The sequence below is a fragment of the Nocardia sp. XZ_19_385 genome, assembly GCF_015355755.1.
In the GTDB taxonomy this organism is placed as follows: Bacteria; Actinomycetota; Actinomycetes; order Mycobacteriales; family Mycobacteriaceae; genus Nocardia.
On sequence record NZ_JACVEE010000005.1, the window covers coordinates 57,672 to 112,873 of the forward strand.

61 protein-coding genes (2 of these 61 cut by a window edge) are annotated in these 55,202 nt (G+C 67.3%); 36 read left to right on the forward strand and 25 right to left on the reverse strand.

What is annotated here, in order from left to right; genetic code table 11:
- The 4 genes in view from IBX22_RS32335 to IBX22_RS32350 are tightly spaced (at most 40 nt apart) and all read left to right on the forward strand, a layout consistent with a single transcriptional unit that may run on beyond the window.
- Window positions 1–2,668, forward strand: partial view of a non-ribosomal peptide synthetase gene (locus tag IBX22_RS32335; protein ID WP_228539979.1) — the end only. 11,111 nt of this gene lie to the left of the window's left edge; the window shows 2,668 of its 13,779 coding nt (coding positions 11,112–13,779); its start codon lies off the left edge, out of view; the stop codon is at window positions 2,666–2,668.
- Window positions 2,665–3,639, forward strand: a complete 975-nt coding sequence (locus tag IBX22_RS32340; protein WP_194819601.1) for an ATP-binding cassette domain-containing protein — start codon at window positions 2,665–2,667, stop codon at window positions 3,637–3,639. The genes IBX22_RS32335 and IBX22_RS32340 overlap by 4 nt, the downstream gene beginning before the upstream one ends.
- Window positions 3,640–3,679: 40 nt before the next feature.
- A complete protein-coding gene (locus tag IBX22_RS32345) occupies window positions 3,680–4,498 on the forward strand; it encodes an ABC transporter permease (RefSeq protein WP_194819602.1) in 819 nt (272 codons plus the stop codon).
- Window positions 4,495–5,307: an ABC transporter permease gene (locus IBX22_RS32350; RefSeq protein WP_375540308.1), complete on the forward strand. Its 813-nt coding sequence runs from the start codon at window positions 4,495–4,497 to the stop codon at window positions 5,305–5,307. Before IBX22_RS32345 ends, IBX22_RS32350 begins: the two co-directional genes overlap by 4 nt.
- Before the next feature lie 10 nt (window positions 5,308–5,317).
- Here the strand turns inward: IBX22_RS32350 and IBX22_RS32355 are convergent, their stop codons facing one another.
- Window positions 5,318–5,797, reverse strand: coding sequence for a hypothetical protein (locus IBX22_RS32355; protein WP_194819603.1), 480 nt, complete (start codon window positions 5,795–5,797; stop codon window positions 5,318–5,320).
- Window positions 5,798–5,917: 120 nt separating this feature from the next.
- Complete coding sequence (locus IBX22_RS32360; RefSeq protein WP_194819604.1) at window positions 5,918–6,613, reverse strand: type 1 glutamine amidotransferase domain-containing protein; 696 nt, start codon at window positions 6,611–6,613, stop codon at window positions 5,918–5,920.
- Window positions 6,614–6,699: 86 nt separating this feature from the next.
- Between IBX22_RS32360 and IBX22_RS32365 the strand changes: the two genes are divergently transcribed.
- Window positions 6,700–7,620 (forward strand): LysR family transcriptional regulator, encoded by a 921-nt coding sequence (locus IBX22_RS32365; RefSeq protein WP_194819605.1) that lies wholly within the window; start codon window positions 6,700–6,702, stop codon window positions 7,618–7,620.
- A 94-nt stretch (window positions 7,621–7,714) separates the two neighbouring features.
- Here IBX22_RS32365 and IBX22_RS32370 read toward each other — a convergent pair whose 3' ends face one another.
- A complete protein-coding gene (locus IBX22_RS32370) occupies window positions 7,715–8,503 on the reverse strand; it encodes a helix-turn-helix domain-containing protein (protein WP_194819606.1) in 789 nt (262 codons plus the stop codon).
- Between the two features lie 86 nt (window positions 8,504–8,589).
- On the opposite strand from IBX22_RS32370, the gene IBX22_RS32375 reads away from it, so the two are divergent.
- From IBX22_RS32375 to IBX22_RS32385, 3 genes are read left to right on the forward strand one after another with little or no spacing between them, the layout of a single operon-like run.
- On the forward strand, window positions 8,590–9,021 hold the full coding sequence (locus IBX22_RS32375; RefSeq protein WP_194819607.1) for a hypothetical protein: 432 nt from the start codon (window positions 8,590–8,592) through the stop codon (window positions 9,019–9,021).
- A gap of 15 nt (window positions 9,022–9,036) precedes the next feature.
- Entirely contained in the window at window positions 9,037–10,059 is a 1,023-nt protein-coding gene (locus IBX22_RS32380) for an NAD(P)-dependent alcohol dehydrogenase (RefSeq protein ID WP_194819608.1), read from the forward strand.
- Window positions 10,060–10,093: 34 nt separating this feature from the next.
- A complete protein-coding gene (locus IBX22_RS32385) occupies window positions 10,094–10,453 on the forward strand; it encodes an ACT domain-containing protein (RefSeq protein ID WP_194819609.1) in 360 nt (119 codons plus the stop codon).
- 3 nt (window positions 10,454–10,456) lie between these two features.
- On the opposite strand, the gene IBX22_RS32390 is transcribed toward IBX22_RS32385, so the two are convergent.
- The 3 genes from IBX22_RS32390 to IBX22_RS32400 form a co-directional block, all read right to left on the reverse strand.
- A complete protein-coding gene (locus tag IBX22_RS32390) occupies window positions 10,457–10,681 on the reverse strand; it encodes a hypothetical protein (RefSeq protein WP_194819610.1) in 225 nt (74 codons plus the stop codon).
- Window positions 10,682–10,716: 35 nt separating this feature from the next.
- A complete protein-coding gene (locus tag IBX22_RS32395; RefSeq protein ID WP_194819611.1) occupies window positions 10,717–11,481 on the reverse strand; it encodes an HNH endonuclease family protein in 765 nt (254 codons plus the stop codon).
- A 147-nt stretch (window positions 11,482–11,628) separates the two neighbouring features.
- Window positions 11,629–12,786 (reverse strand): TDT family transporter, encoded by a 1,158-nt coding sequence (locus IBX22_RS32400; protein ID WP_194819612.1) that lies wholly within the window; start codon window positions 12,784–12,786, stop codon window positions 11,629–11,631.
- Window positions 12,787–12,856: 70 nt separating this feature from the next.
- On the opposite strand from IBX22_RS32400, the gene IBX22_RS32405 reads away from it, so the two are divergent.
- Window positions 12,857–13,768 carry a LysR family transcriptional regulator gene (locus tag IBX22_RS32405; RefSeq protein WP_194819613.1) on the forward strand — a complete coding sequence of 304 codons (912 nt, stop codon included), beginning with the start codon at window positions 12,857–12,859 and terminating at the stop codon, window positions 13,766–13,768.
- A 5-nt stretch (window positions 13,769–13,773) separates the two neighbouring features.
- Here the strand turns inward: IBX22_RS32405 and IBX22_RS32410 are convergent, their stop codons facing one another.
- Window positions 13,774–14,904, reverse strand: coding sequence for a VCBS repeat-containing protein (locus IBX22_RS32410; protein WP_194819614.1), 1,131 nt, complete (start codon window positions 14,902–14,904; stop codon window positions 13,774–13,776).
- Between the two features lie 153 nt (window positions 14,905–15,057).
- The gene (locus IBX22_RS32415) at window positions 15,058–15,546 is read right to left on the reverse strand and encodes a DUF4377 domain-containing protein (protein ID WP_194819615.1); all 489 of its coding nucleotides are present in this window, start codon (window positions 15,544–15,546) and stop codon (window positions 15,058–15,060) included.
- Window positions 15,547–16,089: 543 nt separating this feature from the next.
- Between IBX22_RS32415 and IBX22_RS32420 the strand changes: the two genes are divergently transcribed.
- The 13 genes from IBX22_RS32420 to IBX22_RS38180 all read left to right on the forward strand — a co-directional run bounded on the left by IBX22_RS32420 (window position 16,090) and on the right by IBX22_RS38180 (window position 27,399).
- Window positions 16,090–16,968 carry an ABC transporter permease gene (locus IBX22_RS32420; RefSeq protein WP_194819616.1) on the forward strand — a complete coding sequence of 293 codons (879 nt, stop codon included), beginning with the start codon at window positions 16,090–16,092 and terminating at the stop codon, window positions 16,966–16,968.
- Window positions 16,969–17,835 carry an ABC transporter permease gene (locus IBX22_RS32425; protein WP_194819617.1) on the forward strand — a complete coding sequence of 289 codons (867 nt, stop codon included), beginning with the start codon at window positions 16,969–16,971 and terminating at the stop codon, window positions 17,833–17,835.
- A 3-nt stretch (window positions 17,836–17,838) separates the two neighbouring features.
- Window positions 17,839–18,873 (forward strand): MlaD family protein, encoded by a 1,035-nt coding sequence (locus IBX22_RS32430; protein WP_194819618.1) that lies wholly within the window; start codon window positions 17,839–17,841, stop codon window positions 18,871–18,873.
- On the forward strand, window positions 18,870–19,874 hold the full coding sequence (locus tag IBX22_RS32435) for an MlaD family protein (protein ID WP_194819619.1): 1,005 nt from the start codon (window positions 18,870–18,872) through the stop codon (window positions 19,872–19,874). Before IBX22_RS32430 ends, IBX22_RS32435 begins: the two co-directional genes overlap by 4 nt.
- Entirely contained in the window at window positions 19,862–20,893 is a 1,032-nt protein-coding gene (locus IBX22_RS32440; RefSeq protein ID WP_194819620.1) for an MlaD family protein, read from the forward strand. Before IBX22_RS32435 ends, IBX22_RS32440 begins: the two co-directional genes overlap by 13 nt.
- Window positions 20,893–21,996 carry an MlaD family protein gene (locus IBX22_RS32445; RefSeq protein WP_194819621.1) on the forward strand — a complete coding sequence of 368 codons (1,104 nt, stop codon included), beginning with the start codon at window positions 20,893–20,895 and terminating at the stop codon, window positions 21,994–21,996. Before IBX22_RS32440 ends, IBX22_RS32445 begins: the two co-directional genes overlap by 1 nt.
- Window positions 21,993–23,075, forward strand: a complete 1,083-nt coding sequence (locus IBX22_RS32450; protein WP_309234878.1) for an MlaD family protein — start codon at window positions 21,993–21,995, stop codon at window positions 23,073–23,075. Before IBX22_RS32445 ends, IBX22_RS32450 begins: the two co-directional genes overlap by 4 nt.
- Window positions 23,072–24,034 carry an MlaD family protein gene (locus tag IBX22_RS32455; RefSeq protein WP_228539981.1) on the forward strand — a complete coding sequence of 321 codons (963 nt, stop codon included), beginning with the start codon at window positions 23,072–23,074 and terminating at the stop codon, window positions 24,032–24,034. The genes IBX22_RS32450 and IBX22_RS32455 overlap by 4 nt, the downstream gene beginning before the upstream one ends.
- Window positions 24,035–24,225: 191 nt before the next feature.
- Entirely contained in the window at window positions 24,226–24,894 is a 669-nt protein-coding gene (locus IBX22_RS32460; protein WP_194819622.1) for a hypothetical protein, read from the forward strand.
- 8 nt (window positions 24,895–24,902) lie between these two features.
- Entirely contained in the window at window positions 24,903–25,151 is a 249-nt protein-coding gene (locus IBX22_RS32465; RefSeq protein ID WP_194819623.1) for a hypothetical protein, read from the forward strand.
- A 101-nt stretch (window positions 25,152–25,252) separates the two neighbouring features.
- A complete protein-coding gene (locus IBX22_RS32470; RefSeq protein WP_194819624.1) occupies window positions 25,253–26,140 on the forward strand; it encodes an aminoglycoside phosphotransferase family protein in 888 nt (295 codons plus the stop codon).
- A complete protein-coding gene (locus IBX22_RS32475) occupies window positions 26,137–26,295 on the forward strand; it encodes a hypothetical protein (protein WP_194819625.1) in 159 nt (52 codons plus the stop codon). Before IBX22_RS32470 ends, IBX22_RS32475 begins: the two co-directional genes overlap by 4 nt.
- A gap of 93 nt (window positions 26,296–26,388) precedes the next feature.
- Window positions 26,389–27,399 carry a DUF418 domain-containing protein gene (locus IBX22_RS38180; protein ID WP_194819626.1) on the forward strand — a complete coding sequence of 337 codons (1,011 nt, stop codon included), beginning with the start codon at window positions 26,389–26,391 and terminating at the stop codon, window positions 27,397–27,399.
- Between the two features lie 6 nt (window positions 27,400–27,405).
- Here the strand turns inward: IBX22_RS38180 and IBX22_RS32485 are convergent, their stop codons facing one another.
- Window positions 27,406–28,596: a cytochrome P450 gene (locus tag IBX22_RS32485; RefSeq protein ID WP_194819627.1), complete on the reverse strand. Its 1,191-nt coding sequence runs from the start codon at window positions 28,594–28,596 to the stop codon at window positions 27,406–27,408.
- A 122-nt stretch (window positions 28,597–28,718) separates the two neighbouring features.
- On the opposite strand from IBX22_RS32485, the gene IBX22_RS32490 reads away from it, so the two are divergent.
- The 6 genes from IBX22_RS32490 to hppD all read left to right on the forward strand — a co-directional run bounded on the left by IBX22_RS32490 (window position 28,719) and on the right by hppD (window position 33,019).
- Window positions 28,719–30,299 (forward strand): Na+/H+ antiporter, encoded by a 1,581-nt coding sequence (locus tag IBX22_RS32490; protein ID WP_194819628.1) that lies wholly within the window; start codon window positions 28,719–28,721, stop codon window positions 30,297–30,299.
- A 92-nt stretch (window positions 30,300–30,391) separates the two neighbouring features.
- The gene (locus IBX22_RS32495; protein WP_194819629.1) at window positions 30,392–30,793 is read left to right on the forward strand and encodes a hypothetical protein; all 402 of its coding nucleotides are present in this window, start codon (window positions 30,392–30,394) and stop codon (window positions 30,791–30,793) included.
- 36 nt (window positions 30,794–30,829) lie between these two features.
- Complete coding sequence (locus IBX22_RS32500; RefSeq protein ID WP_194819630.1) at window positions 30,830–30,985, forward strand: DUF6131 family protein; 156 nt, start codon at window positions 30,830–30,832, stop codon at window positions 30,983–30,985.
- 11 nt (window positions 30,986–30,996) lie between these two features.
- The gene (locus IBX22_RS32505) at window positions 30,997–31,206 is read left to right on the forward strand and encodes a CsbD family protein (RefSeq protein WP_194819631.1); all 210 of its coding nucleotides are present in this window, start codon (window positions 30,997–30,999) and stop codon (window positions 31,204–31,206) included.
- A gap of 164 nt (window positions 31,207–31,370) precedes the next feature.
- A complete protein-coding gene (locus IBX22_RS32510; protein WP_228540016.1) occupies window positions 31,371–31,883 on the forward strand; it encodes an EF-hand domain-containing protein in 513 nt (170 codons plus the stop codon).
- Window positions 31,880–33,019: a 4-hydroxyphenylpyruvate dioxygenase gene (gene hppD, locus IBX22_RS32515; protein ID WP_194819633.1), complete on the forward strand. Its 1,140-nt coding sequence runs from the start codon at window positions 31,880–31,882 to the stop codon at window positions 33,017–33,019. The genes IBX22_RS32510 and hppD overlap by 4 nt, the downstream gene beginning before the upstream one ends.
- Before the next feature lie 34 nt (window positions 33,020–33,053).
- Here hppD and IBX22_RS32520 read toward each other — a convergent pair whose 3' ends face one another.
- The 7 genes from IBX22_RS32520 to IBX22_RS32550 form a co-directional block, all read right to left on the reverse strand.
- Window positions 33,054–33,731, reverse strand: coding sequence for a phosphoribosyltransferase (locus IBX22_RS32520; RefSeq protein WP_194819634.1), 678 nt, complete (start codon window positions 33,729–33,731; stop codon window positions 33,054–33,056).
- A 126-nt stretch (window positions 33,732–33,857) separates the two neighbouring features.
- Window positions 33,858–34,565, reverse strand: a complete 708-nt coding sequence (locus tag IBX22_RS32525; protein ID WP_194819635.1) for a phosphoribosyltransferase — start codon at window positions 34,563–34,565, stop codon at window positions 33,858–33,860.
- A gap of 108 nt (window positions 34,566–34,673) precedes the next feature.
- Window positions 34,674–35,447 (reverse strand): GAF and ANTAR domain-containing protein, encoded by a 774-nt coding sequence (locus IBX22_RS32530; RefSeq protein WP_194819636.1) that lies wholly within the window; start codon window positions 35,445–35,447, stop codon window positions 34,674–34,676.
- A gap of 169 nt (window positions 35,448–35,616) precedes the next feature.
- The gene (locus IBX22_RS32535; protein ID WP_194819637.1) at window positions 35,617–36,339 is read right to left on the reverse strand and encodes a VIT family protein; all 723 of its coding nucleotides are present in this window, start codon (window positions 36,337–36,339) and stop codon (window positions 35,617–35,619) included.
- A 30-nt stretch (window positions 36,340–36,369) separates the two neighbouring features.
- Entirely contained in the window at window positions 36,370–37,950 is a 1,581-nt protein-coding gene (locus IBX22_RS32540) for an FAD-dependent oxidoreductase (RefSeq protein ID WP_194819638.1), read from the reverse strand.
- 213 nt (window positions 37,951–38,163) lie between these two features.
- Window positions 38,164–38,700 (reverse strand): YdcF family protein, encoded by a 537-nt coding sequence (locus IBX22_RS32545; protein ID WP_194819639.1) that lies wholly within the window; start codon window positions 38,698–38,700, stop codon window positions 38,164–38,166.
- A 31-nt stretch (window positions 38,701–38,731) separates the two neighbouring features.
- Window positions 38,732–39,109, reverse strand: a complete 378-nt coding sequence (locus IBX22_RS32550; RefSeq protein ID WP_194819640.1) for a hypothetical protein — start codon at window positions 39,107–39,109, stop codon at window positions 38,732–38,734.
- A gap of 206 nt (window positions 39,110–39,315) precedes the next feature.
- Between IBX22_RS32550 and IBX22_RS32555 the strand changes: the two genes are divergently transcribed.
- The gene (locus tag IBX22_RS32555; RefSeq protein ID WP_194819641.1) at window positions 39,316–40,023 is read left to right on the forward strand and encodes a hypothetical protein; all 708 of its coding nucleotides are present in this window, start codon (window positions 39,316–39,318) and stop codon (window positions 40,021–40,023) included.
- Here the strand turns inward: IBX22_RS32555 and IBX22_RS32560 are convergent.
- Complete coding sequence (locus tag IBX22_RS32560) at window positions 40,020–41,021, reverse strand: AraC family transcriptional regulator (RefSeq protein ID WP_194819642.1); 1,002 nt, start codon at window positions 41,019–41,021, stop codon at window positions 40,020–40,022. The two genes, IBX22_RS32555 and IBX22_RS32560, sit on opposite strands and share 4 nt — an antisense overlap.
- A 69-nt stretch (window positions 41,022–41,090) precedes the next feature.
- On the opposite strand from IBX22_RS32560, the gene IBX22_RS32565 reads away from it, so the two are divergent.
- Together IBX22_RS32565 and IBX22_RS32570 are read left to right on the forward strand one after the other, a co-directional pair.
- Window positions 41,091–42,548, forward strand: a complete 1,458-nt coding sequence (locus IBX22_RS32565) for an NAD(P)/FAD-dependent oxidoreductase (RefSeq protein WP_194819643.1) — start codon at window positions 41,091–41,093, stop codon at window positions 42,546–42,548.
- Between the two features lie 78 nt (window positions 42,549–42,626).
- On the forward strand, window positions 42,627–43,040 hold the full coding sequence (locus tag IBX22_RS32570) for a nitroreductase family deazaflavin-dependent oxidoreductase (protein WP_194819644.1): 414 nt from the start codon (window positions 42,627–42,629) through the stop codon (window positions 43,038–43,040).
- Window positions 43,041–43,068: 28 nt separating this feature from the next.
- Here IBX22_RS32570 and IBX22_RS32575 read toward each other — a convergent pair whose 3' ends face one another.
- From IBX22_RS32575 to IBX22_RS32610, 8 genes are all read right to left on the reverse strand, one after another.
- Window positions 43,069–43,581, reverse strand: coding sequence for a hypothetical protein (locus IBX22_RS32575; RefSeq protein ID WP_194819645.1), 513 nt, complete (start codon window positions 43,579–43,581; stop codon window positions 43,069–43,071).
- A 74-nt stretch (window positions 43,582–43,655) separates the two neighbouring features.
- The gene (locus tag IBX22_RS32580; protein ID WP_309234879.1) at window positions 43,656–44,666 is read right to left on the reverse strand and encodes a MerR family transcriptional regulator; all 1,011 of its coding nucleotides are present in this window, start codon (window positions 44,664–44,666) and stop codon (window positions 43,656–43,658) included.
- A gap of 46 nt (window positions 44,667–44,712) precedes the next feature.
- Window positions 44,713–46,002, reverse strand: a complete 1,290-nt coding sequence (locus IBX22_RS32585) for an ABC transporter permease (protein WP_194819646.1) — start codon at window positions 46,000–46,002, stop codon at window positions 44,713–44,715.
- Entirely contained in the window at window positions 45,999–47,255 is a 1,257-nt protein-coding gene (locus tag IBX22_RS32590; protein WP_309234880.1) for an ABC transporter permease, read from the reverse strand. Before IBX22_RS32590 ends, IBX22_RS32585 begins: the two co-directional genes overlap by 4 nt.
- On the reverse strand, window positions 47,252–48,769 hold the full coding sequence (locus IBX22_RS32595) for an ABC transporter ATP-binding protein (RefSeq protein WP_194819647.1): 1,518 nt from the start codon (window positions 48,767–48,769) through the stop codon (window positions 47,252–47,254). Before IBX22_RS32595 ends, IBX22_RS32590 begins: the two co-directional genes overlap by 4 nt.
- A gap of 3 nt (window positions 48,770–48,772) precedes the next feature.
- On the reverse strand, window positions 48,773–49,873 hold the full coding sequence (locus IBX22_RS32600) for a BMP family protein (protein WP_194819648.1): 1,101 nt from the start codon (window positions 49,871–49,873) through the stop codon (window positions 48,773–48,775).
- A gap of 181 nt (window positions 49,874–50,054) precedes the next feature.
- Window positions 50,055–50,705 (reverse strand): maleylpyruvate isomerase N-terminal domain-containing protein, encoded by a 651-nt coding sequence (locus IBX22_RS32605; RefSeq protein WP_194819649.1) that lies wholly within the window; start codon window positions 50,703–50,705, stop codon window positions 50,055–50,057.
- A 22-nt stretch (window positions 50,706–50,727) separates the two neighbouring features.
- Window positions 50,728–51,561, reverse strand: coding sequence for an SMP-30/gluconolactonase/LRE family protein (locus IBX22_RS32610; protein WP_194819650.1), 834 nt, complete (start codon window positions 51,559–51,561; stop codon window positions 50,728–50,730).
- A 364-nt stretch (window positions 51,562–51,925) separates the two neighbouring features.
- On the opposite strand from IBX22_RS32610, the gene IBX22_RS32615 reads away from it, so the two are divergent.
- The 5 genes from IBX22_RS32615 to IBX22_RS32635 all read left to right on the forward strand — a co-directional run.
- Window positions 51,926–52,411 (forward strand): methylated-DNA--[protein]-cysteine S-methyltransferase, encoded by a 486-nt coding sequence (locus IBX22_RS32615; protein WP_194819651.1) that lies wholly within the window; start codon window positions 51,926–51,928, stop codon window positions 52,409–52,411.
- Window positions 52,404–53,108: a 2OG-Fe(II) oxygenase gene (locus IBX22_RS32620; RefSeq protein ID WP_309234881.1), complete on the forward strand. Its 705-nt coding sequence runs from the start codon at window positions 52,404–52,406 to the stop codon at window positions 53,106–53,108. Before IBX22_RS32615 ends, IBX22_RS32620 begins: the two co-directional genes overlap by 8 nt.
- A gap of 114 nt (window positions 53,109–53,222) precedes the next feature.
- Window positions 53,223–54,299 carry a sugar ABC transporter substrate-binding protein gene (locus IBX22_RS32625; protein WP_194819653.1) on the forward strand — a complete coding sequence of 359 codons (1,077 nt, stop codon included), beginning with the start codon at window positions 53,223–53,225 and terminating at the stop codon, window positions 54,297–54,299.
- 73 nt (window positions 54,300–54,372) lie between these two features.
- Window positions 54,373–55,146 carry an ATP-binding cassette domain-containing protein gene (locus IBX22_RS32630; RefSeq protein WP_194819654.1) on the forward strand — a complete coding sequence of 258 codons (774 nt, stop codon included), beginning with the start codon at window positions 54,373–54,375 and terminating at the stop codon, window positions 55,144–55,146.
- Window positions 55,143–55,202, forward strand: the start of a protein-coding gene (locus IBX22_RS32635; protein ID WP_194819655.1) for a sugar ABC transporter permease. 1,179 nt of this gene lie beyond the right edge of the window; the window shows 60 of its 1,239 coding nt (coding positions 1–60); it begins with the start codon at window positions 55,143–55,145; its stop codon lies beyond the right edge, outside the window. The genes IBX22_RS32630 and IBX22_RS32635 overlap by 4 nt, the downstream gene beginning before the upstream one ends.

Below are 55,202 nucleotides of genomic sequence, written 5' to 3' on the forward strand. Positions count from 1 at the left end.
GGAGTACGTGCCGCCGAGCACGCTCACCGAGGAGACTTTGGCGGGAATCTTCGCCGAGCTGCTCGGACGCGAGAAGGTGGGCGCCGCGGATTCGTTCTTCGCGCTCGGCGGTGACAGCATCCTCGCGATCCAGCTGGTGTCGCGCGCCAAGGTGCAGGGCGTAACCGTCACTCCGCTACAGGTTTTCGAGCATCGCACGGTCGCCGCCCTCGCTGCGGCCGCTGATGCGGCAGGGGAGGTGGTCACGCTCGAGGAGCTGCCAGGTGGCGGTGTAGGCGATATGCCGCTGCCGCCGATCGTGCACTACATGCTCGAACGGGGCGGCAACCACAACCGATTCGCGCAGACCGCGGTGCTGGAGCTGCCTGTCGGCATTCGTCAAGATCAGCTCGCCGCGACCATCGGCGCAGTGCTGGATCGACATGACATGCTGCGGTCGCGGTTGTTGCGGGACGAATTGGGCGAATGGCATTTGCGGGTAAGCGAACCCGGTTCTGTCGATGCGGCGGCCCTGGTGCACCGAGTCGAATTCGCCGCCGACGCCGACACCGTCGACCTGCGCGAATTCGCAGTGTCCGAACTCGATTCCGCGATGAATCGACTCGATCCCGCCAAGGGCGTTGTGCTGCAATTCCTGTGGCTGGATCCGGTGGGTGAGGCCGGCGACCGCAGCCGTGCGGGCCGCCTGATCGTCATCGCGCACCACCTCGTCGTCGACGGCGTCTCCTGGCGAATCCTGGTACCGGACTTCATGGCCGCATGGGCACAGATCTCCGCGGGCTCGACTCCGGTGCTGACCGACACCGGCACCTCGATGCGCCGGTGGTCGCACGCACTGACCGAGCTGGCGCATGCCGAGCCCCGGACCGCCGAAGTCGAATACTGGCGCGGCGTGGTCGAAGGCCATGACCCGCCCCTCGGCCCCCGCGCGCTCGATCCCGCCATCGATCAGGCGCACACCCTGCGCATGGTCGAGGTCGAGGTGCCCGCCGATATCACCGGCACACTCCTCACCACCCTGCCCGCGCTCTTCCACGGAAGTGTCGAAGACACCTTGCTCGCCACCCTGGCAGTGGCCGTCCACACCTGGCGAACCGGTCGCACCCAGACGCTCGGCCATGACGGTGCCGCGCCGACACCGCCACATTTGAAGGTGAACCCGCAGGCGGGTCGGGGCGTCGCCGACACCGCATACACGGCCGTGAACAGTACTGCCGATGCGGTTGGCTCATCGCTCGATGGCCGGAGTGTTCTGCTTCGGCTGGAGGGGCATGGCCGACAGCAGGAGGTCATTCCCGGCGCTGATCTGTCGCGGACGGTGGGGTGGTTCACCAGCATCTATCCAGTGCGGGTCGACCTCGGTGACATCGATCTCGCGGAGGCGATGGCGGGCGGGCCCGCCCTCGGTGCCGCTATCCGGGCGGTGAAGCATCAGCTACTGGCGGTGCCGGACAAGGGGATCGGGTTCGGGTTGCTCCGATACCTGAATTCCGAGACTGCGCAACAGCTTCCGAAGCGATTGCCGGGACGGATCGGGTTCAACTATCTCGGACGGTACTCCGCCGGTGACATTCCGGCCGGGCTGGAGGGTTTGGGTTGGTTGCCGACCGATGAGCTCGGGGAGCTGCCGGCCGGTGAGCACCCGGATGTGCCGTTGCAGTCGGAGATCGACGTGAACGCGGTCGTAATCGATGACCGGTTGCAAGCGAGCTTCGGCTTTCCCTCGAAGCTGCTGGATCGTGACGAGGTCGCGGAGCTGGCTCGGCGCTGGGTCGAAGTGCTCACTGCGGCAGCCGCGTTCGCGCAGACCGCGGCGGCGAGAGAGCTCGGGGCCGCGGAGGAGCGTGCCATGGTCGAGCAGGCGGCAGCCGCCTCGGCGGGTTCGCCACTCGGGTTGGACGTGCTGCTGCCGATCCGCACCGGTGGATCGGACCCGGCGTTGTTCTGCATCCATCCGTCATCCGGAATGTCTTGGAGCTACCTGGGATTCGCGGATGCGCTGGCCCCGGGCCGACCGATCTACGGCTTGCAGGCTCCGGATTTGAGCGGGCAACCGTCGGTGCGCAGCATCGCGGAGTTCGCCGAGCGGTATGTCCGGGAAATCCGCGCAGTGCAACCACACGGGCCGTATCACCTGCTCGGCTGGTCGTTCGGCGGTTTGATCGCGCACGCGGTTGCCGTGCGGCTGGAGCAGGAAGGCGCCGAAGTCGGTGTCGTCGCACTGCTCGACGCGGACACCACCGACATCGATGGTGACAGTATCGAACCGCTGACGGCGGGCTCGTTCGTCAGCACCTTCGGGGCGGTCTTCGGTATCGAGGATGTGCCCGCCGACGCCACGGCGGCGCAGGCGGCCGAGTTGATCAGCGCGCGGATGGGCGGCGCGGCTTTGGTCGACGCGGCCACGCTGGAGCGAATGGCAGGCTCCTACAACGCTTCCGCGCGGACCCGCACCGGCTACCAGCGGCCCGTCTTCCACGGCGATGTGCTGTATTTCCATGCGACCGTGGACACTTCGGACATCTTCGGCCCGGCGGGGTGGCGACCCTATGTCACCGGGACGATCACCGATCACGACGTGGAAGTCACCCACGACGAAATGACGGCTCCGCACGTACTCCCCATCATCGCGCGCGTGCTCGACGAATATCTTGGAGGTAACCAGTGAGCACTGACACCGGGGTAGTGGTGGAGGGCATCGAGAAATCGTTCGGCGCTGTAAAAGCTTTGCGCGGAGTGGATTTCGCCGCGGCCCAGGGGGAGGTGCTCGGCATTCTCGGGCCTAACGGGGCGGGCAAGACGACCACCGTGAACATTCTGTCCACGCTCATCGCCCCTGATAAAGGCCGCGCCACGGTGGCCGGCCACGATGTCGTCACCGATCCGGCGGCGGTGCGTCGCGCCATCATGCTGACCGGGCAGTTCGCGGCCCTGGACGACATGCTCAGCGGTTACGAGAATCTGGTGATGTTCGGCAGGCTGATGGGCCTGCGGAAGCGGGCCGCCCGCTCCCGCGCCGACGAACTGCTCGCCGAATTCGATTTGCTGAAAGCGGCGGGGCGGCGCGTCGGTACCTATTCCGGCGGTATGCGCCGGCGCATCGATATCGCCTGCGGGCTGGTGGTCCGCCCGGACGTGGTGTTCCTCGACGAACCGACCACCGGCCTGGATCCCCGCAGCAGGCAGGGGGTTTGGGATCTGGTGTCGAGTTTCCGCACGCACGGGATCACCACCCTGCTCACCACCCAGTACCTGGAAGAGGCTGACGCACTGTGTGATCGGATCATCGTGATCGATCACGGAGTGGTGATCGCCGAGGGCACCGCCGACGAACTGAAGGCCCGTACCGGCGGCGCGTACTGCGAAGTCGTGCCGCTGGATCTGAAGGATCTGCCGACCATCGCCGACGCGCTGGGTTCACTGCTGCCGGAAGAGAATCGGGCGGCCCTGACGGCCGATTCCGATCGGATCGCGATCCCCGCACCCGATGGTGCGAAGACCTTGGCGGAGACGCTGCGACGACTGGACGACGCGGGCATCGAACTCGTCGACATCGCCTTGCGCCGCCCGTCGCTCGACGATGTGTTCCTGCAGCTCACCGGCCATCTCGCCGCTGCCGACGGCGAGGACGCCGCATGAGCCCGCAACTGTGCTCCGCTGAGTACCGGGAGGTCGCGAGATGACCGCCGGAGCTTGGTTGACCGACACTCGCGCAACGCCTCTCAAGGTGCAGCAGTGGTGGGTGCTCACTTCGCGCCTGATCGTGCCGGCGCTGAAAACCGGGGAGGTGCTGTCCTCGGTCCTCGCGCCGGTGGTGTTCACGGCCAGCTTCTACATCCCGCTGAAGACCGTAATGACCTTCGCCGGGCACGGATTCAGCAGCTACGCGCAGTTCATGATGCCGATCGTGATCCTGCAGGCGGCGGCGTTCACCGCGATCGGCGCGGCCTTCCGGGCCGCGACGGACGCGGTCGCGGGACTGGATCGGCGCTTCGGTTCGATGCCGATCGGACCGCTGGTTCCGGTGGCAGCTCGCATGGCGGGCAACATCTTCCGGCTATTGATCGCGTTGGCGGCGGCATTGGTCGCGGGCCATGCGATCGGATTCCGATTCCACCTGGATTTCGCGCACACGCTCGGATTTCTGCTGTTCGCCATGCTGATCGGCGTCGCACTGACGCTCGGCGCGGACGTGATCGGGACGGTGTCCAAGAGTCCGGAAGCGACCACTCAGGCGCTGGTGCTGCCGCCGCTGATTCTCGGCATGCTCTCGACGGGGCTCGCACCCGCGAGCCAATTCCCGTCCTGGGTACAGCCGTTCGTGCGCAATCAGCCGATCTCGCAGTTCGCGATCGGGTTGCGCGCGCTGGCCGGTGATTCGAAAGGTAATGCGGGCGAAGTGAGTTGGGCGCTGATGGGTCCACCGCTGCTGTGGGTGATCGGGATCCTGGTGGTGTGCGTGCCGCTGGTGGTTCGGCTGAGTTCGAGGAGGGCATGATGGTGCTGTCGGTCGCTCGCACAGACAGTCCTGGTGAGACGGCACCTGTCTCGCTGGTGCGGCACACGATGATTCAGACGCAACGGTTGTTGCTCCGGTGGTCGCGCAATCCGATCGCCCTGCTGGAGACGCTGATCATTCCGTGCCTGCTGTTACTGATGCTCGACATCGTCGTCGGCAATCAGATCGAAAAGTTCTCCGGCACAAACGCTTTGTACGGGTCGGTACCGATGGTCGCGATCGTCGGCGCGCTGTCCGGTGCGGTCGCCGGCGGTGTGATGCTCGGCCGGGAACGCGACGCCGGACTGCTCGCCCGCTTCTGGGTGCTCCCCGTGCATCGCGCCTCCGGGCTGATCTCCCGCATCCTCGCCGAAGGATGCCGCATCCTCGCCGGCACCCTGGTCGTGATCCTGGTCGGCCATCTCCTGGGCTTCCGCTTCCAGCAGGGCCCGCTCGCCGCTCTCGCCTTCGTCGGCATCCCGGTGCTCTTCGGCTGGGCGTTCGCCACCATGGTCACCGCAGTCGCCGTTTTCACCGCGAAAGCGACTCTGGTAGAAGGCATTACGATCCTCAGCTCGCTGCTGATGTTCTTCAGCACCGGCTTCGTCCCGCTGATCGCCTACCCCCAGTGGATCCAGCCGGTCGTCCGCAATCAACCCATGTCGGTCGCCGTCGACGCGATGAAAGCCTTGGCCCTGGGCGGGCCCACCGCTCACCCGCTGATCCTGACAGTGGTGTGGTCAGTGGCTCTGATCGTGATCTTCGCGACGCCCGCGGTGATCGGCTACCGCCGCGCCAGCCGCCGCTGACAAACGACCGTCAGCTAGGTCCGGCCAGCAGCACGACGCGATCGGCGTCCGGGTCGAACCCGAGAACCGGGCGCGCCGGATCCTTCTCCGGCGTCATCACCACGGCCTTCCCGAGATGCCGACCGATCGTGCCGAGGAACTCGCAGAGAGTATCGACCCCGCGCTGCCCCTGCAGTTCCTGAAGATCGACGTCGAACTCGATCGAGTCGGCAGACCAGGGCCGGAAGACCACCAGCACATCCGGCACCGGCTGCACTCGCAATTCCGGCATCGGCGCGTCCTCGGCCCGGTCCAGTACCTCCGCCGCGGCCGGAAGATCCGCGGGCGTCCCGTCCTCGCTGTACTCCCACTGCCACCCGCTCGACCGAATCAAGTCGAACAGGGCCTGCCAGTCGGTCGCGGAGGTATCCGCGACCTGCAGATCAGGCAGCGCACCCATGGTTTCGGGATCGAAGAAACTCCGCACGTCATCCCACAGCAAATCCGGCATCCAGCCATTCTCCCCGTGCTCCGGAACGACCGCCCACACGCCCCGCCGCATGCCCGGCGGCACCGCGGCCAGGCGGGTGTGGCGTTCGATCAGCTCACTGCGGGCAGATCCCCCGACGCTTCAGGCGAGGGCTTTCACCAGTTCAGCGGCCAGTGCGGCAGACGATGCGGGGTTCTGGCCGGTGTAGAGGTTGCGATCGACCTCGATGTGCGGGGCGAAGGGGGCGGCTTCGCGGAAGTCGGCGCCCAAGGCGACGAGGCGATCTTGGAGCAGCCAAGGGGCTTTGGGGGCGAAGCCCGCGGCGGTTTCCTCGTCGTTGGTGAATCCCGTGAGGCGGTAGCCGGTGAAGGGGGAGGTGCCGTCGGAGTTCTTCGCGGCCAGAATGGCGGCCGGACCGTGGCAGACGATGGCCAGGGGCTTGCCGGAGGACAGGGTGGCGGTGAGCAGTTCGCCGGAGGACTGATCGGTGGGGAGGTCTTCCATCGCGCCGTGACCGCCGGGGTAATAGACGGCCGCGTAGTCGCCGAGGACGGCGTCGGCGATGCGGATCGGCTGCTGGAGTTCGGGGGCGGCAGCGATCGCGGCGGCGACTTTGTCGGCTTCGGCCTGCCCGCCGTTGGAGTCGGCGGTGAGACTGACCTGGTCGACCGGGGGCACCGTGCCGGCGGGGGTGGCGACCACGATTTCGTGGCCCGCCTCGGTGAGGGCGGTGTAGGGCGCGAGGAATTCCTCGGCCCAGTAGCCGGTGGTGTGGGTGCTGCCGTCACTGAGGGTCCAGTGGTCGGCGCCGGTTAGTACGAACAGAATCTTGGCCATTACAGAGAGCCTTCCGTCGAGAGTGTTGGTGTCGCGGTCTCGAGCTTAGGAACCGGAGCGATCGGTCAGCCAATAGACTTTCCGATGTGAGCGATAGGGAAACCGATGGAGCCCTGGATCTGACGCAGGTGCGCACGTTTCTGGCGGTGTACCGGGCGGGAACGGTGACGGCCGGCGCCCGGCTGGCCGGACTGTCTCAACCCACGGTAACCGCGCAGCTGCGGTCCCTGGAGAAGCGGCTCGGGTATCAACTGTTCGATCGTCTCCCGCGTGGAGTCGCGCCGACCGCCGCCGCTGCCGAGCTGGCTGCCCGGGTCGCCGGACCATTGGACGCGCTCGAACTCGCGATCGGCCGCCCGGCGCACGCCGAACCCGCCCCCGAACCTCCGGTCCGTCTGGCCGGTCCAGCGGAAATGCTTGCGACACAGGTGCTTCCGGCGCTCGCACCGCTGATCACCGCGGGCGTTCGGCTGAATGTCACCGCGGGACTGTCCGATGAGCTGCTCGCCGGACTCCGTGCGGGACAGTACGACCTGGTGCTGTCCACGGTCCGCCCGCGCGGCCGCACGGTAGTGGCGGAACCGCTCACCGACGAGGAATTCGTGCTGGTCGCCGCACCCGCTGTCGCCGCGCGCATCGACGGCGAGCGGCTGCGCGCGGAAGGACCTGTCGCCCTGTCCGGGGTGCCGCTGATCAGCTACGCGGCGGATCTCCCGATCCTGCGGCGCTACTGGCGGCACGTCTTCGGTGTCCGGCTGACCGCCGAACCCGCCGTCATCGTCGCCGACCTCCGAGCGATCTCCGCGACGGTCGCCGCGGCCGCCGGAATCAGCGTCCTCCCGCGCTACCTCTGTGCGGAAGAACTCGAGACGGGTGCCCTGATCGCCCTCCTCGACCCCGCCGACCCACCGATCAACACCGGCTTCCTCGTCCGCCGCCCCGGCCCCACCGCACCGCACGTCGACCAGGTCGCCCAGCACCTCCGCACCGCCGCCCGCGCCTGGTGACATCCCCCGACCTGCATGCCCTGCACCGCCGCCGCAAGCACAGCGTGCCGCTGAGGCCGTCTCGAACCCAGCGTGTACGCGTCGGGCGGTTGCGTCAGCGGTGGCCGTATCGGCGGTGGAGGTAGGTGGCGGTGTAATCGTCGGCGGGGAGGAAGGCTTCCAGGTGGAGTTCGGCGAGGGTGATGTCGACGGCGGTGGCGAAGGAGGTGATGGTGGTGATCAGTTGGAGTTCGCCTTCCGGGCGGCGGAGGCGAAGGGGGACGGCGAAGCCGAGGTGGTCGGGGCCGGGATTGGTTTCGGGGAGATAGCTTTCCAGTTCGGCGATCAATTGGTCGAGGGCGGGATCGGGGCTGCGCAGGGCGCGGCCGCGGAGGGATTCGGTGACGTGGCGGCCCCATTCGGGGAGGTTGACGACGTGTTTCGCCAGCCCCTCGCGGTGTAATGCCAGGCGGAGCACGTTGATCGGTGGTTTCAGCAGGTGTTCGGCGGCGGGGCCGGCGAGCAGGTCGAACGCGGCGTTGGCGGCGACGAGGCGGCCGTAGGGGGCGACCACCACGGCGGGGTAGGGGAGGTGCCCGTCCAGGATGCGCTCCAGGGCCGCCTTGATCGGCGCCAATTCGGGTGTGTCCAAGCGTGATTCGGGGAAGACGGGAGCGAAGCCGGCCGCCAGCAGGAGGTCGTTGCGTTCCCGCAGGGACAGTTCCAGGGATTCGGCCAGGCGCACCACCATGGTGCGGCCGGGGCGGGAGCGGCCCTGTTCGAGGAAGCTGAGATAGCGCTGGCTGGTTTCGGTGCGGATCGCGAGATCCAGCTGGCTGACCCGCCGCAGCGTGCGCCAATGCTTGAGCTGGCGCGCGAAACCGGTCGCCTCCACAGTGGTCATGGGTTCAGTGATATCCGATCGGGTGGTCGCGCACCATTCCCTGCAGGGAATCGCACAGCCGCATCCGCTCCAGCAAGCTCGGTCCCATGAGCAAGCAATTGAACGAGCACGAACTGGCCGCCTTCGCCGAGCGCTACGTCGCGATGTGGAACGAAGCCGATAACGACCTGCGGCACAAGCTGATTCACGAACTCTGGGCCGGCGACGGCATGCAGCTGCTGGTCGATCCGCCGCAGGCGATGCGGGAGGCGCTGGCCGAATTGGCGTTTCCGATCCCGCCGGTGGAGGTGCGTGGGCTCGCAGCGCTGGAACGCCGCGTCACCCGCGCCTACGAGATGTTCGTCGCCCCCGGCCACCGGTTCGTGGCCCGCGGCGCCGCCACCCGGCTGTCCACCGACCTGATCGGCCTCGGCTGGGACATGGTCGCCACCGACGGCACGGTCGCCGGCGCGGGCTACGACGTCATCGCCCTCGACGAGCAGGGCCGCATCCGCCTCGACAGCCAGTACATCGGCTGACTGAAGGGAACACCAATGAACGGCCTTGCCTACCACCTGGATCCGGCCCGCGGCCGCAACGGCCTCGAGGCCCGGACCCAGGAACTGCCCGAACCCGGGCCACACCAAGTTCTCGTCAAAGTCCTCGCGGCTTCGTTGAATCGCCGGGACCTCATGCTGATGGACGGCACCTACCCGCTGCCCGCGACTCCCGGCATCGTCCCCTTGTCCGACGGTGTCGGCGAGGTGATTGCCCTAGGCGACAAGGTAACTCGCGCCGCCCTCGGCGACCGTGTCACGGCCACCTACTTCGTGCACTGGGTCGACGGCCCGCAACGTCTCGCCCACGCCGCCGAACAGTACGGCGCGAACCACAACGGCATGCTCGCCACATATGCCCTGCTCGAGGAGGATTCGGTCGTCCATGTCCCCGAGCACCTCACCGATGCCGAAGCCGCGACCCTGACTTGCGCGGGCCTCGTTGCCTGGGCGGCCCTCACCACCCCGGTTCCGGTGCAGCCCGGTCAGACGGTATTGACAGTCGGCAGCGGCACAGTGGCGCTGTTCGCGGTCCAGCACGCCGGAATGCTCGGCGCCCGAGTCATTTCCGTCACGTCGACGCAGGAGAAGGCCGAACGGTTCCGCAAACTCGGCGCCGAGGAAGTGATCGTGCGCGCCGAAACACCGGACTGGGAGCAGGAAGTCGCACAACTGACCGGCGGCGACGGCGCCGACCACATCCTCGACACCGTCGGCATGCCCACCTTGCCGAAATCCGTTGCCTCCGGCGCTTACAACGCCCAGCTCACCATGATCGGCGCCATGCCGGGCCCGGCGCTCACCGAAGGCGACGGCAACCCGTTCGGCAACTCGTACTTGTCGATCCGGCGCATCGCAGTAGGCAGCCGCACACACTTCGAGGCCATGAACCGGGCGATCACCGAACACCGTCTGCGCCCGGTCATCGACCGCACCTTCCCCTTCGAGCAGGCCATCGAGGCGTATCGCTACTTCTCGGAGGAGGATCCGTTCGGCAAGGTCGTCGTCACGATGTCCTGAGGAGATCACGCAGTTCGTTGTCTAAGGTGGCGGAATGTCGCAGCGCCTGAACGTCGTTCCCTCGCGGTTCGTGATCGAACATTTCCCGGAGGCGACGTTCCCCGAGGACGACGAGTGGATCGCGCTGGTGCGAGCCCCGGAGGGGCTCACCGTGGTCCGGGACGCACCGCCCTGGGTGGATGCCGAGAAGTGGGTGGGGTTCTACGGCGGTGGGTCCGCGCACGGGCTCGATGTGCCCGGCATGCTGGCGGCCTTGGTCGGCCCGCTGGCGGAGGCGAAGATCTCGGTGTTCGTCGCCTCCACCTTCCATGCGGACCTGGTCCTGGTGCCGGAGACCAAGCTCGAGGCGGCTACCGCCGTCCTCGAAGCCGCGGGGCACCGCGTCTCGGCCTGAGGTTCAGGCCTCGAAGGGCACGGTGTTGCCCGCGGCGTCGCGCTCGCCGATTCCGGCGGCGATCGCCGCCGCCAGGTCGGCGGTGGTTTTCCACGTCCGTGCTGGTTCGGCGGCGAGATTGCCGATGGTGTACCAGGTTTCGTTGCCCCGGTAACGGACCAAGCCCTTTCCGGCGGCGTCGACGGTGACGTCGAGGTCACCGGAGACTGTGCCTTCCTCTTCGGTCATGACGGCGGCTTTGGCTGGGATCTCGATGATGTCGCTTATTTGAACTCTCCTCGAGAGACACAGTCCGCGACCGCGGTGCGCAGCGCGGACTGTTCGGCGGAATCAACGGTCAGTGCGTATTTTATCTTCACTCGCACGTATCGATCGATATAGGCGCACCGGAAAGTACCCGGTGGCAAATAATTGGCAATGTCCTGGTCGCCCTTGGAGCGATTGGCCGAGGGGTCGGAGGCTTCCAGGTTGATGGAGTCGTTGGCGATGCGGCGGCGGGTGTCCTCGTCGCGCGACGCCGCGCCGGAGCGCCAGGCTTCGGCCAGCGGCACAATGTGTTCGGCGTCGACGGTGGCCGGGTCGGTCATCCACTTGTAGGGCTTCATCTGACCGGTCTTGCTGTCGATGAAGCCGTATTCGTCGCGCCAGCCGCCATCCTTGCCGACGGTGATCTTGCAGCTCTTCGCGTCGAGGGTGACCGCGCCGACGGCGTCGCGCAGCATCATCACCTCACGGGTGGTGCATTTGGCGTACTGGGTGAATTCGGCGCCGAATCCGTGCTCGGCCTTGTTGGTGTCCCAGTGCGGGAACTTCTCGCGGTCGTAGCCGCTCATCGAGGCTTCCTTGCCGACCGGTAGCTGATCCACCATCTGGCTGATCTCGGCGGCCGAACCTATCGGGTTACCAGGGGAATTGGGTGGCGGGGGCGTGACCTTGGTGGCCGAGCCGCACCCGCCGGCGAGTGCCAGCGCAACGCATAGCCCGGCCGCGCGGCCGAGGAGAGACAGCCGTGGGGCCGTGACCTTCATCAGTTTTCCTAACGCCTGCAATCTTGAACGGCGTCAAGGTAACTCGCCGCTACCGCAGCGAAAGGCAATGCCACGTATGAGGTTAGGCACAGCTGGTGACGCACGTCACTCCTGATGCTGTCACAGATTACGCTGCGCCACAGGCGATCACCGGGCTGTTGCGATTCGGGCGGTATCCGCTGCTGGATTAGCGAGCAGCGCACCGCTGAGTAGACCCCGCAGTGTCTTCGCCACGACTACGCTCCAAGCGCCGACCAGCAGTGCGTACAGCGCGACCGCGGTTCCGGCGAACAGGTAGGCGTGGGTGTGGGTGTAGAGCACGGCGCTGCCGGTGATGCAGGTGCCCAGCGGGAAGGTGAAACCCCACCAGGTCAGGTTGAATTGGAGTTCTCCGGCGCGGTAGGTGCGGTAGGTGACCGCTACGGCCAGCGCCAGCCACAGCATGGCGAAGCCCCAGGTGACGATGCCGAAGATAACCGAGAAGACGATCAGGCCCTTGTCGTAGAGCTCGGGCAGCGATCCGTGTGCGGCGTTGGCGATCAGACCGGACGCGGTCACCGACTGGCCGAGCGGGCCGAGCACGATCCACAGGGTCGGCACCATCGCACCCTTGGACACACCGAAGTGCACCAACCGCGACCAGATCATGGTGATGGTCACCAGCGCGGCGATCAGCGACAGGCCGAACATGGCGACGCAGGCGATGATCATGGTCAGGCGCAGCTGACCCGCGGGAGTGTGCGGCACCAGCAGGGCGCCCATGGCGGCGGAGACCATCGGCGGCACGACCGGCATCAGCCAGCCGCCGAACGCGGCATCGCCATCGATCTGGTGCCGGGTGAACATCCGGTAGGGGATGGCGAAGGCGGTGAGCAGGCCCAGGACGGTGCCCGCCGACCACAGCACCCAGTCGATGGCGACGGCGGCGCTCAGGCCGATCACGTCTTTGCCGAGCAGTAGCGTGCCCGCGCCGACAGTCATCAGCGCCATCGGCGGCGCACCGAAGAACTGGGACATGATCGGGTTGTGGCGGTGGGCGCGCGCGTTCTCCGGGAAGCGGATCAGGTGCACCGCGTAGGCGATGGTCAGCCCGATCAGGAACAGGGCGGCGACGCCCCAGACGACGATCGCCGCGTCGTGCAGGCCGGGGAACTGCCAGGGCAGGGTGGCGGCGGCGTTGGCGACGATGCCGGTGCCCATCACGGCCGCGAACCAGTTCGGTCCGAGGTGGCGCAGCGAATCGCGGTCCAGCTCGCCGAGTAGGCGCCGCGAACCGAGCGGGCGCGAGGTCATGGTGGCGGTCATGAATTCAGCATCACCGCTGCGCGCCAGGTCGAGTAGCCGCCGCATAGCTATGGGTGCATAGAGTGGGTCTATGCCTTTGTCGCCGCGGGTGCCGGATCTGGCCGCGCTGGATCTGCTGCTTTCGGTCATCGAGCTGGGCAGTCTCGGTCGCGCGGCGCAGGCGCACGGGATCAGCCAGCCCTCCGCGTCCTCGCGCATTCGCTATCTGGAGAAGCTGGTCGGGACGCCCGTACTGGAGCGGACGACGCTCGGTTCCCTGCCGACACCGGCCGGCGCGCTGATCGCGGAGTGGGCCCGGCGGGTCGTGGACGCGGCCGAACAGCTGGACGCGGGAATCGGCACCTTGCGGGCCGAGCGCGATTCCCGGCTGCGGGTCGCGGCCAGCCAGACCGTCGCCGAGTACTTGTTCCCGGGATGGCTGATGACGATGCGCACGGGCGCGCCCGAGGTCACCATCGCGCTCGAAGCGGGCAACTCGGTCGAGGTCGCGCAGGCTGTGCTCGACGGCAAGGCCGGGATCGGCTTCATCGAGAGCCCACAGTCCTTCCGCGGCTTGCAAAGTCACGAGGTGGCCCGCGACGAGTTGCTGGTCGTCGTTGCACCGCAACACAAATGGGCCCGCCGCGGTGCGGTGACGCTGGCCGAGCTCGCCGCCACCCCGCTGATTCAGCGCGAGCCCGGCTCCGGCAGCCGGACGCTCTTCGAAAAGGTTGTGGCGCATGCCGTTCCGGGCTGGCAACCGAACATCGCACTGGAGCTGTCCTCCACCACCGCCATCAAAACCTCGGTCGCCGCCGATGTCGGTGTCTCGGTGCTGAGTTCGCTCGCCGTCGCCGCCGATGTCGCCGCGGGTCACCTGGTCGTTGCGGAGGTGGCCGAGCTGGACCTGAGCCGCAGCCTGCGAGCGGTCTGGCCGACGGGTCAGCGCCTGACCGGACCCGCGCGAGATCTGTACTCGATCGCCCTGAAGGCGTCCGCGTAGCCCGGTCAGGAGATGTTCTTCAGGAACGACACCGCGTTCGCGCTACCCGCCACCACCACATCGAGCTTGCCGTCGCCGTCGAAGTCCGCCGCGACCGGCGTCTGCGGCTGCGAGGTCACCCCGAATTCGCCGGACTTGGCGATGGTGCCGTCACCTTTTCCGCTGAACACCACCATCTTCGAGTTGAGCACCGCCGACATCACGGCGTCCAGCTTCCCGTCTCGATCGAAGTCGCCGACGGCGATGCTGGTCGGCCCGAGCCCGGACAGCGCGACCCGGTCGGTCTTAGAAAACCCGCCCTGGCCATTGGAAGTCAGCAGCGTCGTGCTGAAAGAGAAGGAGTCGGCGGTGATCACGTCGTCGATGCCGTCACCGTTGAAGTCGCCCGCACCCACGTCCTCGGTGATGAGGCCCGAGGTGCTGGCTCCGCGCAATTCGAAGCTGCCGTCGCCCTTGCCGGTGAACACGTGCGCCTGTTGCAGCACAGTGTTGTTCACCGCCAGGTCGACCCGGTTGTCGTTGTTGAACTTGCCCAGCGTGAATGCTGTCGGGACGCCGGGGATGATGCTGGACGGACCGGATTCGAGGTTGCCGTCGCCCTTGCCGAACCAGGTCTTGACCCCGGCGGGCACCAGGCTGAGCACGTCGGCCTTGCCGTCGCCGTTGGTATCGGCGACCGCGACTTCCTGTTGTGCCCCTTCGAGTGTCACGACCTTCTTGGCGGGTGCGAAGGTGCCGTCGCCGTTGTTGAGGAAGGTGGCCACGAAGGTCCAGGCCTGGGCCACCACGTCGGGTGCGCCGTCGCCGTTGAGGTCGCCGGCGGCCACCGCGCCGTAGCCGTTGCCGACAGTGCCGACGCGGGTGCCCGGATTGAACGTGCCGTTTCCCTTGCCGGTCATGAGAATCGGTCCGGCGCCTTGGAAATCGGCCGCGACGATGTCGAGGATGTCGTCGCCGTTGAAGTCCGCGCCGACGGTGCCGGTCGGGGATGGGCCCGGGCCCCAGGAGGGGAACGATCCGCCGGAGGGCGAGTCCACCTTGGCGGCGAAATTGATCGGTCCGGCGTGGGCAGTGCCCGCGGCGAACAGGCAGAACGCGGCGGTGCCGGCGGCGAGGGCGAGGGGTGTGGTGCGCATGGGGACTTCCTGACGGGCGGGTAAGTTCGATACCTGGGCCCGGACCATATGGCGCAACCAACGCAAAATTACTGGTATTCAACGGAATTCGTTCAGGTGCCCAGCGCGGTCGGGCACTGTGCCCAGGTGTCAGCGACCGGGCAGGCCGGGGCCCTACAAGCCGGGGCCGTCGAGGCCGGTGTTGTCGGGGCGCTCGTCGGTGTCGGGGATGACGCGCTGCTTGTCGAGCACCTCCACCAGCCGCAAGGAGGCCGCCTCCGACCTGGGGTTCTCGGCGGGGGTCTGCTCCACCCGCAGGTGGTACCGGTAGCCCTGGTCGTAGTCGAACCCGTCGATCTCGGCGTAGCAGAGCTCCCAGGGGCCGTTCGGATCGCGGCGGATTTGCAGGCATTGCTCGTCGGAGGTTTCGGTGCACCGCATGGTCTCGTGTGCGATGTCGAGTTCGAGCACCTTCGCGACCTCGGTGGAGCTGCCCGGTCGATGCACGGTGCCGAAGTTGCCGAAGCCGCCGGCGCGCGCGGAAATGCCTGGGGAGCTGGCGGATACCGCCGGGGACTCGGCCAGTGACTGGGAGGTGCACGCTGCCGCGGCCGGCAGGAGGGCGAGGCCGAGCATGACTACACGACATAGCCGGAGTTGCATTCGGCCGATACTAATTGGGAAATAGCTAAAAGATAGCTATCGCTGCAAATTAGTGACTTTCCGCAGCTTCGACCGAATAGCCCATGCGGCGTGAGTTCCGAGGGGTGGAGTCCCGGTCGGAAGTATGCCCGGACTGCGGAAGTCGCGTTTGCTGGAACCGGGTAGGGCAATTGTGCGGCTATCTATAAGGGACTGTCAGGAATTGCTCCGGAAGTTGCCGATTGCAAACACTTCACCGTGCTCGATGACTCGTTTGTCCGATTGGGCCATCTTCTGGCCGTTTGGCAATGGGTAAAGAATTCGCTTCTATCCAGCACTTATGTGCATTGGATCGCATTAGTGCGTATCGCATGATGCGCTTCACGAATAACTCAGAGTGTTTACGAACCGGTGAGTAAGTGACCAGCGTCACATAGGCGCGATTTTGTTGTGACCTAGAGTACCTATTAGCTTGCTTGAGGTGGCGATGACGCCGGATTCGGAGAGAAACCTGATGAACTTCGACACGACCCGTGCCTTCGGCGTGGGGCGCGGAACTCGCGTATGACCTCGGATACCCGCACAGCGCTGGAACAGCTGGAACTCCTGCGGCAGGAAAAACGTCGCGAATCCCCGGTCCAGGTCGTCCGCAAGAATTTCTCCGACACCGTGGTGTCGTCCCTGCGCACCTTCGGTCGCGCGGTCGGCATGGCCGAGGAATCGGTGACCGGCGCGGCCGGTGACATCGCGCGCGGCAAATTCCAGTGGCGCGAGGCCATCCTGCAGGCCTGGCGGCTGATCACGGTCACCACCATTCCGGCGATCCTGATCGCGATCCCGTTCGGCGTGATCGTCTCGATCCAGGTCGGCAACCTCATCCACACGCTCGGCGCGGATTCGCTGCTCGGCGCGACCGGCGGCCTCGGCGTGATCAAGCAGGGCGCCCCGATGGCCACCGGCTTCCTGCTGGGCGGCGCGGGCGCCGCGGCGATCGCCGCCGACCTGGGCGCGCGCACCATCCGCGAGGAGATCGACGCGCTGCACACCATGGGCATCAGCCCGATCCACCGCCTGGTGATCCCGCGCATGGCGGCCATGCTGCTCGTCGCGCCCCTGCTCAATATCCTCATCATCTTCGTCGGCGTGCTCGCCGGTTACGCGGTCGCGATCGCGGGACAGGGTGTCACGCCGGGCAGCTACTGGGCCACCTTCGGTTCCTTCACCACCACCGCCGACGTGTGGGTCTCGCTGCTCAAGGCGCTGATCTTCGGGTTCCTCGTCGTGATCATCGCCTGCCAGCGCGGGCTCGAGGCCAAGGGCGGACCGCGCGGTGTGGCCGACGCGGTCAACGCGGCCGTGGTGCTCTCGGTGGTCTCCATCGTCATCGTGAATCTGGCGATGACCCAGGTCACCGCCATGTTCCTACCCACGAAGCTGGCATAGATGACGACCTCCGCCTACGCCCCCAAGGGGTTTCGCTGGGTCCGCCGGTACTTCCGGCGCGGCAGCCGGATCGTCCGCGCCACCGACATGCTCGGTTTCATCGCCGTGTTCGTCTGGCAGGTGCTCTCGGCGATCCCGCTGACGCTCAAGCGCTACCGCGGCGAAACCATGCGCGCCATCACCGACATGACCTGGGGTCGCGGCTCCATCGTGGTCGGCGGCGGCACGGTGCCGATGATGATCGTGCTCGGCCTGGTGATGGGCGCCTCGGTCGCCGTGGAGTCGTTCGCGACGCTGGACATGCTCGGCATGGGCCCGGTCACCGGCGTGGTCTCCGCCTACGCGACCACCCGTGAGCTGGCGCCGATCGCCGCCGCGGTCGGCTTCGCCGCGCAGGCGGGCTGCCGGATCACCGCCGAGATCGGCTCCATGCGCATCTCCGAGGAGATCGACGCGATCGAGTCGCTGGGCCTGCGCTCGGTGCCGTTCGTGGTGACCACCCGGGTGATCGCGGGCGCGCTCGCGATCGTGCCGACCTTCCTGATCGCGCTGATCCTGTCCTACGGCGCCTGCCGCGGTCTGATCACGCTGGTGCACGGGCAGTCCGCGGGCGTCTACGACCATTACTTCTTCCAGTTCGTCTCCGGGTTCGACGTAATCGCCGCGGTGATCAAGGTGGCCATTTTCGGAACCGTGGTGATCCTGGTGCACAGCTATTACGGCTTTTTCGCCACCGGCGGTCCCGAGGGTGTGGGTATCGCGTCCGGGCGGGCGGTGCGGGCCAGTTTCGTCTCGATCATCGCCATCGACATGGTGCTGTCCATCGTGCTGTGGGGTTTCAACGCGGCGATCAGTTTTACGGGGTGAGTGGTGCCTGAATACGGATTGCCCGGCGTCGCCGCGGATAAGAGGAAAGCCCGCACCGTCGGGCTGGTGATCGTCGCGATCATCGCGGTGGTGGCCTTGGCGACCTCGCTGTACCGGAATCTGCGTACCGAGGACGGGCTGCGGATCGCGTTGCACACCGAGCAGGTCGGCGACGGCCTCAGCGCGGGCACCCAGGTGCGCCTGGACGGCGTGCAGGTGGGCAAGGTCGAGGAGGTGTCCCCGGACGCCAACGGCACGCAGCGAATCATGCTGCGGCTGGACGGTTCCCGGCTGCACGGCATCGACGACAGCCTGCGCGTGGACTACGCGCCGGCCAACCTGTTCGGTATCAGCGAGCTCGAATTGCTGCGTGGGGCAGGCGGTTCGCCGTTGCGGGCGGACAGCGTCATCGATTTGACCGGGCCGCGTTCGGGCCGCGTCTACGACGCCACCATGGGTTCGATCCTGCGCAGTATGTCCCAGGTCGGCGCGACCGTGCTGACACCGCAGCTGGCCACCGTCATCGCGCAGGTGTCCGCGGATTTCCAGGCCATGACACCCCTGGTGCAGGCGTTGATCTCGGTGTCGAAGATCATCGCCGACAACCAGAACATGCCCAGCTCGGAGCTGCTCGGCAACCTCGGACCGGCCTTCGACGGCGGCGGCAAGTTCGCGGGCGCGACCATCCAGATCCTCGATCAGGTCCACGACATCCGGATCACCCAGACCGACAAGGACCGCTACGACGTGGGTGTGGCGGCGCTGACCGGCAAGATCCTGCCGGGCCTGTCGACCACGGTGACAGCGGCGGGCACGCAGCTGGCCGAGGCCACCGACATGCTCGCGCCGATGCTGACCGTGCTGGCGCAGATGGTGCCGCGGCCGCAGCAGTCGGCAGCGGAGTTGCGGCTGCTGCTGGAGCGGTTGCGCGCGGCCATGCCGGATACGCCGGACGGCCCGGTGCTGAATCTGAAGGTCGATCTACAGAATGTGCCCGGTATCGCGGTGCCGCTGTTCGGGCAGGGAGGTCTGCGATGACCGTACGTGCAGCGGCCTGGCGACTGGTCTTGTTCGCGGGCGTGATGATGGTGGTGCTCGCCCTGGTGCTGACCGCGATCAAACGGCCGGTCGACGGCGAAACCCACGCTCACGACGCGCTTTTCACCGACGCCAACGGCCTCAAGGTCGGCGACGACGTGCGGATGTATGGCGTGCAGGTGGGCAAGATCGAACGCATCTCGCTGGACGGCGTGAAGGCGAGAATCCGTCTGACGGTGCGGGATTCGTCGCCGGTCTACGACAACTCGGTGCTGGCCATCCGCTATCAGAACCTCACCGGGCAGCGCTACATCGACCTGCAGCAGCAGCCCAATCCGGGTCTGCGCCTGGCCGACGACGCGACCATCGGCACGGACATGACGATCCCGTCCTTCGATGTGACCAGCCTGTTCAACGGCCTGAAGCCGGTGCTGGCGACGATGTCGCCGGAGTCGGTCAACAAGTTCACCGAGAACATGCTCGCGGTGCTCGAGGGTGACGGCAACGGCCTCGGCCCGGCGATGGAGTCCATCGCCGAGCTCAGTAAGTACGTCGGTGACCGGCAGCAGGTGATCGGCACGCTGGTCAAGAACATGTCCGACATCTCCGACCGGGTCGGTGGGCGGGTGCACTACCTGGTGCCGTTGCTGGCCCGCCTCACCGACATCTTCGTCTCGCTGCAGGAGAACATCGGCGGCCTGGCGCAATTCGCGATGACGGCACCCTCGGTGCTCGGACCGGTGGATCGGCTGCTGAGCACGCTCGGCCTGGACCAGGACGGCGCCGCCGACCTGGACGCGATGATCCGCCGGTTGTTCCCGGACCCGCAGCAGGCGGTCGAAGTGTTCGGCAAGCTGCCCGGCTTGCTCGATGCCGTGGACAACGCGCTGCCGCACACGGTCGCGGGCTGGAAGCCGCAGTGCGGCAAGGGAGCCGCCGAGGTTCCGGCCCCGCTGCGGGTGCTCATCGCCGGACAGAAGGTGGCGATATGCCAAGCGTGATCTCCCGCCTGTTCGGCGGCGACCGCCGCGTGCTCGACGACACCGCGAAACGTCGCCGCGAGGTGCGCCTGGGCATTGTCGGTGTGGCGCTGCTGGTGATCGGCATCGTCGCGGCCGGTGCGCTGTATGTGGTGCCGTTCGGCAAAACCACCTACACCGCGGAACTTTCCGAGGCCCAGTCGGTGAAGACCGGCGACGACGTGCGCCTGGCCGGAATCTCGGTCGGCTCGGTGACCGCACTGGAACTGAAGCCGGACAAGGTCATCATGAAGTTCACCGTCGACAACGAGGTGTTCGTCGGCGACCAGAGTTCGCTGGACGTGCGGATGCTGACCGTGGTCGGCGGCCACTACGTCGCGCTGTTCCCGGCGGGCGACAAACCCCTGGGCGGCAACGCGATTCCCGCGGACCGGGTGCGCCTGCCCTACAGCCTGGTGCAGACCTTCCAGGACGCGACCACGCCACTGAGCAAGATCGACGGCAACACGCTGCGGGAAAACCTTGCGACACTGAGCACTTCGGTGGACAACGCGCCGGAAGCATTGCGCACCACCCTCGATACGGTCGCCAACTACGTCGACGCCATCGATCGCCAGCGCACCCAGGTGTCCAACGCCATCTCCGTCGCCAGCGAATACGTGCGGATGTACGACGGCGCCAAGAGCGACCTCAAGCGCCTGATGGACAACGCGATCCAGTTGGAGAACGTGCTCATCGACAAGCGCGCCGAGATGCGGGAGGCGGTGGCGCTGTTCAGCAGCGTCGTGAACCGGCTCGCGCTGCTCGCGCCGACCTGGGATTCCACTCTGAAGCCCAAGGCACAGCAGCTCGCCGACGCGCTGCCGCGAATGGAGGAGATGGGCGGCCGGCTGGAGCCGATGATCGCCTCCGCGCACGCGCTGACCTCGAAACTGCGGGAGCTGTCGATCCCCGAGGACGGCATCGTCATCGACCAGTCCGGTGACACCGTGCCGGCGCCCGCCGGGCTGTGTGTGCCACTACCCGGGAAGGAGTGCTGATGCTGAACCGGGTACTCGGCAGCCAGGCGTTCATGTCGATCGCGGGCGCCGTCGTCATCGGGCTGCTCGCGATCGCCGGCTACTTCGTCGCCTTCGATCCGCTGCACAAGACGCAGAGCTATTGCGCGATCATGCCGGACAGCATCGGGCTGTACCAGGGCAATCAGGTGACCATGCGCGGAATCACCGTCGGCACGGTCACTTCGGTGCGCAACCAGGGCACCGACGTGCGCGTCGACTTCGAGGTCGACGCCGATTACCCCGTGCTCTCGGACGCCGGGGCCACCACGGTCTCCGACACCGTCGTCGCGGATCGTGAACTGGCCGTGCTGTCCTCGGGCAAGGACACCGAACGCTGGGGCGGCGGGCAGTGCATCACCAAGACGCTGACCCCGAAGAGTCTCACCCAAACCCTCACGGCGCTGGCGCAATTGTCCGACCAGATCGTGGGACCCGATCCGGCGCAACCGAACTCGCTCGCCGACGGCCTGTCCGCCCTGGACCGCGCGACCGCGGGCACCGGGCCGCAGATCAACGAGCTGATCAAGAAGCTGGGCTCGGCGCTGAAGACGCCGGACGCCGATATCGCCGATCTAGCGGGCATTTTCGACGCGTTCGCCTCGGTGTCGGTCAAGGTGCAGGAGCACTGGGGTGACCTGCAAACGATGCTGACCCGGCTCGGACCCGCACTGCACCAGGCCAATACCGAGCTGCTCGGGCCGGGCACCGAGCTGTTCGACGGGCTGCGGCAGCTGCTGCCGATGCTCAACGACATCACCACCATGTTCGGCGGGCAGATCGGTGCGCTGCTCGACCAGAGCATCCCGCTGATCAAGCTGCTGCGCGCCAATGTCGGATCGTTGCGCGAGATCGTGCTGACCACGCCGGTGGTCGCGTCCGCGTTCCAGAGCGTGCTGGATCCGCGGACCGGGGCGCCCGGAATCGGCTATGCGCCACCGAAGGTCGCGATACCGCAGCAGAACGCGGAGCAGGTCTGCGCCGCGCTCAACGCCCTCACTCCCGGGCGCTGCGCGGGCGCGGCCGACGGGATGATGCATGTTTCCTTGACGCAGCTGGTGCTGGGATCGGTTGGTGCGCAGTGAGAACGGTGACCCTGCGGATTCCGGATCGGAAAGCGGTGCGGCGCACCGCACTCGCGCTGGCTCTCACGGCCTCGGTAGCGGTCGGCGGGTGCGGTTTCGACCCCTCGTCGGTACCGGTGCCCGGCACCTCGGTGTCCGGTCCGACCTACCGGTTGCAGATCGAGTTCGCGAACGTGCTGAATCTGCCCGCGCGGGCGAAGGTTATCGCCAACGGCGCACAGATCGGCACCGTCGACAAGGTCACCGTGGTCCCCGCCGACAAGGCTCCGGCCGGGCGCGGCGGTTACGTCGTGGTGGACGCCGACATCTCGAAGTCGGTCCAGCTGCCCTCGAGCACCATCGCCGAGTTGCGGCAGAACACCGTGCTCGGTGACATCCACATCGCCTTGACCACGCCCCCGGACGGTTTCGGCCAGCTGCTCGGCTCCGAAGCGGTCATCGATCTGGCGCACAGCCGCCCGCCGGTGCAGCTCGAGGACACCATGGCCGCCATGGCGCTGTTCGTGCAGCGCGGCGCGATCGGCCAGTTGCAGGACATCATCAACCGGTTCAATTCCGTGCTGCCACAGGACCCGCGGGAGACGGCGCGGATCTCGCAGGTGATGGGCGCCGATGCCGCCGACCTGGCCGCGAACCTCGATGAGGTCGACAAGGCGCTGGCCGGGTTGAGTACCAATGCCCAGGTGCTGCACGATATTCAGCCCGAACTGGACAACATCCTCAGCGCCGAGTCGGTGCAGCAGGTGAACGCGACCGTGCAGTCGATCGACGGCGTCACCAAGATTTTCGGCGTGCTCGGCCCGGTCGGTGAATCGCTGGTGTGGCTGGCGCCGCTGGTGCGGTCCGGCGACGCCGCGGCCAAAGCGTTCGTGCCGCTGGCCACCGGCGGCCCGCTCGATCTGCGCTCGCCCTCGAACCTGTCCATGCTCGTCGCGTTCCTGCGCGACAAGGTGATTCCGTTCGCCGAACGCGGACCGAAGGTGAACATCACCGGCGTGCAGGTGAATTCGCAGGACACCGACGCCGAACAGGTGGACCGGATGGTGCAGGCACTGCGCATGATCGGAGCTGTGCGATGAAGATCAAGCCGGGATCGCTGGCCTCGCTCGCCGGTATCGCGACCATCCTCGTGCTCGGGGCGGCCTACCTCACCTTCGGTGTGGTGCGCTACGACCCGTTCGCCGACTACACCAATGCCTCGATGGTGCTGAAGAATTCGGGTGGTCTCGGGGTCGGCTCGCCGATCCTGCTCACCGGTATCGCGGTTGGCAAGGTGACCTCGGTCGACAGCACCGCCGCCGGTGTGGAGGTCGGGTTCCGGGTCGACGGCGATCAGCGGCTGCCCACCGACAGCGTGGTCACCATCGAGCATCTCTCGGCGCTCGGCGAGCCGTACGTGCAGTTCGTGCCCAAGCGCGACGGCGGTCCGTACCTGCGGGACGGGCAGCGCCTGGACACCGCCGATATCCGCACGCCGCTGTCCATCGCCGAGGTGGCGCGGATGGTCACCAAGACCATGAACCAGCTCGATCCGAATGTGGTCGGTTCGCTGGTGCAGACGATGAGCAAGTCGCTGACCGGCACCGAGGCGGTCATGCCGGAGCTGGCGCGCTCCGGCGATCTGCTGGCCTCGACCATCATGACCCGCTCGCCCAAGATCGCCGAACTGCTGAACAGTTTCCAGTTCGCGGCCAAGGACATCGACTGGGCGAATCCGGCGCTGTCGGAGGCGGCGCCGAATTTCGTGGAATTCGGCAAGGTGCTCGACGGGCTGGTCGAGGCAGTGGGCCGGGTGGTCGCGTCGGGGAACGCCCCGGAGATGTATCTGGAGGGCAATGGCCTGGTGCCGTTCCTGGAGCAGATCACGAAGTGGCTCAACGAGGTCGGGCCGGAATTGAAGTCGCTGATTCCCGGGCTGCGACCGCTGGCCGACGCGGTGACCTCGAGCGCGCCGAAACTCGATTTGAGCACGCTCATTTCGCAGGCGTTGGAGGGCACCGACGACGACGCGGTGAAGGTGCGGGTCGCCGTCAAGTAAGGCGCACTTCTTGCCCGGAAAGTGTCGTTGAGATTTCAGCAAATAATTAGACAACTCAACAGTGCGGCTTTGAACTGCGAAAATACCGTATGTCAAAGGTTGCTGAGATTTCAGCTAACTTCCGGTAGCCTCCCAGAAGATCAGCTATTCGTGACGGTGTTCCCTGTTTCCACAGAGAAGGCGGTACGAAGGTGGCATCCGAAGGCGATCCCGGACCGAGAGACGACCGGCGCGATAACACTCGCGTGCTGTCGATCGCGGCCGCACTGGCGGCCGGTGCCGCGGTGGTCGTCGCCGTTGCCATGACCATGCGCTCGGAGGAACCCGCGGACGACGCCGCACGGTCCGCCAGCTACTCCGCCGCTCCCAGTTCGCCGACCGTCGCACCGCCCCCGGCTCCACCGTTCCCCGCCCGGCAGGTCGGCGACGACTGCTCGGCCGGTGGCGTCCAGGCCCGCTGGGAGATGCTGCGCGGCAATTGGAACTGCAGCGCCGTGAAACTGGGGCCGAACGGAAAGCCGGTGGGGGAGGACTGCTCCCAAGCGGGCATCGCCAAACGCTGGGGCTTCCTGCCTGACGGCAGCTTCGCGTGCACCCCGCCGCCGCCCTCGGTCGCCGGTGCGCCGCCCGCGCCGCCCGCGCCGGTTCCGGGCCCGCCGCCCGCACCTGACGCCCCGCCGCCCCCGCCGGAACCGGTAGCGCCGGAGTTTGTCCCGGAACCGCAGTACGTCCCCCAATACGAGCCGCCGCCGCCACCGCCCGAGCCGGTCTACGAGCCGCCTCCGCCTCCGCCGCCTCCGCCGCCGCTGCTGCCGGAGTTGCACCTGCCTCCCCTTCCCTTCTTCCCCCCACCGAGGTGACCGGACATATGGCAGCCGCATCGCGCGAACGCTGGACCCCGATCCGACAGGTCCTCATCGCCCTGCTGCTCTTCCTGCTATGGCGGGCGGGGCGACTATGCCACGCCCCGCCGCCGCCCTTGCCCGACCACGCTGCCCGCTCGCCCCGTCTCACCGGCGCGCACCCTTGGCAGCAGCGGCTGCACGCACCGCGCGCGGAAGCCGGTGACCTGCGGCCGCCCGCACCCATCCGCGCCTGCCGCCACATCCCGCGCTGAGCCGCCCCTCGGCACCTCGATGCCGCCGCGAACACGCTGACTGACGGGGACGCCTGGAGCCGGTCCCGAAAATCGGTGGACGCGGCTGGGATCGTTGAAGGGTGATCGATGTTCCGGAGTTCTTCGCACGGCGGCTGGTCCGAATGGCGGGTGACCCGGGCCGGGTGTGGCTGGACAGTTTGCCCGGGCTGGTCGAGCACTGCGTCGAGTTGTGGCAGCTGAAACCCGATGGGCGGGTGCCCATGCACGGCTACGCCGGCGTGGTGCTGCCGGTGACCACCCGCGACGGCCGGGAGGCGGTGCTCAAACTCGGCTATATCGGCCCGGAGACGCGCGACGAACCGCTGGCCCTGCGGGCCTGGCTGGGTGACGGCGCCGTCCTACTGTTCGACAGCGACCTCGAGCACGGCGCGATGCTGCTCGAACGGCTCGACCCGGACCGCTCGCTGGAAACCGAGCCGCTCGGCGCCGCCGTTCGCACCATATCGGAGCTGCTGCGCCGCTTGGCCATTCCTGCGCCGCCCACCATCTCCCGCGATCTGCGCCTGGAAGCCGCGCGCTGGGTCGAGGAACTGCCGAAAGACTGGCACCGACTAGGGCAGCCCCTGCCCCGCCGGCTCCTGGACGCCGCCGTCGACGTCTGTGCCCAGCTCGGCCCGACCGCGGACCGGCTGCTGGTCAACGAGGATCTGCACTATGAGAACGTGCTCGCCGGCCGCCGGGAACCCTGGCTGGTGATCGACCCGCAACCCCTGATCGGCGACGTCGAATTCACCATGCTGTCCCTGCTCTGGAACCGCCTCGACCCCGGCACCCTGGACTATCGCCTCGCCGCCATCGCCGAAATCGCCGCCCTCGACCCGGACCGCGCCCGCGCCTGGACCCTGGTCCGCGCCGTCCAGAACTGGCTCTGGTTCGTCGAGGAAGGAAACACCGAAGACTTCGGCTGGCCCGCCGTCCAGCTCCTCGCCCCCTGGGCAGCGCGTTGAACCCGATGTGGTGGCGCCGCTTCTCCGCCAAGAAGCCCGAACGCCGCCTCACCCGCCCGGCTCCCGCCCCCTGGGGCAACCACCTCCGCCCCAACCCGACGGCGACCCGGCCCTCGAATCGTCCGGCCACCCGCTACATCCGCCGGCGCTGGTGACTACGCCGCAGGCCTGACCGAGGGCGGTCATTAGCGGGCGACATCGCCGGACAAATGCGGCAGAGCCCGGCTGGTGCTCGATAGCGTGCAGCTATGGCGGGTGATCACGACGGCTGGGCGCGAGTCCCGGAGCTGGATGCGGTGCGCGGGTTCGCGGTGGGCGGTGCGGTGATCGCGCAGACGTGGCGAGTGACCGGCGTGCCGGCAACGGTGGCGCCCGGGGTGCTGGATCCGATGCGGCAACTGCTGGCGGTGGTGGCGGAGGGATGTTTCCTGCCGATCTTCGCCGTGCTGTTCGGGGTGAGCTTTTCGATGGTCGCCGACCGTGCCACGGCGCGGGCGGAGCAGCCGTGGCTGGTTCTGCTGCGCAGGGTTGTGGCGCTGGGGGTGCTCGGGTTGGTCCACCAGCTGTTTCAGCCGGGGGAGGCGCTATTGCCTTATGCCCTGGCGGGATTGGTGATTCTGCTGCCTGCCGCCGGGTTGCCGCGGTGGGTCGTGCTGGCCGCCGGACTCGCGGCCACCGCGGGGGCGGCGGTGCTGCTCGGCGATGGATTCGGCCTTGTCCCTGGGCTTTTCCTGCTCGGGATGGCCGGGGCCCGGTTCAGGATCGTCGAGGTGCTGCGCGAGCGCGCCTGGCTCGTGGCGATGGTGTTCGCGCTGGCCTTGCCCGCGGCGGTGCTGGCGGGGAAGTGGGAGTTCCGGACCTCGTACCTGGATCTGGCCAGTTCGGCGCCCGCGGTCGCGGGTTTGCTCGGTGCGCTGGCTTACACGACGGGGCTGCTGCTGTTGCTGCGCACCAGCTTCGGCGAACTTCTCGGCGCGGTGTTGCGGCCGATGGGGCGGATGGCGCTGAGCAACTATCTCGGTGCGACGGTGCTGATTCTCGTGGCCGATGCCTTGCTGGACTCGAATAGCTATGGGGCGCTGCTACTTCTGGCCGTCGCGATCATCCTGCTGCAGACGGTATTCAGCGCCCTGTGGCTGCGGTGGTTGCGGTTCGGGCCGGTGGAGTGGTTGTGGCGGTGCGTGACCTGGTGGGAGTGGGCGCCGATCTGGCAGCGACGTCCGCAACCTGCGAGCCTCGGGCTGCCGCACCTCGGGTAGCGCGCTTCACGCCAGCCGCACCGGCAGGGTGAGTGGCCCCCGGTGCCGGAAACCCGATCGCCACGGGATTTCCGAGGACTCCGTGGTCAATGTCGTTGCGGGCCAGCGGGTACAGACGTAGTCGAGGGTCGCCGCCGTGACGGTGCGGATCAGGGCGGTGCCCAGGCAGGCGTGCGGGCCGTGGCCCAGGCCGAGGTGGGGGTTGCGTTTGCGGGCCAGATCCAGGGTGCTGGGCGCGTCGAACTTCGCCGGGTCGTGGTTCGCGGCGGCCAGACAGAACAGCACTGTCTGCCCCGCGCCGATGCTGTAGCGGCCCAATTGCAGGTCGGCGGTGGCGAATCGGGGGGTCGCCAGAACTTGCGGGGAGAGGTAGCGGAGCAGTTCGTCAACGGCGCGATCGGGGGCGGCGCGCAGCAACGGAACCTGGCCGGGGTTGGTCAACAAGGCGAGGATCGCGCCCGCCACCAGATCTGCCAGCACCTCGTACCAGACGAACAGGAGATAGAAGAGCACACCCTGCAACTCCTCGGCGCTCATCTCACCGCGATCGTGGGCTGCGACGAGCCGGCCGAGCACGGAGTCGGCGGTCCGGGTGCGCTCGATGGTCCCGGTAACGATGGCGCCCATCGTCTGGAGGGTTTCGCGGGCCTGCCGCAGCGGCGCACCGGCCGCGGGCAGCAGCGTCGAATTCGCCCACGCCAGTAGCGCTTCGCGGTCCGGTCCGGCCAAGCCGAGGAGTTCGCCGAGCACCGCGGCGGGCAGCGGGACGGCGAGCCGCTCGACCAGATCGACCGGGCCCGCCGAATCCAGATCTTTCAGCAGTGATTCGAGCAGTTCGGGCGTCCGCCCGGCCCACTCGTCCAGACTGCGGGGCGACAGTTCCGCAGTGAGCACTCGCCGGAGCCGCGTGTGTTCTTCGGGTTCGGTATCGAACAGCACGCCGAAGGCGGGGGGCACCGTGAACCCGCGATAGTCCCGCGTGCCGGCATAGCTGGTGCTGGTGGCCAGCCGGTCATCGCGCAGACCCGCGCGCACATCGGCATACCCGGTCACCAGCCAGGCCGGGGGACCGTCGGGCGTGCGCACCCGATGCACGCCGCCGTCGCGGCGCAGCCGATCCAGCACCGGCCACGGATCCGCCGCGAAGCCGTCGTCGAAGATCTCCAGCACTACGCCCCCATTCACGTTGTCTGCCAATAAGTCTCGGCCGCGCTCGGTGCGCACCAAACTACCCCGCCCACGCCGAACCAGCACCTACCGGAGGTGTTGTCGGCGCGGCTGGGTGGAAAACGGGGCTGAGCACCGCAGACTGGTCGGTCATGGACCAGTTGGTGCTGATGTTCACGCTGCTGTTCGCGACGATTCTGGCCGAGCCGCTGGCACGGCGGATCGGAGTCGCATCACCGGTCCTGATGACGCTGTTCGGGTGCGTGGTGGCGTTGATTCCGATGGCCCCGCGCATTCACCTCCCACCGCATCTGATTCTGCCGCTGGTGTTGCCGCCGCTGCTGTACGCGGCCGCGCGCCGGACCTCCTGGCAGCAGTTCGCCGAGAACTGGGCGCCGATCGCGCTGCGGGCGGTCGGGTTGGTGGCGGCGACGGCCGTGGCGGTGGCCGCGGTGTTCCACCATTGGTATCCGGGCGTGCCGATCGCGGCGGCGATCGCGCTGGGCGCGATTGTCGCGCCACCGGATCCGATCGCGGCGACCGCGCTGGCGAGCCGGTTGGGCTTGCCGCGCCGATTGGTCGTGGTGCTCGATGGGGAGGGGTTGTTCAACGACGCCACCGCCATCGTCATCTACAGCGTCGCCATCCAGGCGGTCGTGACCGGACACTTCTCCACCGCGCACGCGGCGGGCGAGTTCGTGGTCTCCGCGGTCGTCGCCGTGCTGGTCGGGCTGGTATTGGGCTGGGCTGGTACGAAATTGACCGAGTATCTGGAGGAAGCGTCCTGGCAGGTTGCTCTCAGCCTGCTGCTGCCCTTCGCCGCCTATGGGTTCGCCGAGGCGTGGCAAGGGTCCGGGGTGCTCGCGGTGCTGGTGTGCGCGCTGTATCTGACCGACGCCGTCACCGATATCGGCGATCGCGACTACCGGCTGGTCGGGGATTCGTTCTGGGAGATCACCGAAATGCTGCTGGCCGGTTTCGCTTTCGGCCTGATCGGCCTGGAGTTGGGCACGGTGCTGGAGGCCACCGGGCACGATTGGCCGCGGTTGCTCGGAGTCGCGGGCGCAGTGATCGCGGTGGTGGTCGTCCTGCGGCTGGTCTGGCTGATGGCCACCTGGGCGATCGGCCAGGGCTGGTGGCGGCGCCTCGACGCCGACGAGCCCTACACCTGGCGCGAAACCATCGTCACCTGGTGGGCGGGAATGCGTGGCGTCGCGAGTGTCGCTCTGGCGCTGGCCATTCCGCTGCTCACCGATGCCGGCGCGCAGTTCCCCGGACGCACCGAGATCCTGTTCACCGCCTTCGCGGTCGTGCTGTTCACCCTGTTGGTGCAAGGGCCGACGCTGCCGCTGGTGGTGCGGCTCACCGGCGTGCACGCCGACACCCGAGCGGAACGGGAACTCGAACGGGCGCTGTGGGAGCGGGTGATGCGCGCCCAGATGACCAAGCTGAAAGAGCTTGCCGCGAGCGAGAATCTGCCCGATGAACTCTACGAGGGCATGCGCGAGCAGTTCCGGCAGCGCATGGCGCGCGCCGACCCGCAGGCCGCCGACGAAGAGGACGCCCGGGCGCAGGCGATGCAGGACATGCAGGTGATGCGCAAGGTGCGCGAGGAGATCGTCGAGGCCGGCCGGCACGAGGCGCTGGCCGCGCGCCGGGAGCCGGGGATGCCGCCGGACGTGGTGGATCGGGTCACCCGCCGGCTGGATCTGGGCCGGGCAAAACCCGGCTAACAGAAAAACGGCTGGTCGAAACGTTGTTTGGGTTCGTATTTGCCGGGAATAGCTTCCTGTGTAATGCACACTCCAGCGACCACGGGATTGTCATGATCATTCTCATCGGGCTGCTCGTCCTGATCGCGGCGGTCATCGTCGGCGCCGCCGGTGTGGCGGCGAACAGCGGCGAATTCGACGCCTCGACAGGAAAATTCGAAGTATTCGATTACAGCTTCACGGCCTCGGCCGGTGAGCTGTTCCTCTACGGCATCGTTGTCGGGGCCGTCGGGATGCTCGGACTAGCTCTGCTGCTGGCCGGCGCCGTGCGGGCATCATCGCGCAGCCGGGCCACTCGCCGGGAACTGCGGCAGTCGCGCCGGGAAGTCGCGGCTGCTCAACGTGCCACCGAGCCGCAATCTGCGGCAACACCGCATACCGAGACGAAACCGGTGTGGAGCATGAACCGCTTCATGCCCAAGTCCCGCGGTTCGGTGGACGTCACAAAAGCCTGACGATCAGCGTTCGATCGTCGAGAAAGGGAAAGAACCATGATTGTTCTTGGACTGGTACTTCTGGTAGTCGGTTGGCTGCTCGGAATTCCACTGCTCACAACGGCAGGCATCATCGTGCTGATCATCGGCCTGGTGCTGCTGATCGCAGGCTCGGTCGGCCGTCCGGTCGGCGGGCGCCGACACTATTACTAAAAGGTTGCGCGATGTCAGGGTTTAACGACCGTCCCCCGGGCTCCGGCCCGCGACGGGAAAACCGGTTCCAGCATCAAATCCAGGCGACCACAGGCAAAGTCAAGAAATTCCTCGGACAGGCGACGAGCAATCGCCGCCTCGAGGCGGAGGGGCGCCGAGATCAGTCCCGCGGCAACCTCAAGCGTGCCGTGGACAAACTGAGGGATGCCTTCAAACGCTGACCTGGTCGGAAAGATGCCGGCCGACGGGCACCGGGCCCGTCGGCCGGCATCGGCGTGCGCGGGGTGGCCGAGAATGACGTACGCTGAACGTTGCTGTGGCCTGCTTCACACTTCGGAAGAAGGGTTGACGCAACATGAGCAAGACAGTCGCCAACGACGCCGCGATGAGCAGAATCCGCGTCCGGTTCGACCTTCTCGACACAGATGGCAACGGTGTTCTCGGGGAATCAGACTTTCGTTCCTTGGCCGACCGCATCATCACCGGCCTGGCGGAACCGGCGGGTTCCCCGCGCGCTCAGGCGGTGCTGGCGTCGCACCTGGGGTACTGGCAGGGGCTGCTCGCGCACGCCGACGCCAATAACGATGGAGTGGTGAGTTTCGAAGAGTATGCCGACTCGGTCCGGGACCCCGAGGCCTATGCGAGCTACCTCCGGCCGTATGCGGAGTCGGTGGCCGCGATCTGCGATCGCGATGGCGATGGCATGGTCGATCGTGCCGAGTACCTGAACTACATGCGGCTCGTCGGGTTCGATGCCGAGAAGTCGGCGGCGATGTTCGACACCCTGGATCACACGGGCAGCGGTGAGATTTCAGCTGCTTTGTGGGCCGAGGTCATCGGGCGGTTCTACACCAGCCCCGCCGCGGACCCGGTAGCCGACCTGCTCGCGAACGCTTGACCGCCGCGACCGATACTGCCACCGCGATCACGACGTCGGACCAGCCGTTCACGGTCAGCGGTTTCGACGCGATCGTGTTCGCGGTGGGCAATGCCTGGCAGTCCGCGCACTTCTTCGCCAGCGCCTTCGGAATGTCGGTGGTCGCCTACCGTGGCCCGCAGACCGGCAGCCCGGACGAGTGCTCATATGTGTTGCGGTCCAACGCGGTTCGCTTCGTGGTCACCGGCCCCACCCGGGCCGGCACCGAACTCGGTGAGCACATCCACGAGCACGGTGACGGTGTGGTCGATGTCGGGCTGGAGGTGTCCGATGTCGGTGCTGCCTACGAACACGCGATAGCCCAGGGCGCCCACGGTTTGGTCGAACCGCACCAGGTCGGTGACGGGGACGGCACGGTCATGCTGGCGACGATCGCGGCCTATGGGCGGGTGCGCGACACTTTCGTCGATCGGACCCGCTATCGGGGCCTGCACCTGCCCGGATACCTGCCGAGATCGATCACGGTGGCCGGTTCCGGGGCCGGATACTTCCACACCGTCGACCACTGTGTGGCCGCGGTCGAAGCCGGCCGAATGGACGAGTGGGTGGATTTCTACCGGCGGGTGCTGGGCTTCGGAACCATGGCGGAATTCGTCGACGGGGAGATCTCGACGAAGTATTCGGCGCTGCGCTCCCGGGTTGTCGCCGATCCGCGGCGGCAAGTGAAGATCCCCGTCGTCGAGCCCGCGAAATCCGAACGCGACAGTCAAGTCGACGAGTTTCTGCGCTTCTACGGCAGCCCCGGCGTCCAGCATATTGCGTTGGCCACCAACGACATTCTGGGTGCGATCAACGGTATGCGAGCCTCCGGTGTGGAATTTCTGCCGACTCCGCCCGCGTACTACGCGGACCCCGGACTGCGCGACCGCATGGGGCCGATCACCACACCGATCGCGGTGCTCGAAGAGCATGGCGCACTGGTCGATCGCGACGACCACGGCCACTTGCTTCAGATCCTGACCCGCCCCGTGCAAGACCGGCCGACGGGGTTCTTCGAACTCATCGAGCGGCACGGCTCGCAAGGTTTCGGTGTCGGCAATTTCGCCGCCCTGTTCCAGGCGATCGAACATGAGCAGGACCTGCGCGGCAATCTCTGACCGGATGCGGCACTGCCCTAGGTGGCTCGCGCGACTACAGGACCGGGTCGGTCTGCGGGAGAGCAGCCGGTGGGGTGGGTGGGGTGGACCGGGTGAGTAGTTCGAGGACGGTGGCGTCGGTGACGTCGTCGAAACGCTGATACCACTGGGCGATGGAGTGGAACAGGGCCGGAGTTTCCAGGCAGACGACGTTGTCGGCGGCGCGGCTGAGGCTGCGGATGGCGCGCGGGGAGCCGACGGGGACGGCGAGGACGACGCGATCGGCGCCGCGGGAGCGGGCTACCTCGATCGCGGCGCGGGCGGTGGCGCCGGTGGCTACGCCGTCGTCGACGATAACGGCGGTTTTGCCGTCCAAGCGGGCCGGGGTGCGCTCGCCCCGGTAGCGCAGGATGCTGCGGGACAGGGTGTTACGGGCTTCGCGTTCCACGCGCAGGCGTTCCGGGTCGGAAACGAAGGCGCGCAACAGGATCGGTTCGTCGATGACCTTCACCTCGTGGGCGCCGATCGCGCCGAATACCAGGCCGGGCTGGAACGGCACTCGAAGTTTGCGCACCACTTCGACTTCCATCGGCACACCCAGGGCGGTAGCCACCTCGTAGGCCACCGGTACACCGCCGCGCGGGACGGCCAGCACCACTACATCGGGACCGCGGAATCCTCGTAGCCGCTCGACAAGTCGCCGTCCGGCGTCACGGCGATCGTGGAATGGCATCTACGGGACCTCCTGAGTCAATTGCGCCACGGGTCGAGCCGCGCTGCTGGACTCGGAGAATGTTTGTAGCTTACGCCCGAACAGATCGGCCCGCGAGCGCCGGTCAGGGCATCAGGCACCGCGCCCTCATCGCACGCGGTGCCGGCCGGACCGGGATTCGCCCGGCGGCCCGGTATCGATCCTGCGTGTCTGTAACCAGCGGTTGTTCGCCCGATCGAGCAGGTCCACGACCTGATCGTCGGCGACCTCGTCGAAATCCCCGTACCACTGGCCGATGGAGTGGAACAGCTCCGGTGTCTCGAGGCAGACCACATTGTCGACCAACCCGGACAGATGCCGGATCGGCCGGCACGAGCCGACCGGCACCGCGTAGACGATGCGGACCGCGCCCCGCTCCCGGGCGCTCGCGCACGCGGCCTGCGCGGTGGCGCCGGTGGTGACGCCGTCGTCGACGATCACGGCGGTCTTGCCCGCCAAACCGATCCGGTCACGCCCTTTGCGGTAGGCAAGTACCTTGCGCGCCAGCTCTTCTCGCTCCGCCCGCAGCACCCGCTGGCCCTCTTTCTCGGAAACGAAGGCACGGACCAGGGGCTCGTCGTCGATGATGCGCACCTGATCCTCGCCGATGGCCCCGAAGATCAGCGGCGCCTGAAACGGCACTCCCAGTTTGCGCACGACCGCGACATCCAGCGGTACGCGCAGCGCGGTCGCCACCTCGTAGGCGACCTCGACTCCGCCGCACGGCACTGCGAGCACGACCACGTCGTCCCCGCGGAACGCGCGCAGGCGTTCCACGAGGCGTCGGCCCGCGTCGCGGCGGTCGAGAAAGGGCATGGGTGTCCTCCAGAGTCGTTGGTGATCACGATGGTGAGCCGCGCTTCGGGACTCGGAGAGGACTCGAATTCTAACCACGTGGTCAGCCGATCAGGGAGGTAAACCGCACTATTGTCCGATGCCTTCGCCGAAGTGCGGTTGGCCCTCGGGTTCGGCGCCCGTGACGGTACGGATGATGCCGCGCGCGATCTCGGCCAATTTGACGTTGCGATTCTGCGAGGCGTTGCGCAGGATCTCGAACGCCTGCGCCCGGGTGCAGCCGCGCTGGCCCATAACGATGCCGAGAGCTTGATCGATCAGGGATCTGGACGCGAGGGCGGCGCGCAACTGCGCGGTGCGGTCGTTTTGGCGGGCCACCGCCAGCGCCGTCGTCAGCAGCACGCTGGTGTGCTCGCCGGTCAGGCGGATTGCCCAGCGGGTCTGTTCGTCGAAACCGTTCGGGGTGGTCGCGTACAGGTTGAGCGCGCCGATCGGTGTGCCGTTGGCGAGCAGCGGCTGCGAGTAGATGGAGCGAATCCCGTGCGCCATCACCCGCGCCGGATAGTCGCCCCAGCGTCGCTCCTGCGCGACATCGGGCACCAGCACCGGTTCCGCGCTGTTCATCGCCTCCAGGCATGGGCCGCTCTGCTGCTGGAATTGGATCTCGTCTACCCGGGATGCCTCGGCGCCGGTCGCGCCGACCGTCACGGTGTCACCGGCGCGTCTGATGGAGACTCCGGCCATCGGTTTGCCGGGCAGCATCTTGGATGCGACGGCGGCCAGATCCCGTAGTGAGGACTCGATATCGCGGGTGGACAGCAGCAGTGCCGTCAGTTCCGACATTCCTGAGACGAGTTCGTAAGCGGTGCTCTCATCGTCTCGTTCTCTCAGTTCCTCCGACATGGCTCATCACCTCCGGCGGCTATGGGTGCGTCACCGGTTCGCCGCCACCGCTCGATATCTCCGGCGTGGCGGCCCGGCGCCACGGGGCTCCCAACCCGGTGCTGGGTCGTAGCGGTGGTCTCGAACTCGATTGACGGGTACCCGCTCGCCGGCGACGGAAACGGTGCCGTCAGATTCCGGAAAGTCCTGCCAGTTGCCCGATTCCGTAGGTCACGGCCATGGCCAGCGCGCCACCGGCGACTACTCGCAGCACCGCCCGGTTGCGGTCGCTGCCGCCTAGCCGGGCGCTCACCGAACCGGTCAGAGCCAAGGCGATCAGCACCGCGACGAAGGTCACCGGAATGCGTAAATGCACCGGGGGCAGCAGAATCGCCAGTAGCGGCAGCAGTGCGCCGAGCGTGAACGACACCGCCGAGGACGCCGCCGCCTGCCAGGGATTGGTGAGAGCCTCTGGGTCCAAACCCAATTCGGCTTCCGCGTGCGCGGTGAACGCGTCGTGCGCGGTGAGTTCCGCGGCGACCTTGCGCGCGGTCTCGGGGGTCAGGCCCTTGGCCGCGTAGATGCCCGCCAGTTCCTCGAGCTCGGTCTCGGGCTCCTCTTCGATCTCGCGGGCTTCCTTGGCGAGCAGGGCGCGTTCGGAATCGCGCTGGGTGCTGACGGAGACGTACTCGCCGACCGCCATGGAGATCGCCCCCGCGCTGAGTCCGGCGACGCCGGCGGTGAGGATCGCCGAGGTAGTGGTGGTCGCCGCGGCTACGCCGACCACCAGACCGGCGGTGGAGACGATGCCGTCGTTCGCGCCGAGGACGCCCGCGCGCAGCCAGTTCAGCCGCGACGACAGCCCTTCGGCGTGCGGCTCGTGCGGGTGCGGTTCGTTCGTCGGCTGAGCCATACTCCGGACACTATCCGCTCACCTCGCCTCTCAGGCCGCAGCGCGCAGTGTGTCCGCCAGCCGCACCGCGAGCGCGACGAGGGTCAGCGTCGGATTCGCGTGCCCGGTCGTCGGGAACACCGAACTGCCTGCGAGATAGAGGTTTTCGACCCCGTGCACCCGGCAGTCGGTGTCGACGACGCCGGCTTCCGGCCGCGCCGCCATGCGGGTGGTCCCGGTCGGGTGCGCCCAGTCGGTGAGCTGCGTCGAGAGTGTGCTGCCGACCCGCGCCCAGTCGTAGAGCGCCGGTTTCGCGTAGCCGAGCCGCGCGAACTCCTCCACCGCCAGCGCGGCCGCCCGCCGCACCGTGGTGTCCTCCTGCTCGTGCACCCGCCAGTCGATCCGCGCCAGCGGCACCCCGAGCCGGTCGACGCGGTCACTCAGAGTGACCCGGCTGTCAGGGTCGGGGACCTGTTCGACCATGCAGCGCAACTCGATTCGGTCCAGCTTGTGCGGCAGCCCGGCATGCTGGATGAGCCGGCGCCGGGCGCCGGCCAGCAGCAGCCCGGAGTTCGCGAGCGCCACGCGCGCGTCGTGCCGGGTGCCGCGCCCACGCATCAGCTGTTTCACCGACTCCCACGGGTCGTCGTCGGCGGGCACCTCCTGCAGCCATAAAGCGCAGTTCAGCAGCCTCTCCGTACGCTGTAGAGCGGGGGACAGGGCCAGGCCGTGCAGAAAGGTGTGCTTGCCGTGCGCGCTTTTCACCACGTACTTGCCGAACCGGTCCAGCGCCGCGGCGGCCTGTGCGGGTTCCAGCGCGCCGACCGCACCGCAGCGATGATCCATCAGGTAGCGCCCGACCAGGCCGTGCCGGTTGCCGACGCCCTCCCGGCGGATCCGGCGCGAGGCCAGCAGCAGGCGCGGGTTGGTGATGCCGCCCGCGGCGAGCACGAACCACTTGGCCCGCACCGTACGGGGATTGGGATCCGCGACCTGGAGAGACCGCACCCGCGTGCCGTCCGGATCGGTGTCGATATGGGTGACGGTGGCGTTGATCAGCACCCGGACATTCGGCGCGGCAAGGTCTTTCAGATGCTTGCCGAAACGCTTGCAGTCGAACGGGTCGACCGGGTCGCGGCTGATCTGCCAGAAGTAGGGGCGAAACCAGCTCGGGTCCAGCGACTCCTGGGGGCGCGCCCGCCCGGACAGCTCCCAGAACGCGTCGTCGGTGAAGCCGGTGCCGTGCCCGATCCCGATATGGCGCGCGGCGCGCTCCAGGTACGGATCGAGGTCGGTGATCGGCCAGCCGGAGCCGGGAACCCAAGGGCGGCAGTCGAAGTCGAGCTGGTCGAGCAGTCCGCAGCGCCCGCTCCAGGTGTGCGAGTTGCCGCCCAGGATCCGATCGCCCGCCACCCGGCCCGAACCGGCTCTGGTCGCCCCCGCATTGTCGACATCGTCCAGCGCGTTGGCCGCTTCGGCGGATTCGAGCCCGCCGCTCTCCAGCACGAGTACCCGCAGCGACGTCCCGGCGAGCTCCGCGGCGAGCGTCGAACCGGCGGGGCCGGAACCGATTACGCAGATGTCGGCGGTCAGCTCGTCGTCGGCGACCGCGGCCAGCTCATCGATGCGCATCAGCGTTCCTCCCTACGCCGCAGCCAGTAGGGCACGGCTTGCTCCGCTGCCCGTACCGGCATTTTTCGGCGAGTTCGAGGGCCGCCCGGATTTGCAGACGTCGGCAATTGTTTGATCGGCGGAATGCCGTTGATCGATACGCGTCTTCCCCCCGTCCACCCCGGACTCGCAACTCTCCCACTCTAGGAGGAGCGAGCGGTTTTCACTCGGGGTTCAGCAACCGCGGTGCAGGAACGCGCGGATGTACCCGCCGGATTGGCGGATGTACATCCAGGTCCAGAACTTCACACCGAATTCGCTGGGGCTGGCCACCATTGTCAGTTCCCCGTCGAAACACTTGGACACGATGTAGCGGGCGCGCGAGACGTGCGGGGTGTAGGTGATCACGATGATGTGCCGCCAGTCGAATCGCGCTGCACGGCGGCGGATCTCCTGCGCCTCGCCGTCGGTGGTCCACGGGTCGGGGACGAAACAGTGCACGGTGAAGTCGAACTGCCCGGCGCAGTACTTGTCCATCAGAGTGTCGTCGTTGCCGGTGGATCGGGAGATCAGCAGTTCCGGCGCGTACCCCTGCTGCGCCAGGTCGAGGCCGATGTCGAAGCGCTCGTAGGCGGTACCGCCGAGCACCACGATGGCGTCGGCGCGGCGCAGGGGATCGGTCTGCGGATGGATGTAGACCGGCACGCCCGCCAATCCGAGGACGGAGACGAGCACGATCAGCAGCAGTCCAGCTCGTCGCAGGCCCGGCACATTTTCGACGATACGCGAAACATGATGCGGCTCAGTGGCGGACGCGGCGCACCTTCCGAACGGGTGTGGGATGCGGCATGAGCTTGCGGTGGATGAGTTGCAACGCCACCAGCAGCAGCATGGAAAGCGTGGCGGTCAGAAAATCGCCGAGCAGCACGGCGAGAATCGCGAAGCCGCCGAACAGCGGTAATTCGAGCAATGCGCACCAGCCGAGAATCCGTAGTCGGGTGGCGTTGGAATCCAGCCAGCGCACACCGTCGTCGATGATCTCGCGCGCTGTCACCGGGCAGACCATGCCGTCGCCGACCTGGATGAATCGGTGCACCGCCTCGTCGCGGGACAACTCACCGAGCCACGCCCGATCGATCAGCCGCTTACCCTCCTCGGCAACCTCTCTGACCGTGTCCATCCGGCCCCTTCCTCACCCGGCTCAGCCACCCATATCGCACCCGGCTCAGCTACCCGTCACCCGGCGAACGCCAGGATCCGCGGCAGAAGTCTAGGGGCCGCCCAGGACAGTGCCTAGAGGTGATTCGCGCCGCCTTGGCCGTGTCCTCAATCTATGGGGTCGATCCGGTTCGCGAGAGGCCGTGGGCTGCTGGCATGCTGACGGCCATGATCAATCTGCGGGGTGCACGGTGGATGGCGGGTATCGCGGCGGGGGCGCTGCTGCTGGCCGGTTGTAGCGAGTCGAAGTCGCAGGGCAGTACAGCGGCGCCGAGCACGCCGCGCGAGCAGTTACTGCTGACCCAGGACGAATTCCCGGCCGGCGCAAAGAAAGTCGACGTGCCGAAGGACAAGCTGGAGGCGGCCGCCGCGGACATGACCGGCCTGCAGGACACCGCCACGCTCACCCCCGCGGAATGTGCCGCCACCACAAAGGATCTCAGCACCGCCAGCAAGGCGCTGCTCGCCGATTCGGCGGTCGCGGCCGCCACCGACGCCAAATCCGGTGTCATGTACATCGAGTTCGTGGCCGGGCGCACCGGTGACTTGCAGGCCATCGCCGAGGGCAACAAGCGCTGCGGTGACCTCACGGTGACCAGCTCGGTCGAAGGCAAGCAGATCAGCACCGTCGCCAAGGCCGAAAACCTCAGTGCGCCAGCGGACTTGAAGGGCATCGACGCGATCGCCTTCCGCACCACCACGATCTCGACCGTCGGCGCCGGCAAGCCGCTCACCTCGGTCGGCTACCAAGGCATGGCCGTGCTGCGCGGCACCACCGTGGTGGTGCGCGCCAGCGCGCTCAAGGATTCGCTGGACGAGGCCGCGTTCCAGAAGCTTTTCGTCGACGCGGTCCGTAAAATCGAGACCGCTTCCTAAGACTCGCGGCGCACGGCGCTGGGTGTGCTGCCCCACCAGCGCCGACAGCAGCGGGTGAAGGTGGCCTGCTCGGAAAGGCCTAGTAGCGAGGCGATTTGGGTCATCGGCATGTCTGTGGTGGTCAGGTAGCGGCGGGCCTCGGTGCGGCGGACATCGTCGAGGATCGCCGCGAATGTTGTGCCCTCGGCGCTGAGTCGGCGTTGCAGCGTGCGTGGGTGCAAGGTGAGCAGCTTTGCCACGATGCCGATCTCGGGTGGCGTGGTGCCGAGCAGCTGCTGGATGGCGGTTTGCACCTGGGGCACGATGGAAACGCCTGCGCGCCTGGACTGTTCGGCCAGGAAGGCGATGGCCAGGCGGTGCAGGTTCTCGTCACCGCCGGTCAGTGATTTGGCGGTGAGGTTGCCCGGCACGCGGAGCACGGCGGCGGGGCGGCCGACACGCACCGGCGCGCCGAAGAATTCCTCGTAGGTCTGCAGCGGGGCCTGCGGTCGATAGGGGAGTTCGACCGAGCGCAGACCGTAGCGGTCCCCGGCCAGGCGCTGGATCGTGCGGTGCAGGAAGCCCAGGCCTAGATCGGTGCCCTGCACCGGCGTCGGCTGGCCCGGCGGCACGCCGTAGCGCAGGGCGACCACGCCGCGGTTCTCATACGGGTCGGGTTCCACGGTGAGGCTCAATGAGCGCGCGTGCACGAACAGATAGCGCGAGGTGCACTCCAGCGCGTCGGCCAGGGTGGGTGAATTGCGGATGGCCAGCGCGAGCGGGCCGAGCATGTCCAGGTCCTGCCGGTAGGCGATGCGCAGGCCCAGGTCGGGACAGTTCAGGCGGTGCGCGGCTAGTTCCAGCACTGCGGCCATGGCGTGATCGGGGACCAGGATGTCGTCGGCGTCCAGGGCCGCGACGGGCAGTCCGACCGCGAGGGCCATTTCCTCGGCGTCGGCGCCGAGCTCGGCCACGACCGCGCGAAAACCGCGCAGTCCCGCGGACCTGATCACCGACATGTCGTCTAGAATCAAATACTTGTCGCGCAAAGTCAAGAATCTGGTCGGCCGCTTTTTCACACTGGAGGTATGAACGGTGAGGTTCAGGACCATGTTGATGTCGTGATCGTGGGCGCGGGCCTGTCGGGTATCGGCGCGGCCTATCGGCTGCAGACCGAGTGCCCCGGCAAGAGCTACGCGATCCTGGAAGCCCGCGACACCGTAGGCGGCACCTGGGATCTGTTCCGCTACCCCGGAATTCGCTCCGATTCCGACATGTTCACCCTCGGCTACTCGTTCAAGCCGTGGCGCGACGCGAAGGCCATCGCCGACGGCCCGTCGATCCTGCGCTACATCAAGGAGACCGCCACCGAGTTCGGGATCGATCAGCACATTCGGTACCAGACCAAGGTCGTTGCGGCCGAATGGTCTTCGGACACCTCGCGCTGGCTGCTGACCGTCGAGACCGCGTCCGGCGAGCGCACCCTCACCTGCAACTTCCTCTACACCTGCGCGGGCTACTACAACTACGACCAGGGGCACGCGCCCGAATTCCCCGGTGCCGCTTCATTTTCCGGTCAGACCGTGCACCCCCAGTTCTGGCCCGAGGGCCTCGACTACGCGGGCAAGCGCGTCGTCGTCATCGGAAGTGGCGCCACCGCGGTCACTTTGGTGCCCGCCATGGCCGACGAGGCCGCCTCGATCACCATGCTGCAGCGCAGCCCGAGCTGGATCAGCCCCGTGCCCGGCCGCGACAAGCAGGCCGACAAGATCCGGGAACTGCTGCCACCGAACCTGGCACACCGGGTGATCCGCACCAAGAACATCCTGTTCAATATCGGCTTCTACCAGTACTGCCGCCGTCGGCCGGAGTCCGCCCGCAAACTGCTCACCGGCCTCACCACGCGAATCCTGAAGGACGAGAAGGCGGTTGCCGAGCACTTCACGCCGTCCTACAACCCGTGGGACCAGCGGCTCTGCGCGGTCCCCGATGCCGACTTCTTCAAGGCGATGAAGAAGGGCAAGGCCGAGGTCGTCACCGACCACATCGAAACCTTTGTCCCCGAGGGCATCCGGTTGAAGTCGGGGCGGCTGCTGGAGGCCGACATCGTCATCACCGCCACCGGCCTGCAACTGCTCGCCTTCGGCGGCATCGCCCCGATCGTCGACGGGCGCAAGGTCGACCTCTCGGACCAGTACGTCTGGCAGGGCGCCATGCTCACCGGCATCCCCAACTTCGCCGTCTGCCTCGGCTACACCAACGCTTCCTGGACCCTGCGCGCCGACCTCACCCACCGGCTGGTCTGCAAGGTCCTGCGCCACATGGACCGCAACCGCTATGCCGCCGTGGTCCCGGAACCCGAGGGCAACCTCTCCGAACGCCCGCTGCTGGACCTGGCCTCCGGCTACGTCCAGCGCTCCATCGCCGACTTCCCCCGGCAGGGCGACCGCCATCCGTGGAAGGTTCGCCAGAACTACCTCCTCGACACGGCGACCACCATGCGCACCAACCTGCACAAGACGCTCGCCGGCACTCGCGCGCGCTGATCGTCGCGGGTGCGGCACCCGGGAATTACCCGGCCGGGTCGGTACGTTTCCAGGGACATCCGCCCCGAAAGGAACCGTATGGCCAGCGACTGGAACACCAATATCATCGAGGAATTCCGAGCGAACTCCGGAAAGGTCGGTGGCCCGTTCGCGGGGCGTGAGCTGCTGCTCCTGACGACTACCGGCGCGAAATCCGGTCTGCCGCGGACCAATCCGCTCGCCTTCATCCGCGACGGCGGGCACATCGTGATCATCGCCTCCAAGGCGGGCGCGCCGACCAACCCGGACTGGTATTACAACGTCCGCGCCAATCCCGAGGTCACCGTCGAACTCGGGACCGACAAGTTCCAGGCCACCGCCACCCCGATCACCGAAGGCCCGGAGCGGGATCGCCTCTACGCCGCGATGGTCGAGGTGATGCCCGGCTTCGCCGACTATGCCGAGAAGACCGGCCGTGTGATCCCCGTCGTCACCCTCACGCCGACCCCCTGAGCACGGAATCCGCGGCTGGCTCGGCCGGTCACCGAGCAGGGCTGGTGCCAGGCGCGGACTCCCGGCGGACGGTCGATCGGGCGTGGATCGCTGACTCGACCTCGTCGAGCACCGTGCGGATGGTTTCCCCGTAGGGGTCGTCGCCGAGGGTATGCAGGCAGGCGCGAGTGGAATCGATTTCGCGCTGGGCGGCTTCGAACGAGCCGAGCTGCCGGTAGTTGTCAGCCAGGTTGAGGTGCAGCGACGGGTAGAATCCGGCGACGTCGAGTGTTGAATGATGTTGCTGGGCACGCTCGTTCGTCAGGCTGGCGGCGGCATCGAGGGCGCGCACATCCCAGGCGAGGGCCTGTGCGGCATCCGGCTGCAGGTCGGCCATGAAGTGGGCCAGGGTGCACCGATGCAGTGGGTCACCTTGTGGCCCAATGGATTCCCAGATCTCAGTGAGGACTGTCCGGGCACGCTCGGTATCGCCGTCGCGCCCCAGCGTGACCGCCTGCATGATCGCGTCCATTGTCTCGTCGGGGGAAATCGTTTTGCTCATCGGATAACTCCTTGTCGATCACTGTGATTGGTGTAGTTGCGATTGCCTCCGGCATGCCGATCAGCGCCGGGTGATCAGGGCAGCTGAATCGGCATAACCAGGGTGGTGAGGTCGCCATCGGTCGCGGACCGGACCGCCACAGGTTGGTCGGCGGCGGAAATATCGAGCATCACGTCTGGGCCGACGGCGCCGGCCAGCGCTGGTCGCAAGACTTCTGGCGCGAACCCGATGTCGATGGGTGGCCCGCTGATGGTCGCGGGGAGTTGCCGGGTGCCACTGGAATCGCGCACAGTGAGCCCCGATTCGGCGATGGATAGCACCAGTGGTGTCCCGTCGGTCACTGCGATCAGTGCCTCGCGCTGCACCAGCACCCGTGTCCGCACGGTTGCCAGGCCCGCGAGCACCGCTCGATAGTCGGGGAACGGTTCATCGATCAATGGACAGCGGCGCTCGGTGCCGTCGGCGGCCAATACCAGGAATCCCGCTTCGGTCGAGAGGCTCACCTCGTCGATCTGTCGCAGCCAATCATCAACCGCTGCAAGCTCTTCGGCTGCCACGACCGCCGCCCATGTGTTCGCCCCCTGCCGCGGTACCAGCGTCCGGGTCGACAACCGATACCGATCCGTCGCGGTCAGGGTCAGGGAAGAGCTCTCGGCCTCGATGAAAATGCCTGTCAGTACCGGGAATTCGCCGTCAACCGCAGCGGCCGAGCGAACCTGCCCCACCGCGTCGGCCAATGCGAGCCCGCTCAGGACAACCCCACTCAGCCCCTGCTTGATCGCCGCTGCAACCACGGCGGCCGCGCGCGCCCGCTGCTGCAGATCCCGCACATGGTCATCGAGCAGCTGTGCCGCCGCCGCCGAATCCCCGCCCAGAATCCGGCCGACACCCTCCAACGGCACCCCGATCTCCCGGAGCCGTCGAATCGACACCGCCCGCTCGCACTGCTCCTCGGCGTAATACCGATACCCGGTCACCGGATCCACCCGGGCCGGCGGCAGCAGTCCGCAATCGTCGTAAAACCGCAGCGCACTGGCGGTAACCCCGGTGGCCCGCGCCATCGCCCCGATCGTCAACTCAGTCACCCGGCAATCATGGAGCCTCAGGTAACTCGAAGGTCAACTCCGGCGGCTATTTGCTGCCGGGTGTGTAGGGGATGCCGTCGGCGGCGGGCGCGACGGCCCTGCCGATGAACCCGGCGACCACGACCAGGGTGACCGCGTAGGGGAGCATGCCCAGGAACTCGGTGGGGATCGGATTGCCCGGCATGGTGTTGAGGAACCGTTGCAGAGCGCTGGAGAAACCGAACAGCAGAGCAGCGGTGAGGACGCCGAAGGGGTGCCAGCGGCCGACGATCATCACGGCGAGGGCGACGAAGCCGAGTCCCGCGGTCATGTTCTTGCTGAAGGACACGTTGTTGGCGATGGTGAAGAAGGCCCCGCCGAAACCGGAGAGCGCCCCGGCGATGGTGACATTCCAGAAGCGCAGCCGGTTGACGTTGATGCCGGCGGCGTCGGCGGCGGCCGGATGTTCGCCGACGGCCCGGGTGCGCAGACCCCAGCGGGTGCGGAACAGCAGGTAGGAGACCGCGAACACGCAGACCAGCGCCACGTAGACGAAGATGTTCTGGTCGAACAGCACCGGCCCGAGGATCGGGATGCGGGCCAGGAAGCCCAGCGAATCGCCGACCTTCTGCACGGTGGCGGGCTGGTTCAGGGAGCCGTCGGCACGCATCAGCCGCTCATAGAGGAAGCCGGTGAGGCCGAGCGCGAGCAGGTTGAGGATGATGCCGGTGACCACCTGATTGACCTGGAACCGGGTCGCCAGCCAGGCGAGCAGCAGCGTCGAGCAGACGCCGCTGAGAGTGGCGGCCAGCATCCCGACATAGGCGTTACCGGTGACGGACGCCAGCAGTGCCGCGGTGAACGCGCCGGTGAGGAACTGGCCCTCGATACCGAGGTTGATGACGCCGGAGCGTTCCGAGACGACACCGGAGAGCGCACCGAAGATGAACGGCAGTGCCAGGAAAAGCGTTGTCGCCAGCACGAATTCGACCGGGAAACCGACACCCGGCGTGACGGTCCAGGACAGCGCCGCGATAACGAGCGCGGCCACCGCCCCACCGATCAGGATGCTGTCGAAGCGCTGCACGAGGGGTTTGGGCAGTGCCAGGAGCGCGACTCCGGCCAGTGCGGCAAGGACACTCAGCAGCGCGACGACCACGAGTGTCCCGACGGTCCAGCTCGTGTCGACGGTTTGATCCAGCCGGTAGGTGGTGGTCCGCCCGGTACCGATCAGCAGGAGGCCCAGTCCGCCCAGGACGACGCCCGCGCCGATCAAGCCGTAAGCCGCCGTGGTACGCCGCCGGAAGACCTTGTCGGACACCGCAACCTGCGGTTCGGTGCCGGTCGATGCGTTCACCAGCCCCTCGCTTCCAGAGTGTTGAGCCCGCCGCGCGGTGTCCGCAGCCGCAGCAGGGTTTTGACCAGGGCGGGCGCGGCGATGAACAGCACGATGACGGCTTGCAGCAGCGTGGACATCTCCACCGGGATGGCCGGCTGCATATGCAATGTTCCGGATTTCAGGGCACCGAAAAGCAGTGCGGCGGCGACGATCCCGCCGGGATGCGCGCGGCCGAGCAGCGCCACGGTGATGCCGTCGAAGCCGTATTCCACCGCCGTGCCCGGGTTCACCGTGTACGGGTTCAAGCCGAGCACCAGGGCCGCGCCGCCGAGACCGGCCAGACCACCGGCCACACCCATGGTGGTGGTGAAGGTGCGCCCGATATCCATGCCCGCGGTTTCCGAGGCGTGGGCGTTGGCGCCGACCGCGCGGATCCGGAAGCCGAAGGTGGATTTGCTGAGCAGCCACCAGGTTCCGGCGGCCAGGGCGAACCCGAGCAGCAGGCCGATGCTCACCCGCAGGCCGGACCCGGCCCAGCCGAGCAGCTGCGGCAGCCGGGCCGAGGCGGCGACCGGCTTGGAGACCAGTTCCTGGGAGGTGACCGAGTGGATGAATGTGGTGCCCAGCGCCCACATCAGGAAGTAGGTGGCGATGTTGTTCAGCATGATCGACGAGATGACCTCGTGCGCACCGGTTCTCGCCTTGAGATAGCCGGGTATCGCGCCGAAGAGGCCGCCCGCGAGGCCGCCCGCCAGCAACGCCAGCGGAAGATGCAGCAGCAGAGGAAGTTCCACCGCGAAGCCGACGATCAGCGCGCCGAGCATGCCGAACACGAATTGACCTTGGGCGCCGATATTGAACAGGCCGGCCCGGAACGCCAACCCGACCGCCAGACCGGTGAACATCAGCGGGGTGGCGTAGGTCAGGGTCTCCGAGAGCGGCCGCAGGACCTGGTTCAGCGTGGCCTCGCCCGCGAAGAACTCTTGCAGGCGGCCGAAATCGAGGATCGAGCCCTCGAACAGGTCCTGGTAGGCCGTGCTGACGGCGTACCAGGACGAACTGAACGCGTCACCGGGTCGCGCGAACAGGTAACTGAAGGTTCCGCGCACGCCGGGGTCGGAGACGATGATGAGGACCGCGCCGATGGCGAAGGCCAGCAGCAGCGAGTAGATCGTCACCATCACGCTGTTGGCTTCGGTCAGGTACCGGACGAAGGTGGGGCCGAAGCCTTTCCGGCTCGGCTCGAGGTCCGGCTTGGTTGTCGTATTCACGCGTCGCCTGACGAGGTCTCGGGTCGGTGACCGATCATGAGCTGTCCGATATCGGAGCGCGGACTGTCCGGTGCTACCTCGCCCACGATCTGGCCGTTGTAGATGACGGCGACGCGATCGGACAGGGCGAGAATCTCATCCAGTTCCGCGGAGATGAGCAAAACGGCTGTGCCGGTGTCACGTTCGGCGACCAGCCGGGCGTGGATGAACTCGATGGCCCCGATATCGACGCCGCGGGTCGGTTGCGCGGCGACGAGCACCTTTCGCGGACGGGAGAACTCGCGCGCGATGATCACCTTCTGCTGGTTGCCGCCGGACAGCGCCGACACCAGCTCCTCGGGGCCCTGGGTGCGAATGTCGAACTCCGCGATGGACTTCGAGGCCACCGCACGCACCGCCGCGTCGTCGACCACGCCGCGCCGGGACAGCGGGGCCTCCCGGTACTGGTTCAGCACGATGTTCTCGGCGACGGTGAAATCGCCGACCAGCCCGTCCCGGGCGCGATCCTCCGGAATGTAACCGAGTCCGGCCGCGATGCGCCGGTACGGATGCCATCGGGCGACCTCGGTGCCGGTCAGCTCGATGGAGCCGGCCGCCGGTGCGAGGGTGCCGAGAATGGCGCGGGCCAATTCGGTCTGGCCATTGCCTTCCACGCCGGCCAGGCCGACGATCTCCCCGGCGCGGACGGTCAGGTTCAGGCCGTCCAGCACCGGGATGCCCCGGTCGTCGAGCACCGTGAGATCTTTGATCTCCAAGGCGTTTTCGGCCGGTGCGGCGGGTGTCTTGTCGACGGTGAGGGACACCTCGCGGCCCACCATCGCGGCCGCCAGCTCCGCCTCGCCATCCTCGGGGGAGGCTTCGGCGACCACCTTGCCGCGCCGGATGACCGTGATCGTGTCGGCGACCGCCTTCACCTCCTTCAGCTTGTGGCTGATGAAGATGATCGACATGCCTGATGCCGCCAGATTCCGCATGATCGCCAGCAATTCGGCGACCTCGGGCGGGGTGAGTACCGCGGTGGGCTCGTCGAGGATCAGCAATTCGGTATGTCCCGAAAGAGCTTTGACGATCTCCACCCGCTGTTGCACACCGACGGGCAGGTTTTCGCAGATCGCGTCCGGATCCAGTGCCAGCCCATAGCGTTCCGACACCTCCCGCACCGCGCGCCGGGCCGCGGTGCGGTCGAGAATTCCGGCCTTGGCGTGCTCGCGGCCCAGCTGGACGTTGTCGGCCACGCTGAACGGGCCCACGAGCTTGAAATGCTGGTGCACCATGCCGATTCCGGCGGCGATGGCGTCGCCGGGCGACCGGAATCGCACCGGCGCGTCATCGATCAGGATCTGCCCGGCGGTGGGCTCCAGGATCCCGTAGAGCATGTTCATCAGCGTGGACTTGCCCGCGCCGTTCTCGCCGAGGATGGCGTGGATCTGGCCCGGCTCTACCGCCAGGTCGATCGCGTCATCCGCGACGAAATCGCCGAATGCCTTGGTCAGGCCGCGTAATTCGAGGCGCATGCGTTACGGCTTCGGGGCGGCCGGTGAGGAGACCACCACCGTGCCCGCGACGATGTCGGCCTGCAGTTGCTTGATCTCCTGCTTCAGCGGCTCCGGGACCTTGCTGTCGAACTCGTAGAACGGTGCCAGGGCGACACCCTTGTTGTTCAACGTGCCCACGTAGCGGCCGTCCTTGGCGCCCTCGTTGAAGGCGTTGTCGATCGCGACCCGGATCGCCGAGGAGATGTCCTTCATCGACGAGGACAGAATGATCTGCTTGTACTCCGGAACCGCCTGGTAGCCATCGGAATCCACCCAGATCATGGTCGCGTTGCCCTTGTCCTTGATGGCGGACGCGCCACCCAGGCCGACCGGCCCGGCGACCGGGTGGACCACATCGGCGCCCTGGGCCAGGAAGTTCTCGGTCAGCGACCGGCCCGCGCTGGTGTCATCGAAATTGCCGGTGAACGAACCCTTCTGGGCCTGGGTGTCCCAGCCGAGGACCGCGGTATTGGTGTTGTGCACCTGGTTGTACTTGGCGACACCGGCGGCGAAGCCGTCCATGAAGATGGTGACCGCCGGAATCTGCATGCCGCCCCAGGTGGCGACCTTCGCGGTCTTCGTGGTGCCCGCCGCCAGGTAGCCCGCGAGATAGGACGATTGCGCCGCGTTGAACTCCATCGAGTACACGTTCGGCAGCTCGACGTGCGAGTCGACGATGGCGAACCGCTGCTCCGGATTCTCCTTGGCGACCGTGCTGATCGCGTCCGCCATCAGGCCGCCGACACCGATCACCAGACCGCAGCTCGAGTCGTCGGCCGAGGCCCGCAGGTTGGGTTCGTAGTCGGCGGTGCTGTTGGACTGCCGGTAGCTGCCGGAGATCGCCTTGTTGGCGTCGACCGCGGCCTTGACGCCGTTCCACCCGGATTCGTTGAACGACTTGTCGTCCACACCGCCCGCGTCGGTGACCATGCAGGCCCGGAACTTCGCATCCGAGGAGCCGTAGGTGTTGCCGGATCCTTTGCCGTCCTTCTCGGCCGGCGGAGAACCGCAGGCAGACAGTAGTGCGAGCGCGACGGCGGCACCGCCGGCGACGGCGGTCTTCAAGGCAGTGGCAGATCTCATCTGCTCACATTTACCCCATCTCCGGTTGGCGCGAATGAAATTGAAACATTGCTTTACACAATTTCGGTCTCCGCACCGAGATACGCCGCCCGCACGAATGCCGCGCACGCCTCCGGTTGTTTGGCGCCCGCGTCGTCTTCGACCCCGCTGTTGCGGCGGTTCCTCGGCGAGCCCGTGACACCTATGGCTGGGGTGTGCTGTCCCAGCGCCATTGGGTGCGGCGCGGGCGGCCGGGTAGATCGGTGCGGCCGGTGGCCCACAACAGGGTGGGCCAGGGGTCGGGGGATGCCTCGGTGTCCGGGAAGAGGCGGGCGAGGGCCCGGGCGCATAGATCGGCAGGTGGGGTCCAAGGGAGGTCGAGGCCTTGGGCCAGGTCGTGGGTGTGCACGAGGGTTTCGACGAGGCCCATCGCGGCGAAGCCTTCCGGGTCGGAGACGCCGAAGACGTGGTAGGCGCGGGTCTGGGGCGGGGTTGTGCGCACCATGGCGACCAGGAGGGCGGCGCTCGCTTCCAGGACCTGGAGCAGGCCGGCGGGTCCCGACTTGTGGTCCGCGTGCACGGCATTCGCGGGACCGCCGGGGCGTCGCCGCTCGTAGACGAACGGCACATGGCCGTCCACGGGTGGTGTTTTGGGGCCGAGCTGGACGGCGTAGGCGAAGAGGTCGTCGCTGAGGTGCTCGACTGTTTCCCAGCAATCCCATTCCAGGGCACCGGCTTTGCCGTCCCACGCGGACGGCGACGCCGCACGAAGGGTCGACACGGCGAGCTGGACGGCGAGGTCGAGATCGTCCGCGGTGACGGGAGTACGGCCGGACGCGGTGGGGCGAGACATGGCCCGACCGTACCGGCTGAGGTCAGGGCCGGCCTGCTCCCGGCGCGGGTGCGGGGAAGGCCACCACTCGGCCAGTGGGCGAGTCGGATTCGCCGCCCCAGCTCTGGCCGACGACGTAGAGGCGCGGGTTCTCCCCACGGCTGAGCGCACACGCGAAGGCGCCGCGATCGAGTTCGAGGGTGGCCAGGATTTGGCCGCCTTCCCCGACCCGGACGCAATGTTGATTGCCGACATCGGCGTACCAGAGCCGGCCTTCGGCGTCGAAGCAGATGCCGTCCGGGTGATCACCAGGGGTTTTCGCCCACACCCTGCGGCCGCCGAGCGTGCCGTCGGGTGCGATGTCGAACGCTGTGAGCTGATCGGCGTAGGACTCGGCCACCACCAAGGTCCGGCCATCGGGGGTGATCGCCAGCCCGTTCGGGAAGGCGAGGTCGCCCGCGACCTGCCGGACAGTGCCGTCCGCGGTGACGAGCGCGATGACGCCCGGCGCGAATTCCCCACCCGGGAAATCGAATCCGATGTTGTCGACATAGGCGTTGCCGCGGGCGTCGACGACGATGTCGTTCCACGGCTGCTCGGAGATCGCGGAAAGATCCGCGTGCTCGACGAGCGCGCCGGACGGCTCGCGACGGAGCAGCCTGCGCCGCGCCGAATCGACGATCAGTAGTTGCCCGTCGGGCAGAAAGTCGATGCACATCGGGAACGAGTCGACACTCGCCACGACTTCGTGCCGCCGGTCGTCACCGACCGCGATCACCTGCCCGGCCCCCCAATCGGAGAACCAGAGCCGCCCGTCGTGCCACCGCGGCGACTCCCCGAACACGATGCCTTCCAGCAGAACCTCAGGTGCGGTCACGTCCGGACTACCTTTCGTCGTAGATATGAATGCAGACGGAGCCGAGCCCGAAAACTCATCGCGCCGAATGGTCAGCGGGAACTGCGTGCACACCGCGGTCGTGAATCTTTGTCCGGCCCGGAAAACTCGTGCAGGCCTGTGAACTGCGAATTCTCCTGAATGGCCCGCTGTCCCAGCGGGCGGATAGCTCCGCTGCTCCGTAGCGTTCCGCGCAGCCCGCCGAGTCGGGCCGGCCGTCCGGGCACTGCAGGAGGGGAGTGCCCGGGCGGTCGATTCTCATGTCAATGCTGTGTCTGATTCCCGCCAGCTGTGGTGGCTGGGGTGCTGCAGATTGGGGATAGGACGTTGACGAGAGGAGTCGGAGATGACGGTGTACGCGTACGTGGGCAGCCCGCTGGGGGAGTTGCGGTTGGCCGGGGAGCGTGTCGGCGCCGGTGTTGTCCTGGCGTCGGTCGCCATGGTGGACGGGCCGGTGCGAGATCGTCGGAACGAGGACGTCGAGGCCTTCGAAGAGGTTGCCGCGCAGCTGCGTTCGTACTTTGCCGGCGAGTTGATGCGGTTCGATCTCGAATTCGCCGACAGTGGCACCGAATTCCAGCGGCGGGTGTGGGCGGCCCTGGACGCTATCCCTTATGGGACGACCGTCAGCTACGGCGAGATCGCCGCCCGCATCGGGGCGCCCCGGGATCGGGTGCGGGCGGTCGCGGCGGCGATCGGGGCGAATCCGCTGCTGGTGGTGCGGCCGTGTCATCGGGTGATCGGTGTGAACGGCGCGATGACCGGGTATGCGGGCGGGCTGGAGCGAAAGCAGCGGCTGCTGGCACTGGAAGGGGTGCTCCTCGGTGTCTGACGCAGTGGGTACGGTTGTCGCCGAACAGGATTGGCCCGCGATCGCCGTGGAACTCGCCGAGCACGGCCACGCCCTGACCGGCCCGCTGCTCACGCCCGGCGAATGCCGGGAGATCGCCGGATATTTCGCGGAGGAGCACCGGTTCCGCACGACCGTCGAGATGGCCCGGCACCGCTTCGGCTCGGGCCGCTATCGCTACTTCACGCACGATCTACCGCCCGTCGTGGCGGAACTGCGCCAGGCCTTCTATCCGAATCTGCTACCGGTGGCCCGGGATTGGGCGGACAAGCTGGGGCAGGCGGCACCCTGGCCGGACACCCTCGACGAGTGGATCGCGATGTGCCACAGCGCCGGTCAGCGCAAATCCGCGCAGATCCTGCTGCGCTACGAATCGGGTGACTGGAATGCGCTGCATCGGGATCTGTTCGGCGACATGGTCTTTCCGCTCCAGGTGGTGATCGGCTTGGACGCGGACTACACCGGCGGTGAATTCCTGATGGTCGAGCAGCGTCCGCGTGCCCAGTCGCGCGGCTATGCCACGACCGTCCCGCGCGGGCACGGGCTGATCTTCACCACTCGCGACCGTCCGCTGCCGAGCGCGCGCGGCTGGTCGGTGGCGCCGATGCGGCACGGCGTCAGCGTGCTGCGTTCCGGCACCCGCCACACCCTCGGGCTGGTGTTCCACGAGGCGACCTGACCGATTTGCCCGAAGAGGTTGTGCTCCAGGTCACAGTCGAATATGTTGCACCAAACAACATTCGCTCGACTCGACCGCCCGGCGCACCCGGGGCGGTCCGATGAAAGGCCCACCATGCGCAAGGGCATTCTCACCATCACCGCTGTTTCGGCCGCGCTGCTCACCTCCCTCACCGCCTGCGGCGATGACGAGAGCGGCTCGGGCTCCGGCGCCAAGATCGGGGTGATCCTGCCGGACAGCAAGACCTCCGCCCGCTGGGAGACCGCGGACCGGAAGTATCTGCAGGAGGCGTTCGACAAGGCGGGGGTGAAGGCCGATATCCAGAACGCGCAGGGCGACAAGGGCGCGTTCCAGACGATCGCCGATCAGATGATCACCAACGGGGCGAATGTTCTGCTGATCACCAACCTGGACAGCGGCACCGGCAAAGCGGTGATCGAGAAGGCCCGCTCGCAGGGTGTCACCGTCATCGATTACGACCGGCTGACCCTCGGCGGCGGCGCGGAGTACTACGTGTCGTTCGACAATGTGAAGGTCGGCAACCTGATCGGGGAAGGCCTGGTCAAATGCCTCACCGAGAAGAACGCACCCAAGCCCACCGTGGCGTACCTGAACGGCGGCCCCACCGACAACAACGCCACCCTGTTCCGCAGCGGTTACGACGGCGTGCTGAAGCCGAAGTTCGACTCCGGTGAGTACCTGAAGGGTCCGGATCAGGCGGTGCCGGAATGGGATAACACCAAGGCGGGCACCATCTTCGAGCAGATGCTCACCGGCACACCGAATCTCGGTGGCGTGGCCGCGGCCAACGACGGCATGGCCAACGCCGCGATCGCCGTGTTGAAGAAGCAGAAGCTCAACGGTCAGGTCCCGGTCACCGGGCAGGACGCGACGGTGCAGGGCCTGCAGAACGTGCTCGCCGGCGACCAGTGCATGACCGTGTACAAGGCGATCAAGCAGGAAGCGGCGGCCGCCGCGGAGCTGGCGATCGCCTTGACCAAGGGCGAGAAGGGCACCACCAACGGCAAGGTGGCCGACCCGGAGTCGAAGAAGGATGTGCCTTCGGTGCTGCTCGAGCCCAAGCCCATCTATAAGGCCAACGTCAAGGACGTGATCGCCGACGGGTACGTCACCAAGAGTGAACTGTGCACCGGCGATGTCGCGAAACTCTGCGCGGACAACGGAATCTGACGCACACCCCCCGCACCAGCTCCTTCCGCGGTTTCGATGAGGGGACCGCGGAAGGAGCAGTAGGAGTTTCTTGATGACTGACACCCCGATCATCGAATTACGGGGCATAGACAAAAGTTTCGGCGCGGTCCAGGTGCTGCACGACGTCGCCTTCACCGCTCGCTCGGGTGAGGTGACCGCACTCGTCGGCGACAACGGCGCGGGTAAGTCCACGCTGGTGAAATGCATCGGCGGCACCCACCCCATCGACGCGGGCGAGTTCCTGTTCGAGGGTGCGCCGGTGCACGTGCACAGTCCACGCGACGCGGCCGCGCTCGGCATCGAGATCGTCTACCAGGACCTCGCGCTCTGCGACAACCTCGACATCGTGCAGAACATGTTCCTCGGCCGGGAACGCCGGCGCGGGCTCGTCCTCGACGAGTACGGAATGGAAGAGCTGGCCGGAAAAACCTTGGCGGGCTTGTCGGTTCGCACCGTGAAGTCGGTGCGCCAGCAGGTGTCGAGCCTGTCCGGCGGGCAACGCCAAACCGTCGCGATCGCCAAAGCGGTGCTCTGGAACAGCAAGGTCGTGATCCTGGACGAGCCGACCGCCGCGCTCGGCGTCGCCCAGACCCAGCAGGTGCTCGAACTGGTGCGCACCCTCGCCGACCGTGGCCTGGCCGTAGTCCTGATCTCGCACAACATGAATGACGTGTTCGCGGTGTCGGATCGGATCGCCGCGCTGTATCTGGGGCGCATGGCCGCCCAGGTGCGCACCTCCGATGTCACCCACGCCCAAGTCGTCGAACTGATCACCGCCGGACGCAGCGGTGAGCTCGGCATCAGCACGAACGGAGCCGGCCGATGAGCGTGGCGCTCACCAAAGAACCTGCTGCCGCAGCCCCTTTCAGCGATCTGGCCAGG

Coding starts and splice junctions, on each gene's coding strand:
- IBX22_RS32560 (WP_194819642.1), bottom strand. CDS start 41,021: ATGTCGGTGATCAGGTCCGCGGGACTGCGCGGTTTTCGCGCGGTCGTG.
- IBX22_RS32345 (WP_194819602.1), top strand. CDS start 3,680: ATGACCGCCGGAGCTTGGTTGACCGACACTCGCGCAACGCCTCTCAAG.
- IBX22_RS32505 (WP_194819631.1), top strand. CDS start 30,997: ATGTCAGGGTTTAACGACCGTCCCCCGGGCTCCGGCCCGCGACGGGAA.
- IBX22_RS32375 (WP_194819607.1), top strand. CDS start 8,590: ATGAGCAAGCAATTGAACGAGCACGAACTGGCCGCCTTCGCCGAGCGC.
- IBX22_RS32425 (WP_194819617.1), top strand. CDS start 16,969: ATGACGACCTCCGCCTACGCCCCCAAGGGGTTTCGCTGGGTCCGCCGG.
- IBX22_RS32495 (WP_194819629.1), top strand. CDS start 30,392: ATGATCATTCTCATCGGGCTGCTCGTCCTGATCGCGGCGGTCATCGTC.
- IBX22_RS32390 (WP_194819610.1), bottom strand. CDS start 10,681: ATGACCGAAGAGGAAGGCACAGTCTCCGGTGACCTCGACGTCACCGTC.
- IBX22_RS32410 (WP_194819614.1), bottom strand. CDS start 14,904: ATGCGCACCACACCCCTCGCCCTCGCCGCCGGCACCGCCGCGTTCTGC.
- IBX22_RS32355 (WP_194819603.1), bottom strand. CDS start 5,797: ATGCCGGATTTGCTGTGGGATGACGTGCGGAGTTTCTTCGATCCCGAA.
- IBX22_RS32510 (WP_228540016.1), top strand. CDS start 31,371: ATGAGCAGAATCCGCGTCCGGTTCGACCTTCTCGACACAGATGGCAAC.
- IBX22_RS32520 (WP_194819634.1), bottom strand. CDS start 33,731: ATGCCATTCCACGATCGCCGTGACGCCGGACGGCGACTTGTCGAGCGG.
- IBX22_RS32530 (WP_194819636.1), bottom strand. CDS start 35,447: ATGTCGGAGGAACTGAGAGAACGAGACGATGAGAGCACCGCTTACGAA.
- IBX22_RS32420 (WP_194819616.1), top strand. CDS start 16,090: ATGACCTCGGATACCCGCACAGCGCTGGAACAGCTGGAACTCCTGCGG.
- IBX22_RS32540 (WP_194819638.1), bottom strand. CDS start 37,950: ATGCGCATCGATGAGCTGGCCGCGGTCGCCGACGACGAGCTGACCGCC.
- IBX22_RS38180 (WP_194819626.1), top strand. CDS start 26,389: ATGGCGGGTGATCACGACGGCTGGGCGCGAGTCCCGGAGCTGGATGCG.
- IBX22_RS32350 (WP_375540308.1), top strand. CDS start 4,495: ATGATGGTGCTGTCGGTCGCTCGCACAGACAGTCCTGGTGAGACGGCA.
- IBX22_RS32565 (WP_194819643.1), top strand. CDS start 41,091: ATGAACGGTGAGGTTCAGGACCATGTTGATGTCGTGATCGTGGGCGCG.
- IBX22_RS32500 (WP_194819630.1), top strand. CDS start 30,830: ATGATTGTTCTTGGACTGGTACTTCTGGTAGTCGGTTGGCTGCTCGGA.
- IBX22_RS32615 (WP_194819651.1), top strand. CDS start 51,926: ATGACGGTGTACGCGTACGTGGGCAGCCCGCTGGGGGAGTTGCGGTTG.
- IBX22_RS32555 (WP_194819641.1), top strand. CDS start 39,316: ATGATCAATCTGCGGGGTGCACGGTGGATGGCGGGTATCGCGGCGGGG.
- IBX22_RS32490 (WP_194819628.1), top strand. CDS start 28,719: ATGGACCAGTTGGTGCTGATGTTCACGCTGCTGTTCGCGACGATTCTG.
- IBX22_RS32600 (WP_194819648.1), bottom strand. CDS start 49,873: ATGAGATCTGCCACTGCCTTGAAGACCGCCGTCGCCGGCGGTGCCGCC.
- IBX22_RS32455 (WP_228539981.1), top strand. CDS start 23,072: ATGAAGATCAAGCCGGGATCGCTGGCCTCGCTCGCCGGTATCGCGACC.
- IBX22_RS32570 (WP_194819644.1), top strand. CDS start 42,627: ATGGCCAGCGACTGGAACACCAATATCATCGAGGAATTCCGAGCGAAC.
- IBX22_RS32575 (WP_194819645.1), bottom strand. CDS start 43,581: ATGAGCAAAACGATTTCCCCCGACGAGACAATGGACGCGATCATGCAG.
- IBX22_RS32395 (WP_194819611.1), bottom strand. CDS start 11,481: ATGAAGGTCACGGCCCCACGGCTGTCTCTCCTCGGCCGCGCGGCCGGG.
- IBX22_RS32525 (WP_194819635.1), bottom strand. CDS start 34,565: ATGCCCTTTCTCGACCGCCGCGACGCGGGCCGACGCCTCGTGGAACGC.
- IBX22_RS32445 (WP_194819621.1), top strand. CDS start 20,893: ATGCTGAACCGGGTACTCGGCAGCCAGGCGTTCATGTCGATCGCGGGC.
- IBX22_RS32360 (WP_194819604.1), bottom strand. CDS start 6,613: ATGGCCAAGATTCTGTTCGTACTAACCGGCGCCGACCACTGGACCCTC.
- IBX22_RS32595 (WP_194819647.1), bottom strand. CDS start 48,769: ATGCGCCTCGAATTACGCGGCCTGACCAAGGCATTCGGCGATTTCGTC.
- IBX22_RS32380 (WP_194819608.1), top strand. CDS start 9,037: ATGAACGGCCTTGCCTACCACCTGGATCCGGCCCGCGGCCGCAACGGC.
- IBX22_RS32435 (WP_194819619.1), top strand. CDS start 18,870: ATGACCGTACGTGCAGCGGCCTGGCGACTGGTCTTGTTCGCGGGCGTG.
- IBX22_RS32605 (WP_194819649.1), bottom strand. CDS start 50,705: ATGTCTCGCCCCACCGCGTCCGGCCGTACTCCCGTCACCGCGGACGAT.
- IBX22_RS32630 (WP_194819654.1), top strand. CDS start 54,373: ATGACTGACACCCCGATCATCGAATTACGGGGCATAGACAAAAGTTTC.
- IBX22_RS32440 (WP_194819620.1), top strand. CDS start 19,862: ATGCCAAGCGTGATCTCCCGCCTGTTCGGCGGCGACCGCCGCGTGCTC.
- IBX22_RS32415 (WP_194819615.1), bottom strand. CDS start 15,546: ATGCAACTCCGGCTATGTCGTGTAGTCATGCTCGGCCTCGCCCTCCTG.
- IBX22_RS32370 (WP_194819606.1), bottom strand. CDS start 8,503: ATGACCACTGTGGAGGCGACCGGTTTCGCGCGCCAGCTCAAGCATTGG.
- IBX22_RS32625 (WP_194819653.1), top strand. CDS start 53,223: ATGCGCAAGGGCATTCTCACCATCACCGCTGTTTCGGCCGCGCTGCTC.
- IBX22_RS32400 (WP_194819612.1), bottom strand. CDS start 12,786: ATGACCGCCACCATGACCTCGCGCCCGCTCGGTTCGCGGCGCCTACTC.
- IBX22_RS32550 (WP_194819640.1), bottom strand. CDS start 39,109: ATGGACACGGTCAGAGAGGTTGCCGAGGAGGGTAAGCGGCTGATCGAT.
- IBX22_RS32405 (WP_194819613.1), top strand. CDS start 12,857: ATGCCTTTGTCGCCGCGGGTGCCGGATCTGGCCGCGCTGGATCTGCTG.
- IBX22_RS32535 (WP_194819637.1), bottom strand. CDS start 36,339: ATGGCTCAGCCGACGAACGAACCGCACCCGCACGAGCCGCACGCCGAA.
- IBX22_RS32385 (WP_194819609.1), top strand. CDS start 10,094: ATGTCGCAGCGCCTGAACGTCGTTCCCTCGCGGTTCGTGATCGAACAT.
- IBX22_RS32465 (WP_194819623.1), top strand. CDS start 24,903: ATGGCAGCCGCATCGCGCGAACGCTGGACCCCGATCCGACAGGTCCTC.